At 72.8% G+C, this 57,671-nt stretch carries 46 protein-coding genes and 3 pseudogenes (2 of these 49 cut by a window edge); 28 read left to right on the top strand and 21 right to left on the bottom strand.

Features of this window, described 5'->3' with window-relative positions; all coding sequences use genetic code 11:
- The 3 genes from IE286_RS02505 to IE286_RS02495 all read left to right on the top strand — a co-directional run.
- Nucleotides 1-2,137, top strand: the 3' portion of a protein-coding gene (locus tag IE286_RS02505) for an SWIM zinc finger family protein (RefSeq protein WP_189794901.1). 203 nt of this gene lie to the left of the window's left edge; only the last 2,137 of its 2,340 coding nucleotides appear in the window; its start codon lies beyond the left edge, outside the window; the stop codon is at nt 2,135-2,137.
- Between the two features lie 168 nt (nt 2,138-2,305).
- The gene (locus IE286_RS02500; RefSeq protein WP_189794900.1) at nt 2,306-3,679 is read left to right on the top strand and encodes a JmjC domain-containing protein; all 1,374 of its coding nucleotides are present in this window, start codon (nt 2,306-2,308) and stop codon (nt 3,677-3,679) included.
- Nucleotides 3,680-3,683: 4 nt separating this feature from the next.
- Complete coding sequence (locus IE286_RS02495; RefSeq protein ID WP_189794899.1) at nt 3,684-4,244, top strand: GNAT family N-acetyltransferase; 561 nt, start codon at nt 3,684-3,686, stop codon at nt 4,242-4,244.
- Here IE286_RS02495 and IE286_RS02490 read toward each other — a convergent pair.
- The 9 genes from IE286_RS02490 to IE286_RS02450 form a co-directional block, all read right to left on the bottom strand.
- Nucleotides 4,177-5,496: an MFS transporter gene (locus tag IE286_RS02490; protein ID WP_189794898.1), complete on the bottom strand. Its 1,320-nt coding sequence runs from the start codon at nt 5,494-5,496 to the stop codon at nt 4,177-4,179. The two genes, IE286_RS02495 and IE286_RS02490, sit on opposite strands and share 68 nt — an antisense overlap.
- Nucleotides 5,497-5,551: 55 nt before the next feature.
- On the bottom strand, nt 5,552-6,334 hold the full coding sequence (locus tag IE286_RS02485) for a TfuA-like protein (RefSeq protein WP_189794897.1): 783 nt from the start codon (nt 6,332-6,334) through the stop codon (nt 5,552-5,554).
- Nucleotides 6,306-7,583 carry a YcaO-like family protein gene (locus IE286_RS02480; protein WP_189794896.1) on the bottom strand — a complete coding sequence of 426 codons (1,278 nt, stop codon included), beginning with the start codon at nt 7,581-7,583 and terminating at the stop codon, nt 6,306-6,308. Before IE286_RS02480 ends, IE286_RS02485 begins: the two co-directional genes overlap by 29 nt.
- On the bottom strand, nt 7,576-10,719 hold the full coding sequence (locus tag IE286_RS02475; RefSeq protein ID WP_189794895.1) for a carbamoyltransferase C-terminal domain-containing protein: 3,144 nt from the start codon (nt 10,717-10,719) through the stop codon (nt 7,576-7,578). Before IE286_RS02475 ends, IE286_RS02480 begins: the two co-directional genes overlap by 8 nt.
- Nucleotides 10,716-11,615 carry a multinuclear nonheme iron-dependent oxidase gene (locus IE286_RS02470; RefSeq protein ID WP_189794894.1) on the bottom strand — a complete coding sequence of 300 codons (900 nt, stop codon included), beginning with the start codon at nt 11,613-11,615 and terminating at the stop codon, nt 10,716-10,718. Before IE286_RS02470 ends, IE286_RS02475 begins: the two co-directional genes overlap by 4 nt.
- Nucleotides 11,612-12,355: a hypothetical protein gene (locus IE286_RS02465; protein ID WP_189794893.1), complete on the bottom strand. Its 744-nt coding sequence runs from the start codon at nt 12,353-12,355 to the stop codon at nt 11,612-11,614. Before IE286_RS02465 ends, IE286_RS02470 begins: the two co-directional genes overlap by 4 nt.
- Before the next feature lie 101 nt (nt 12,356-12,456).
- Nucleotides 12,457-12,642: a hypothetical protein gene (locus tag IE286_RS02460; RefSeq protein WP_125499929.1), complete on the bottom strand. Its 186-nt coding sequence runs from the start codon at nt 12,640-12,642 to the stop codon at nt 12,457-12,459.
- 489 nt (nt 12,643-13,131) lie between these two features.
- Nucleotides 13,132-13,596 carry a MarR family winged helix-turn-helix transcriptional regulator gene (locus tag IE286_RS02455; RefSeq protein ID WP_189794892.1) on the bottom strand — a complete coding sequence of 155 codons (465 nt, stop codon included), beginning with the start codon at nt 13,594-13,596 and terminating at the stop codon, nt 13,132-13,134.
- Between the two features lie 380 nt (nt 13,597-13,976).
- Nucleotides 13,977-14,396: an ArsR/SmtB family transcription factor gene (locus IE286_RS02450; RefSeq protein ID WP_189794891.1), complete on the bottom strand. Its 420-nt coding sequence runs from the start codon at nt 14,394-14,396 to the stop codon at nt 13,977-13,979.
- Between the two features lie 101 nt (nt 14,397-14,497).
- On the opposite strand from IE286_RS02450, the gene IE286_RS02445 reads away from it, so the two are divergent.
- Nucleotides 14,498-15,754, top strand: coding sequence for an MFS transporter (locus tag IE286_RS02445; protein WP_189794890.1), 1,257 nt, complete (start codon nt 14,498-14,500; stop codon nt 15,752-15,754).
- Nucleotides 15,755-15,893: 139 nt separating this feature from the next.
- Here IE286_RS02445 and IE286_RS02440 read toward each other — a convergent pair whose 3' ends face one another.
- Nucleotides 15,894-18,641 (bottom strand): helix-turn-helix transcriptional regulator, encoded by a 2,748-nt coding sequence (locus tag IE286_RS02440; protein ID WP_189794889.1) that lies wholly within the window; start codon nt 18,639-18,641, stop codon nt 15,894-15,896.
- A gap of 442 nt (nt 18,642-19,083) precedes the next feature.
- Between IE286_RS02440 and IE286_RS27555 the strand changes: the two are divergent.
- The 5 genes and pseudogenes from IE286_RS27555 to IE286_RS02420 all read left to right on the top strand — a co-directional run.
- Nucleotides 19,084-19,209: pseudogene (locus IE286_RS27555) on the top strand (SDR family oxidoreductase); the annotation flags it as partial.
- Between the two features lie 28 nt (nt 19,210-19,237).
- Nucleotides 19,238-19,861 (top strand): SDR family NAD(P)-dependent oxidoreductase, encoded by a 624-nt coding sequence (locus IE286_RS02435; RefSeq protein WP_268255381.1) that lies wholly within the window; start codon nt 19,238-19,240, stop codon nt 19,859-19,861.
- A 262-nt stretch (nt 19,862-20,123) separates the two neighbouring features.
- A pseudogene (locus tag IE286_RS02430) lies at nt 20,124-20,907 on the top strand (IS5 family transposase); the annotation flags it as partial.
- Nucleotides 20,908-21,022: 115 nt separating this feature from the next.
- Entirely contained in the window at nt 21,023-21,829 is an 807-nt protein-coding gene (locus IE286_RS02425; RefSeq protein WP_189795122.1) for an MFS transporter, read from the top strand.
- A complete protein-coding gene (locus tag IE286_RS02420; protein ID WP_189794888.1) occupies nt 21,826-22,272 on the top strand; it encodes a VOC family protein in 447 nt (148 codons plus the stop codon). Before IE286_RS02425 ends, IE286_RS02420 begins: the two co-directional genes overlap by 4 nt.
- A 370-nt stretch (nt 22,273-22,642) precedes the next feature.
- On the opposite strand, the gene IE286_RS02415 is transcribed toward IE286_RS02420, so the two are convergent.
- Together IE286_RS02415 and IE286_RS02410 are read right to left on the bottom strand one after the other, a co-directional pair.
- On the bottom strand, nt 22,643-24,202 hold the full coding sequence (locus IE286_RS02415) for an MFS transporter (RefSeq protein WP_229861921.1): 1,560 nt from the start codon (nt 24,200-24,202) through the stop codon (nt 22,643-22,645).
- 12 nt (nt 24,203-24,214) lie between these two features.
- Nucleotides 24,215-24,913: an SDR family oxidoreductase gene (locus tag IE286_RS02410; RefSeq protein ID WP_189794887.1), complete on the bottom strand. Its 699-nt coding sequence runs from the start codon at nt 24,911-24,913 to the stop codon at nt 24,215-24,217.
- 116 nt (nt 24,914-25,029) lie between these two features.
- On the opposite strand from IE286_RS02410, the gene IE286_RS02405 reads away from it, so the two are divergent.
- The 6 genes from IE286_RS02405 (at nt 25,030) to ggt (ending at nt 32,295) form a co-directional block, all read left to right on the top strand.
- Entirely contained in the window at nt 25,030-25,521 is a 492-nt protein-coding gene (locus IE286_RS02405; RefSeq protein WP_189794886.1) for a winged helix-turn-helix transcriptional regulator, read from the top strand.
- Between the two features lie 298 nt (nt 25,522-25,819).
- Nucleotides 25,820-26,074, top strand: a complete 255-nt coding sequence (locus tag IE286_RS02400) for a GNAT family N-acetyltransferase (protein WP_189794885.1) — start codon at nt 25,820-25,822, stop codon at nt 26,072-26,074.
- A 517-nt stretch (nt 26,075-26,591) separates the two neighbouring features.
- Nucleotides 26,592-27,914 carry a bifunctional 3-oxoadipate enol-lactonase/4-carboxymuconolactone decarboxylase PcaDC gene (gene pcaDC / locus IE286_RS02395; RefSeq protein ID WP_189794884.1) on the top strand — a complete coding sequence of 441 codons (1,323 nt, stop codon included), beginning with the start codon at nt 26,592-26,594 and terminating at the stop codon, nt 27,912-27,914.
- Between the two features lie 253 nt (nt 27,915-28,167).
- Nucleotides 28,168-28,803: an MBL fold metallo-hydrolase gene (locus IE286_RS02390; protein ID WP_189794883.1), complete on the top strand. Its 636-nt coding sequence runs from the start codon at nt 28,168-28,170 to the stop codon at nt 28,801-28,803.
- Nucleotides 28,804-28,881: 78 nt separating this feature from the next.
- Complete coding sequence (locus IE286_RS02385) at nt 28,882-29,661, top strand: exodeoxyribonuclease III (protein ID WP_189794882.1); 780 nt, start codon at nt 28,882-28,884, stop codon at nt 29,659-29,661.
- An 822-nt stretch (nt 29,662-30,483) separates the two neighbouring features.
- A complete protein-coding gene (gene ggt, locus IE286_RS02380; protein WP_189794881.1) occupies nt 30,484-32,295 on the top strand; it encodes a gamma-glutamyltransferase in 1,812 nt (603 codons plus the stop codon).
- Between the two features lie 70 nt (nt 32,296-32,365).
- Here ggt and IE286_RS02375 read toward each other — a convergent pair whose 3' ends face one another.
- The gene (locus IE286_RS02375; RefSeq protein ID WP_189794880.1) at nt 32,366-34,912 is read right to left on the bottom strand and encodes an ATP-dependent Clp protease ATP-binding subunit; all 2,547 of its coding nucleotides are present in this window, start codon (nt 34,910-34,912) and stop codon (nt 32,366-32,368) included.
- Between the two features lie 190 nt (nt 34,913-35,102).
- Nucleotides 35,103-35,870, bottom strand: a complete 768-nt coding sequence (gene map / locus IE286_RS02370; protein WP_189794879.1) for a type I methionyl aminopeptidase — start codon at nt 35,868-35,870, stop codon at nt 35,103-35,105.
- Between the two features lie 52 nt (nt 35,871-35,922).
- Between map and IE286_RS02365 the strand changes: the two genes are divergently transcribed.
- The 7 genes from IE286_RS02365 to IE286_RS02335 all read left to right on the top strand — a co-directional run bounded on the left by IE286_RS02365 (nt 35,923) and on the right by IE286_RS02335 (nt 44,413).
- Nucleotides 35,923-36,174 carry a helix-turn-helix domain-containing protein gene (locus IE286_RS02365; RefSeq protein WP_189794878.1) on the top strand — a complete coding sequence of 84 codons (252 nt, stop codon included), beginning with the start codon at nt 35,923-35,925 and terminating at the stop codon, nt 36,172-36,174.
- 156 nt (nt 36,175-36,330) lie between these two features.
- Nucleotides 36,331-37,614 carry an aspartate aminotransferase family protein gene (locus IE286_RS02360; RefSeq protein WP_372462504.1) on the top strand — a complete coding sequence of 428 codons (1,284 nt, stop codon included), beginning with the start codon at nt 36,331-36,333 and terminating at the stop codon, nt 37,612-37,614.
- 44 nt (nt 37,615-37,658) lie between these two features.
- Nucleotides 37,659-39,398 carry a PucR family transcriptional regulator gene (locus tag IE286_RS02355; RefSeq protein WP_189794877.1) on the top strand — a complete coding sequence of 580 codons (1,740 nt, stop codon included), beginning with the start codon at nt 37,659-37,661 and terminating at the stop codon, nt 39,396-39,398.
- A 121-nt stretch (nt 39,399-39,519) separates the two neighbouring features.
- On the top strand, nt 39,520-40,362 hold the full coding sequence (locus IE286_RS02350) for a nitrilase-related carbon-nitrogen hydrolase (RefSeq protein ID WP_189794876.1): 843 nt from the start codon (nt 39,520-39,522) through the stop codon (nt 40,360-40,362).
- Between the two features lie 49 nt (nt 40,363-40,411).
- Nucleotides 40,412-41,815 (top strand): dihydropyrimidinase, encoded by a 1,404-nt coding sequence (hydA, locus tag IE286_RS02345; RefSeq protein WP_189794875.1) that lies wholly within the window; start codon nt 40,412-40,414, stop codon nt 41,813-41,815.
- An 11-nt stretch (nt 41,816-41,826) separates the two neighbouring features.
- Entirely contained in the window at nt 41,827-42,852 is a 1,026-nt protein-coding gene (locus IE286_RS02340; RefSeq protein ID WP_189794874.1) for a TIGR03842 family LLM class F420-dependent oxidoreductase, read from the top strand.
- 25 nt (nt 42,853-42,877) lie between these two features.
- The gene (locus IE286_RS02335; RefSeq protein WP_189794873.1) at nt 42,878-44,413 is read left to right on the top strand and encodes an NCS1 family nucleobase:cation symporter-1; all 1,536 of its coding nucleotides are present in this window, start codon (nt 42,878-42,880) and stop codon (nt 44,411-44,413) included.
- Nucleotides 44,414-44,443: 30 nt separating this feature from the next.
- Here the strand turns inward: IE286_RS02335 and IE286_RS02330 are convergent, their stop codons facing one another.
- The 3 genes from IE286_RS02330 to IE286_RS02320 form a co-directional block, all read right to left on the bottom strand.
- On the bottom strand, nt 44,444-45,145 hold the full coding sequence (locus IE286_RS02330) for a hypothetical protein (protein WP_189794872.1): 702 nt from the start codon (nt 45,143-45,145) through the stop codon (nt 44,444-44,446).
- A gap of 242 nt (nt 45,146-45,387) precedes the next feature.
- A complete protein-coding gene (lplAB, locus tag IE286_RS02325) occupies nt 45,388-46,452 on the bottom strand; it encodes a lipoate-protein ligase LplAB (protein WP_189794871.1) in 1,065 nt (354 codons plus the stop codon).
- 24 nt (nt 46,453-46,476) lie between these two features.
- Nucleotides 46,477-47,487, bottom strand: a complete 1,011-nt coding sequence (locus IE286_RS02320) for an alpha/beta fold hydrolase (protein WP_189794870.1) — start codon at nt 47,485-47,487, stop codon at nt 46,477-46,479.
- A 370-nt stretch (nt 47,488-47,857) separates the two neighbouring features.
- Here IE286_RS02320 and IE286_RS02315 point away from each other — a divergent pair, with 370 nt between their 5' ends.
- The 5 genes and pseudogenes from IE286_RS02315 to IE286_RS26990 all read left to right on the top strand — a co-directional run.
- Nucleotides 47,858-49,684, top strand: a complete 1,827-nt coding sequence (locus IE286_RS02315; RefSeq protein ID WP_189794869.1) for a gamma-glutamyltransferase family protein — start codon at nt 47,858-47,860, stop codon at nt 49,682-49,684.
- Between the two features lie 177 nt (nt 49,685-49,861).
- Nucleotides 49,862-51,271, top strand: coding sequence for a phytoene desaturase family protein (locus IE286_RS02310; protein ID WP_189794868.1), 1,410 nt, complete (start codon nt 49,862-49,864; stop codon nt 51,269-51,271).
- Nucleotides 51,268-51,810 (top strand): O-acetyl-ADP-ribose deacetylase, encoded by a 543-nt coding sequence (locus IE286_RS02305; protein WP_189794867.1) that lies wholly within the window; start codon nt 51,268-51,270, stop codon nt 51,808-51,810. The genes IE286_RS02310 and IE286_RS02305 overlap by 4 nt, the downstream gene beginning before the upstream one ends.
- 165 nt (nt 51,811-51,975) lie before the next feature.
- On the top strand, nt 51,976-53,472 hold the full coding sequence (locus tag IE286_RS02300; RefSeq protein WP_308115040.1) for a DNA-3-methyladenine glycosylase 2: 1,497 nt from the start codon (nt 51,976-51,978) through the stop codon (nt 53,470-53,472).
- Nucleotides 53,473-53,497: 25 nt separating this feature from the next.
- Nucleotides 53,498-53,605, top strand: a pseudogene (locus tag IE286_RS26990) (methylated-DNA--[protein]-cysteine S-methyltransferase); the annotation flags it as partial.
- 94 nt (nt 53,606-53,699) lie between these two features.
- On the opposite strand, the gene IE286_RS02295 reads toward IE286_RS26990, so the two are convergent.
- The 3 genes from IE286_RS02295 to IE286_RS02285 form a co-directional block, all read right to left on the bottom strand.
- Nucleotides 53,700-53,924: a hypothetical protein gene (locus tag IE286_RS02295; protein ID WP_308115039.1), complete on the bottom strand. Its 225-nt coding sequence runs from the start codon at nt 53,922-53,924 to the stop codon at nt 53,700-53,702.
- Between the two features lie 124 nt (nt 53,925-54,048).
- Nucleotides 54,049-54,549: an NUDIX domain-containing protein gene (locus IE286_RS02290; RefSeq protein ID WP_189794866.1), complete on the bottom strand. Its 501-nt coding sequence runs from the start codon at nt 54,547-54,549 to the stop codon at nt 54,049-54,051.
- Nucleotides 54,546-55,649, bottom strand: a complete 1,104-nt coding sequence (locus tag IE286_RS02285) for an ADP-ribosylglycohydrolase family protein (protein ID WP_189794865.1) — start codon at nt 55,647-55,649, stop codon at nt 54,546-54,548. The genes IE286_RS02290 and IE286_RS02285 overlap by 4 nt, the downstream gene beginning before the upstream one ends.
- Nucleotides 55,650-55,901: 252 nt before the next feature.
- Between IE286_RS02285 and IE286_RS02280 the strand changes: the two genes are divergently transcribed.
- On the top strand, nt 55,902-57,065 hold the full coding sequence (locus tag IE286_RS02280; RefSeq protein WP_229861919.1) for a glycerate kinase: 1,164 nt from the start codon (nt 55,902-55,904) through the stop codon (nt 57,063-57,065).
- Nucleotides 57,066-57,260: 195 nt separating this feature from the next.
- On the opposite strand, the gene pssA is transcribed toward IE286_RS02280, so the two are convergent.
- Nucleotides 57,261-57,671, bottom strand: the 3' portion of a protein-coding gene (pssA, locus tag IE286_RS02275) for a CDP-diacylglycerol--serine O-phosphatidyltransferase (protein WP_189795101.1). Its footprint extends 408 nt past the window's final position; the window shows 411 of its 819 coding nt (coding positions 409-819); the start codon falls outside the window, past its right edge — the gene reads right to left on this strand; the stop codon is at nt 57,261-57,263.

The following is a 57,671-nucleotide window of genomic DNA, read 5'->3' as shown; positions in this document are numbered from 1 at the left end:
CCGCCCGACCGAGGAGGACACCGGCCCCGATACGCCGGCCCCGTCGACGTCCACCCGAGGCACCTCCCCGGAGGAGGCCACCTCCGAGGAACAGGAACACCCCGAGCGCTCGCACGGACCTCGGGACACCGGCGATCCCGCACACTCCGGTGACCTCACGTCCTCCCGCTCAGCCGCGCCCAGCGATGACGATGCCGTTCCGTCCCCGGACGAGCCTGCGCATCCCGCCACGCCCACCTCTTCCGGCGAGCCCACGCCATGTGGCACCGCCACCCCTTCCGACGCCCCCGCACGACCTGCCACCACCACTCCTTCCGACGAGCCGCCGACAGCCGACCCGGCCCCGCCCGCCGACGACCACGCCCTCCCGGACCGGTCCGCCCCGCCCCGTCCCGCCGACGCGGCCCGAGCCGCCCTGCGCGCCGCCCTGGCCCGCCGCGCGGCACCCGAGGACCCGCCCCGCACCCGAGCCGCCGGGCCGCACACCTCCGAGCACCTCCCCACCCCGCCGCCGGCCACCGCCTCCCGCACGGCCACCACCGCAGCCTCCGCCACCCCGGAGACAGGCGCCTCCGCAGAGCACCCCGCACTTGCCCGGCACGCCCCGGCTCGGCGCACCCCGGCCCAGCACGCCGCCTCCCGCGCCGACGAGGTGAGGCAGCTGCGCGCCGGCACCTTCGCGCCACCCGCCGACGCCGAACCCGAGCGCAGCCCCGCCGAGCACCCCTCTCCCGGCAACACGCCCTCCGCTGCCCACCCGGACCACGGCACCAGCCCGCACCAGCCACCGGACGCACCCGGCCCCCGGCCCGTGTCCGTGCCCCCGGCCGGCCCGTCCCCCGCGGCCGCCGCGCCACGGCTTCCCCGCACCATGGCCACCCCGCACCGGGACAACGAACACCGGCGCACCTTCCCGGCCCTGCCGCCCACCGGAGAAGACCGCGCCTCCTTCGCCGAGACCTGGTGGGGCCAGGCGTGGCTCACCGCGTTGGAGAAGGGCGCCCTCGACACGGCCCGTCTGGCCCGCGGGCGCGGCTACGCGGAACAGGGCCGGGTCGACGCGATCACCGTCACCCCCGGGTCGGTCCTGGCCTACGTCCAGGGCAGCCGCCCGCGCCCCTACCGGGCCGAGGTGCGCCTGCCCACTCTGGACGACGAGGACTGGGACCGCTTCCTGCGCAGCGCCGCCGAGCGCCCCGCGCACATCGCCGCGCTGCTCGACAAGGAGCTGCCGCGCTTTCTCGCCGACTGCGGCGTACCGCTGCTGCCCGGGCCCGGCGACCTGGACGCCCACTGCAGCTGCCCCGACCGCGGCCGACCGTGCAAGCATGCCGCCGCCCTGTGCTACCAGACCGCACGCGTGCTCGACACCGACCCGTTCGCCCTGCTGCTGCTCCGCGGCCGGGGCGAGCGCGAACTGCTGGACGCGCTGTCCCGGCTGAACGCCACCCGCGCGGCCCGCGCCGCCGGCGAGCGAGGGCCGGATCCGCTGCCGGGCGTGCGCGCCTCCGAGGTCCTCGCACGCCGCCGCCCGCTCCCGCCCCTGCCCGCACCCCTGCCCCCGCCCACGCACCCCGGGCCGCCCCCGGCCTACCCGGCGGCCCCGGGCGGCCCCGACCCGCTCGCCCTGGACCAGCTGGCGACCGACGCCGCCGCCCGCGCCCACGCCCTGCTCACCACCGGCCGGGACCCGGTGGGCGGACTGACGCTGTGGCAGGACGCGGTGCGCCTCGCGGCGGCCAGGCCCGGCTCCGGGCTGACCGCCGCCACCCGCTCCCTGTACGCCGCGCTCGCCTCCGCCACCGGACGCGACACCGCCGAGCTGGCCCGCGCGGTGGCCGCCTGGCGGCAGGGCGGCGCGGACGCACTCGCCGTCCTCGAGGAACCCTGGGACCCGCCGGCCGGCCGTTTCGACCGGGCCCGCCCGCTGCTGCTGGCCGCCGGCCTGCCCGCCTTCCGGCCCTGGCGCAACCGGCTCACCCACCCCCTCGGCCACCGCCAGCTCCGCCTGGGCCGCAACGGACTGTGGTACGCCTACGACTCCGAACCGGGCCGCGAGGACTGGTGGCCCCGCGGCACCCCGGACACCGATCCGGTCGGAGCGCTGACAGGTGTGCCGGCCCCCGAGCACTCCTGACAGGAGGCGGCGTTTCCTGGTGCACGGACATCCGACAGCGCAGGGCTCGCGGACAGTCGCACCGACGGAAGCGGACGTGTTACGCGCCTTTCAATCGGCGACACGACAAGGGGAAATGGGGTGTCACGGGGTCTGGTGTGCATTACCAGGCCACGGTACGGTTGCGGCATGATCACCAGTGATCGAAAGCCGCCGAGGGTCCGAATCATCAACACCGCGGCACTGCGCGGTCAGAAGGAGCCATTGGTTCCGATTCACGATGACAAGGAAGCCGATCAGGCCGCTCGAATGCTGCCGGTCGATGCGGCGGCACTTCGCCGCTGTACCGGTGACGAGAAGGAATTCACAGCCGACGTCTGGGGAAAGCGGGTGCATGTCACCAGTGGTGGTGTACCAGCCAGCGATCTCATCAATGTGCAGGACATCGACCGACTGCTCAGCGATCAGCCCCTGCTGCGTTCCGACATGATACGTCTCGTGCGGCACGGCGAGATTCTTCCGCGGCAGGCCTATCTCAGATCGATGCGGGAGATCTATCCGCGGCCCGTCGACCACGAGATGACGGAGAACGAGCTTCTTCTGGAGATGCTGACCCGGGGCGTCGCAAGTGCCGCGGAGGTCACGGCCGCCGTGCGTGGCGGAGCCACTCTGATCCTCCAGTCGGCGCACTGGTACCACCCGCCGCTGACCGAGTTCTGCCGGTCTCTCGAACTTGCCCTGGGCCGCCGCTGCCGGGCGAACATCTATCTCACACCGGTCTCGTCTCAGGGATTCGGGCTGCACACCGATCCGCACGACGTCTTCGTGCTCCAGGCGTTCGGTGAGAAGCAGTGGCACGTGGGAGCGACGCCGTGGGAGCGGCGCAACGGCCGCTCGAGCGACGACCCCGACGAGACCCGTGAACTGCTGCTGCGCCCCGGCGACGTGCTGTATCTCCCGAAGGGGACTCCGCATCGCGCGAACACCCTGAGCGCCCGGTCGGGGCATGTCACCGTCAGCATCGAGTCCAACTCCTGGCGCGAGGTGCTGCGGACGACGCTGTCCCGGCTCGTCGAGGACAGCCTTCCTGCGGAACTCCTGGACGCCGAGCTGCCCGTGGGCTGGCTGCACGACGGCAGCGTGCTGCACGAGGCGGCCGAGCGGTTCCTGACGGAAGCCCGGGCGGCGTTCGTGCGCCAGGAGCCCGAACAAGTGCGCTCCGCACATCTGCAGACCTTCCTGACGCAGCTCACGGACAGGATTCCCGGCGCTTTCGAGACGGATTCCGCGCTCGGTGTTCTCGGTGTCCTGGACACGACGCGGCTGCGGCGGCGGAAAACTGTGCCGTGCGCGCTCTTCGCACAGCCCGCGACCCGGCGCATCTACGCGGTTCTCGGCCGCCGCTCGGTGAGTATGCCCAATTCCTACGAGAAAGTGATGCGGTTCGTCGCGGGGTGCTGGGAGTTCACGCCCGAGGAGCTTTCCTTCGCGCTGGACGAACCGGAGCGGCTGGAACTGTGCCAAGCGCTTGTCGATGCGCATCTGCTGTACGCGCTAGAGTGACCGAGTGATTGTTTCTCCTGATATACTGTCCGACGGTGTCCGGTTGCGGCTCGTTACGCCCGAGGATGCAGAAGCATTGCATTCCGCATATGTGGCGAACCGGGAGCATCTGGCTCCGTGGGAACCGCGCCGCCCGGACAGTTTTTTCACCGTCGAGGGTCAGGCCGAGCGTATCGGCGAGCAATTGCGGCAGCTCTCGGAACGGCGTGCGGTGCCCTGGGTGCTCGACAGCAACGGCACCATCATCGGCACGATCACGCTCTCCGGAATGGCCTTCGGCCCCTTCTGCAGTGCCTACCTGGGTTACTGGGTGGCCGCCGATCGGCAGAACCGCGGACTGGCCAGCGCGGCTGTGGCGAGTGTGTGCCGCGTGGCCCGCGACACCATCGGTCTGCACCGCATCGAGGCCACCACGCTCCTCGACAACGCCCCGTCACAGCGCGTCTTGCGGAAGAACGGTTTCGAGCCGATCGGCATGGCTCCGCGCTATCTGCACATCAACGGGGAATGGCGGGATCATCGTCTGTTCCAGCGGGTTCTGCACGACGGTCCGCCGGCGAGCTGACCTCTGCGGTTGCGCCGACGGGCGCAGCGTGCGCGGCGGTCCGCGGCACCGCTCGACGGGCCACGGACCGCGCGCCCAGACCGGCGGCCAGGAAGAGCAGAGCCAGAGCCGCCCAGCCGACGGAACCCGCGGCCACCACTCCGCCGGCGATCAGCGACGGTCCGACCATTCCCTCCGCGGTAGGTCCCAGGCTGTAGGCGGCGGCGTAGTTGCCGCGCTCGGCATCGGGGGACAGCGCGAACTGGAGCCCCCAGCCACCGGAGGAGTGCCAGATCTCGCCCAGCGTGTGCAGGACGACGGACATCACCATCAGCGCCGCGGCCAGAGCGGACGGAGCCCAGGACGCGAGAATCAGCGTTCCGCACATCAGGGCGAAGGACAATGCCGCCCGGAGCATGTGGCGGCCGGCACCCGGAACGGTCTCGGCTCCCGCGCTGAGCGGTACCTGCAGAGAGATGGCGATCACGGTGTTGATCGCGATCAGCAGGGGGGCGACGGCCGGAGGCGCCTCGGTGGCTCGGGACACCCACAGCGGCATACCGATCACCAGCACCGACAGATTCAGCTGAAGTATGCCATTGCAGCAGGTCAGCAGAGCGAACTTGGCGTTCCTCAACGGACCGAGCGCCGAACGCCGCACGCTCCTGTCGCGGACGGCCGAGACGTTGCGTACGGTCGTCATCAGCACGGCGGCCACGAAGAACGACACCCCGTCGCCCAGCAGCAGTGCCCGGTACCCCGCGTCCGTGCCGCTTCCCACGGCGACCGCCGCCAGCAGGGCGCCCACCAGGAAACCGGCGTTCTTCAGCACCTGCACACGGGCCATGACACCGACGCGCTCGGTGTCACCGAACGCAGAACCCACGTACGCCTGAAGAGCCGGCATTCCGGCGTGCTCCGCCAGCCCCAGCAGCACCAGCACGGTCAGGAACTGCCAGAACGAGTGCACGAAGGCCAGAGCACAGCACCACACCCCGCGCCACACATGCAGCACGACGAGCGCATGCCGGGGACCGATCCGGTCGACCAGGAGGCCGTTGGGAACGGTCGCGGCGAGGGCGACGATGCCCAGCACGGACAGTCCGATGCCGATCTGCGCGTCGGACAGCCCGGCCACACGCGAGTAGAACAGTGTCGCGCCGGCCAGGAACAGGCCACCGCCCGTCGCATCGATCGCGACGGTCGTCAGCAGCCTCCGCTCGGCCGGCCCGGTGGTGCGCAGCCCGAGCCGGCGGGCCATCGACGTCAGCATTCCTGGTGGTTCCCTTCATGGCCTTCGTGCCGGACCGCCGTGCCGCGGGTGGTCCTCACAGGCAGGTCTCGTGCGCCTCGGAGACGCAGACGGAACAGAACAGCATTCCTGCCGTCAGTGGTTTCTGGCAGGCCGGACAGCGGCGTGTGTCCGTGGCCCCGTCGCCGAGCCAGTCGCCGGCCAGGACAGCGCGCAGGCAGGTCTCGGCGTCGCGCACCTTGGGGTGCAGCCGGGGTTCCCTGCCGAGCCGCAGAAGTGAGGAGAGCACCGTGGGGGCGACTCCCAGCTCGCTCCACACCGCCCGGCAGGCCGTCCAGGACCGCTGGGACCAGTGGATGCCCTCGGCGGCACGGGCGAGCCGGGCCCGCTGGGCGGGGGCGATGAGACCCGCCTCGACGGCGGCCGCGAGCACGGCCCGGACGTGCACCGTGCACACGGTCACTTCCCGATGGCCGTCGTCCGGGTCCAGGGCGACGGCGACGTCCGCGTCGGAGGTCAGCGTGCCCAGCCGGTACAGGGTGAAGATGTCACCGATGCCGATCGCGCCGAGCGGCCACAGGTCGGCGGCGCGCAGGGCGCCCATGCTGGAGCAGCCGACCACCGTCCAGCCGGCGTCGAGCAGCTGACGGCACTCCGTCGGGGTGACGGCCATCGTGCCGCCGAACAGTCCGTCGACGAGGACCACGGTGCCGGGATCGCCGTCCAGCAGCGGAAGCAGGTCCCCGCGCCGGACCGGAGGCCGCAGGTCGACCGCTGCCAGCAGCGCGGGGTCGAGGGGACGTACCGACGCCGCGCCGAAGACGATGGGCCTAAGCCTGGACGTGCTGATGGGCCACACGATGGCTCCTGAGGGGTTCCACGACGGAGTCGACCATGCCGGGCACCGCCACATGGGCGACGGGCAGACCGAGTTCCGGGACGGTCAGATCGGTGTGCACGACCCGGTCGTAGCCGCCTTCTTCCAGCAGCGCGGCCACGTGCCGCAGTGTGTCGCGTGTCGACCGCGGCGGCAGGGCGGGGAGCGTGCTCATGTCGGTGACGCCTTCCGCCTTCGCCTGCAGGGCGCGGTGCAGGAACGCAGCCCGCTGCTCGGCGGGGTCGGCGCGGTAGACCTCGGCGACGCGGTCGAGGTCCTCCCGGCTGCCCTGGATGGCGGTGGCACGGGCCTGCGAGGCCTCCGTCAGGGCGCGGCGCAGGGCGACGCCCGCGTTGGGGTGTGTACCGAAACCGGACACCGCCAGGTGGGCCTGGGCGGCACCCGGGTCGGACAGGAACACCGCGAACGTGGGCAGCACAGTGGTGTGGGTGAGGTCGATGACGACCGTGTCGATCTCGGCCCTGGCGTACTTGCGCAGCAGTTCCGTCTCGGCGGATCCGGTCACCGTGTCGAGGGCGACCAGCCGGCCCGGCCCGCCGTGCAGGTACCGCGAGGTGGCGTCGCGTTCGACGACCTCGTACAGCGCATGCAGCACCGCCTCGCTCAGCGTGGCGCCGGAGGCCAGGCCCGTGGTGCTCGGGCGTACCGGCCGCAGACAGCCGGGCGGCGCGGTGTACGGGAAGATCACCTCGGCGGCGGGCAGCAGCACGGGGCTGCCGGTCCTGCTGTCCCGGCCCTGGATCCACTCGATCGGCTGATCGGGCACAGGCTCGGCCAGGCCCAGGTCCGCCGCGGTCAGGTGGGTGCGGCCGGCGGCCCGCAGCTCGGTCGGCCGGGCCGTCAGTGTGGGGCGGGCCAGGGAACCGCAGTGCCGCTCCACCGCCTCGAACAGCGCGGAGGCGAGGGCTTCCACAGGTGTGTTGCCCTTTCCCTGGCAGAGAGTGATCTGCCCGGTGCGGGCCTGAGGCCGGGTCACGCTGAAGACGGGGATGCCCACGACGTCGAGCGGGGTGAGGTCCGTGACGCGGCTGATGCCGAGGCGGTGGCGCAGCGGCCACACCTTGGCGACGGCATCGGCCGCAGGCACCGACCGGTGCGAGGTGCCGCACGGCAGCATGGTGGCGTCGTCGGTCGTGTTCTCCAGCCACGCCAGAGCGTGCGTGCGCGGCGTGTCGTCCAGGTCGGTCATACGGTCGTCCAGGTCAGTCATGCACTGCCTCCCGGGTGACCACCAGCAGGCAGCGGGCACGGAGCGCGGTCAGGAAGGCCAGCGCCGTGTCGGTGCCGCCCTGTGCGGAGACCAGGCAGTCCGGCAGGTAGTCGCCGAGGGCACGGCCGGGCTCGGCCCGGGACAGGGCGTCGAACGCCCACCTCGGCAGCTCGAGGCCGGCCGGTTCGGCGCCGCCGGTGATCCACGAACGGCTGCCCTCGCAGTCCTGTTCCCACCGCAGCCGCACGCCGGGGGCGAGGACGAGCCGGGAGCGCAGGGTGAGCGGTGCCTCGTTCTCGGGGGCGCGACGGACCACACGGTCGCCCAGCACCATGGCGCTCAGCCGCGTGCCCAACAGCATGTCGAGTGCCTGGCCGGGCGTTTCGATCATGGGCTCGCCACGGCGGTTGAGCGAGGTGTTCACCAGGACGGGGAAACCGGTGCGTGCGCCGACGAGATGGAGCAGTTCGTGGATGCGCGGGTTCATGTCCCGCGAGACGGTCTGCACCCGGGCGGTGCCGTCGACGTGGGTGACGGCAGCGAGCTGCTCACGGTACTTCTCGCGGACCGGGACCACCCGCAGCATGTGCGGAGAGGGCTCGTCGAGGTCGAAGTACTCGGCGGCGACCTCCTCGGGCACGATGGGCGCCAGTGGGCGGAAGTCCTCCCGGAACTTGATGTGCGCGTTGATGAAGTCCCAGGTGTCGCGGCTCCTGGCGTCGGCGAGGACCGACCGGTGGCCCAGGGCGCGTGGCCCGAACTCCGATCCGCCCTGGAACCAGCCGACGACGTCGCCCGCGGCGATCCGGTCCGCCACGGCCTCCAGCTCCAGCGGCTCGGTGACCACCCGGTCGCCGACCAGCCCGATGGCCGCGTCGTGGTCGTCCTGGGTGTACGGGTGTCCCAGGTAGTCGTCGTAGGGGACCTGCCGGCGCCGGGTCGAGCCGGTGAGCCGGTAGTGCGCGGCTGCGGCGGCGCCCAGGGAGACCCCGGCGTCGCTCGCCGCCGGGAACACGAAGAAGCGGTCGGCTCCGCTCTCGCGGGCGATGCGGTCGTTGGCCACGGAGTTGAGCGCGACGCCGCCCGCGTAGGCGAGGTTGCGGCAGCCGGGCACCAGAGACATGGCGTACCGCATGCGAGCCACCAGTGCCTCTTCGAGGTCGGCCTGGATCCGGGCCGCGAGATCGGCGTGGTCCATCGGGCCGCCGGAGCCGGGGGCGCGATAGGTGTCCTTCCAGTCGCTGCGGAAGCGGGGCAGGCCGTGCGGGCCGGGCTCCAGCAGGCTGGGGCCGGCGTTGCGGGCCTTCCCCCAGGGGGCGAGGCCCATCAGCTTGCCGCTGCCCTCCTGCCAGTCGCCGAAGACGTACTGGCTCACGGCCGCATAGGTCTCGCCGATCGAGGAGGAGCCGACGCGGACGTTGAAGGAGTCGGCGCACTCGCGGAACAGCAGCCGGTAGCCGTCCCGGTCGAAGTGGTAGACGGAGAAGACGTGGATGCGCGGCAGCCGGTCCTCGGGCCCCCGCGCGAGGTACTCCCGCAGTCCGGGACCGTCCACCAGGAGGTCGTCCGTGCCGAGCACCGAGCCTCCGGAGCCGTCGCAGACGACGACCACGGCCTCCTCGAAGGGCGAGCCCCAGAACGCGGAGAAGGCGTGGGCGAGGTGGTGCGAGACGTAGACGGTGCGCGCGTCGAAGGGGTCGAACAGGTCGAACGACTGCGCCGCGGACGGCACCGACAGCCCCACGTAACCAGGCAGCAGCGGTTGTGCGTTGAAGGCGAAGACGTCCACGTCGTCGGCGGTCAGGCCGGCCGAGGTGAGACAGTAGTCGGCGGCCGCACGGGAGGAGAGGTGGCCGACTCCGTCGTGTTTCCGGCGGGTGACCCGCTCCTGCTGCACGGCGACCTGCGGGCTGCCGTCGCGCAGCAGGCAGGCGGAGGCGTCATGGCTGGCCGACAGGCCGAGGACGACGGGACGGCCGGTGCCGGCCCGCCACGCCGGAGCGGTCACGCCGGGCTCGTCGGTCTTCTCGAGGCGAGGGTCGATCCGCTCCACGGCCTCGGCGCCGCCGACGGCGACATAGGCGGTGACCGGTTCCGGGCACTCCAGGGTGATCACCGTGTCACGCCCGGCGCCGGATGCGACATCGAGCACCAGCCACCCGGCGCCGGTGGTCCGCCGGGTCGTGCCGTCCGCCGCCCATGTCACGGAGAGTTCGGCGGCGCGCGGCAGCCACAACGGGGCGGTGTCCCCGCTGACGACCTCGTCCGCGCCCGCGGCGACGGCTGCGATCCGAACGGTGTCCGCGCCGGTTCTCAGGCGCAGCCGCAGCCGGGCGGCTGCGGCGGGCAGCTCGAAGCAGAACGGTTCTGCGGCACCGGTCCCCGGCTGCCGCAGCAGCGGCGTGCCCACCAGCGTTCCGTCCGGCCCGGCGGAGGCCAGCAGCGCGGCACGCAGCAGCGGCGAGGGCACCCGGCGTCCGTCGCTCCCCAGCCGCTGTGCGAGTACGGCGGCGAGTCCGGCGACGATGCCGACGGCGGCGGAGGTGCCGCGCATGGGAGCGGGGCCGGCCGCGCAGCGGGTGGCGTAGCGGGCGTCCGGGACCAGCAGCTGAGGCTTGCGGCCCAGGCCGTCCGTGCCGCAGTAGGCCGTCGGTCCGCCGTGGTCGGAGCCGACCCCGACGGCGAGCACGGAGGGGCAGGAGGCGGGGAACCTGAGCCGTCCCGGTCCGTCGTGTCCGGCAGCGGCGACGAACAGCGGCATGTCCGGGTCCCGGGCCACCTCCTCGAAGGCCCGCCGCACCTTGAGCCGTTCCGCGTCACGCTCGGGCGACGACCACGGCATGGCCACGATGTCCCAGCCGCCGTCCGCCGTGACCATCGCACGCAGGTCGGCGGCGAGGCTGCGGGCCCTCAGCCGTGCGGCCGAGGCGTAACCGATCTCCGCCCGGCCGGCCAGCTGCCGGCACAGTCCGGCGACCCGCTCCGTGTGCGCGTCGGGCATCCCGTCGCCGTCGGGCGCGGGAGTGCCGTCCGAGACGACCAGGACACGTACGCCTTCCCCGAGCCCGGCGCCGCGGTCGGGTTCCGGGCTCAGTACGGACCACGGCGGCGAGGCGGGCTGCTGTGCGTGTGTCATGCGGTACCTGCCGTGGCCAGGCCGGACGGACGGGAGATGGACGGGGTCCACCCGACCTCCGCCAGCAGGTTCTCGATGCGCTCGAAGTCGCTGTCCAGCTCGTCGGCCCCGAGACCCACCCCGATCTCGTAGGTGACGGCGCGCAGCCGCGGCGCGTGGGCGACCGCCTCCTGGAGCAGGTCGATGACGGCCGGGGTCACGGCGTGGCTGTGGGTGTCCAGGTACCGGTTGTCGAAGGTCGGGTCGATGTAACCGCCCGCCACATGGATCTCCACCACCCGGTCCAGCGGAAGCGAGCGGAGCACGTCCTCGTAGGGCTGCCGCACGGCGACGGCGTACGAGAAGACATGCGCGACGTCCAGCAGCAGGTCGCAGTCGGCGCCGTCGGTGACGCGATGGAAGAACTCGCCGAGGCTCATACGGCCCACGGCGAGGGTGCAGGACGGGATCTCCGGCACGAAGGGGTAACGGCTGACCTCCTGCATGCGGCGTATGCCGTCGACGACATGGTCGGCGATCTCGCGCTCGAAGAGCGGAGGGGTGAAGTACGGCAGCGGGTACGGGCCGATCGACCACAGGCCGATGTCCTCACAGGTCCACACGGCACCCAGCACGTCGCTGACCGCCTCGAGGCGGGTGAACAGCTCCATGTTGGGGCCGCCGGGCGCTGCGGGTGCCACGCCCGGCAGGTGGTGCACCACAGGCAGGTCGCCGGCGCACTCGTCCACGAAGGTCTGCGCGTCGGCGGCGCTGGGCAGGGAGACACAGGACAGATGGCTGAGCCGGCCGGCGTACCGGGCGCACAGGTCCGGCATCTTCTGCGGGTAGCTGTCGCGGTACTGCCAGTCGAGTCCGAAGCCGAGCAGGCCGACGGGGTCCTTCTTCTCTTTCGTCATGCGCACCTGCCTGAGAGCGGAAGGGCCGCGGCGGACACCTTGCGGCCGGGGAAGGCGGCGACAACGATCTGGTAGTCACCGGGGTCACCGAGGGCGTCGGGGTCGAGGGAGCGCGGCAGCCGCCCGCGCTCGTCCACGAGGCGCCAGGCAGAGCGGAACGACTCGGTCTGGAGGGCGTCCGGAACGTGCGGGGGGATCAGTCCGCCGTCGTCCCAGGGGGAGAAGGCGGCCTTCGCCAGATCCATGCCCTCTCCCGGAATACCGGTCGTGCAGGCACACACGTCCTCGGGAGGCGCGATCAACTCGGGAGCGGAGAAGCGGCTCACGAGGCCGAACAGCTGAAAGACGTCCGCGAGCAGCTGGGACTGCCCGGCGACGGTCCTGTGGGCGAACAGACAGAAATTCTCGAACAGGGTGCGACCGGCGCTCTGCCAGAAAGCATCGGAGTCCGCGTAGGCCTCGACGAGCGGAGTGATCGTTTCCGCTTCGACGCAATCCCACAGAGGCGGGCACGTGCGTTGCAGATGACGGTTCAGATTGCGCAGACGGGCGCTTCGCTCGACCTCCAGGGCGTGGAAATCGATGGTGGAAAGAACGGACGCCGTTGCTTCGCACATCCTGCCGGAGGGGTCTTTCAGCGCATCGGCGACCACGTCCGCGGAGCTCTTGGAGTACAGCAGGCGGAGCAGCAACTCCGTACGGGCCTCTCTGTCGTCGCGCAACAGGAGTGCCTGCGTCACGCCGGAAGAAAGGGTGCGCAAGGACCTACCGCCGTTCGATCGAGGGATGTCCTGTCGGAAGAGCCGGCCGGATCCCTGACGAGACCCGGCCGGACCAGGTATTACTCCTGCCACTCCTTGTTGGAGTTGACCGACGCCAGGGCGATGTCGTCGTTGCCGCGGAACTCGGCGCGCAGCGGACCGACGAACTCGTGGGCGTGGGTCGTGGCGAGGTGCCGGATGACCGCCGAACGCAGCGCCTTGTCGCTGTCGATGGCGGACAGTACCGCAGCGGTGTTGTCGGACATGAACCTCTCCCTTTCGCAGAAATGACCGACGGTATTTCCGTCGGTCGACCAGCTCCGGGATGCCGAGCGCGAGTGTCCGTTCTACGGCACTCGAGTCGGCGCGGATCAGGTGATCACACATCCAGCAATCTGCACAGGAGAGCTGCATGTGACGTATGCCACCTGCTGCTGAGGTTTGGGAATTTCATTTTCCGTTGCTGCCCCTGTTTGCCGCCTTGTATGCCGAATGACGCGCATCTCTGGGTGTGGCTGTTTCAAACCAACTGTTTCAAGCCATCCGTGTTCCGGGCGTGCGCACGCCGCCACCCTGGGGCGAGGGGGCGATTCGCCCTGCCTTCGAGTGTCAGGGGCAGTAGGTCGTGAGCAGGGAAGCGGGGCAGCCCCGGCCCTCCGACGTGCTTCCCGGGCAAGGCGGAACCGCCGCAGGTGGCAGACGATGCGCCGGTCGCACCGCCGGCGTGGACGAAAGCCGGGGAGCGCTCGGGGGAGTCAGGCCGCAGCGGATTTCGGGGCGCCACCGAGCCGGAAGCTCGCCACCAGCGAAGCCCAGCGGTCGTCGAACGAGGCGACCTGCAGGAGTTTCGACAGCTCGGCCCGGCAGCGGGCCTCGGCCTGCTCGCCGCGTGCGGCGCCCTCGGGTGTGAGCATGCAGTAGACACCGCGGCGGTCGTGCTCGCAGGTGGCCCGGGCCGCGAGGCCCTTGTGTTCCAGCCGGGTGACGAGCCGGCTCATCGACGACTGGTCCAGTCCGACGCGGGCGGCCAACTCCTGCAGCCGTGCCGCGTGTTCAGGGATGTGCCGCAGCTCGGTCAGCACCAGCGTCTCGGGCAGGGAGACCCGGTACTCGCGCGTGAGCATCTTCTCCAGCGTCTGGTTGAGCTGCCCGACCATCAGCGTGAGCCGACGCCACTGGTCGAACTCGTCGAAGTCTCCGGCGTGGTCGTCGGTCGGCATGTCGGTCTCCCCCTCGGTGCGCTGCTCACCTGCAACCGCGTGCATGCGCAAGAAATGCCCGTTCCTGATACGTGTGCGGATGTTCGTGACCGGATGAGGCGGGGAGGTCGCGTGGGCCGGCATGATACGGCTCCTTCCCCGCCGCTGCCGGGGTACGCGCACCGCCGCACCGCACGGGCCGCTTCGGGCCGTGCGCCCGCGTCGCGGTCGCGAAGGTGTGTGCCGCCGTGGGCGCGACCGGGCCCGTGTGCCTCGTCCGGCGGCTCGCCGGGCACCGGACCTCCTTCCCGCCGACCCGGTCACCCGCCGACCCGGTCTCCCGCCGCCCCCGGTCTCCCCTCGGCTCCCTCTCCCGTCGTCACCCGATCCGCGCGACGGGTTCAGGAGGCGCGGGTGCCGCCCTTGCGGATCCTGGGTGGGAAGTCCGCGTCGACGGGGGTCCAGGCGGCCACGAGGTCCAGCAGCCCGGGGAAGCGGGCGTCGAGGTCGTCGGTGCGCACGTGGCTGCGCCGTTCCAGGCCGTACTGGCGCTGCCGGATGACACCGGCCTCGCGCAGGGCCTTGAAGTGGTGGGTGAGGGACGACTTGGGGCGGTCGATGCCGAACCAGCCGCACGGATGGTCGAACGCCTCACGCTCCAGCAGGAGTTTGCGGACGATGAACAGCCGCAGCGGGTCGCTCAGCGCGCCGAGCACGGTCTCCAGGCGCAGGTCCTCCCGTGCCGGTTCGGGCAGCGGTTCGGGCAGGCCGGCGGGTTCCGGCGGCTGCGGGCGCGTCGAGGTGCGCGCGGTCGGGGTCATGGGTCCTACTCCGTCGTCCGGATCCTGTACGAGTTCTATCGTACCGTGCGCTAAGTTCGAGTAAAGTCGTACTGGTCGCCGGACGAACCGGAGGAACAGCCATGCCCGAAAGCGGAACCACCCCCACGACGGCACCCCCGCAGCCCGATCAGCAGGCCCGGAGCACGGCCCCGGCGGCACCCGCCTGGTGGGTGTGGCCGGCCGCCTGGCCGGTGACCGCGGTGTTCGTGCTGTCCAACGCGGCGACCCCGCTGTATGTGCTGTGGCAGCGCGACATCGGCTTCTCCAAGGGCACGCTGACCGTGATCTTCGCCGCCTACATCGCCGGGCTGCTCGGCTCCCTGCTCGTCTCGGGTGTCGTCTCCGACCGGAGGGGACGCAAACCCGTCCTGCTGCCCGCCCTCGCCCTCGCCCTGGCCGCCTGCGCCATCTTCGCCACCGCCACCAGCGTCGCCGCGCTGATCGTGGCCCGCCTGTTCACCGGCATCGCCGTGGGTGCCGTCGTCTCCGCCGGCATGGCCGCCGTCACCGACGTCGCCGGCCCCGACCGCAAACGCCTCGCCGCGCTGCTCGCCTCCTGCGCCATGGTGTTCGGCGCGGGCCTCGGCCCGCTGCTGGCCGGCATCCTCTCCGAGACCCTGCCCGGCCCCACCGTCACCGTCTTCGTCGTCGAGGCCGCCCTGCTGCTCACCGCCGTGCTCGCCGTGGTGCGCATGCCCCTGCGCCGCCCGCAGACCCCCGCCCGGTCCGGTGCCTGGATCCGGGTGCCGCGCGTCCCCCGCGGCAACGGCCTGCACCTCGCCCTCGGCATCGCCGTCTTCGCGCCCGGCATCACCGCCACCTCGTTCGTGCTGTCGCTCGGCCCCTCGCTGCTGTCCGGCCTGCTCGACACCACCAGCCGTATCGTCTCCGGCGCCATGGCGTTCGTGATGTTCCTGGCCGCCACCGGCGTGCAGTTCGCGGTGCAGAAGCTGCGGCGCCGCACCATCCTGCTCGCCGGTGCGGCCGCGACCACCCTGGCCATGGCCGCGCTGATCACCGCCGTGCACACCTCGTCCGTGCCCGTCCTGGTCGCCGCCGCCCTGCTGGCCGGCGCCGGTCAGGGCATGGGGCAGCTCGGCGGCCTGTCCCTGCTGAACTCCACCGTGCCGCCCCAGCGTCTCGCCGAGGCCAACGCGGCCCTGAACGTGGGGGGTTACGTCCCCGCCGGGCTGCTGCCCGTCTGCGCCGGCTACCTCAGCGACGCCATCGGCCTGACCTCCGGAGCCACCGTCTTCGGCGCCACCCTGCTCACCCTCGCCGTGCTCGGCGGCATCGTCGTCCTCGCCACGCGCCGCCGGGTGCCCGAACCCGCCTGACCCACCCGGTCCGTCTCACATGACGTCGGCCGGGCACCCGCACGTCCGCTCCACCGCCCCGGGGCACGCACCGCCGCGAACCCTCCGGGCGGACCCCCGGCCGCACGACAGCACCGCCCCCGGGGCGGCCCTACGGGGGTCACGGCCCCAGCAGACGTGGATAACGCACGAGCTGGGTGCGGGAGGACAGTCCCAGCTTCCGGAAGACCTTGTGCAGGTGGTAGTCGATCGTGCGCGGGCTGAGGAAGAGCTGGGCCGCGATCTGCGGGTTGGTCAGGCCCTGCGCCACCAGCATGGCGATCTGCAACTCCTGCGGGGTGAGCCGTTCGGACGCCGGGCCGGCCGGTTCCGGACCGGTGCCGGCGTCCCCGGCCGCACGCAGTTCGCTCGCGGCCCGCTCGGCGAGCGTGACGGCTCCGACGGCCGAGAACAGCTCGTGCGCGGTGCGCAGATGGGCGCGGGCCCGGTGCGGGCGGCGGCGCCGGCGGAGCCACTCGCCGTGCGAGAGCTCGCAGCGGCCCCGGTGCAGCGGGGACAGCGCGGCGGCGAGCCGGAGCACGCGGGCACGCCGGTCGTCGTCCGTGTGCACCACGGTCTCGCAGTACGCGAGCAGGGCGTCCCTCGTCTCGTGGGGGTTCGCGGCCACCCAGGCGGCATACGTGTCCAGCAGCTGCCCGGCTCGCGTCCGGTCGCCGGCCCGCGCACACGCCTCGACGGCGTCCGGCATCGCGGCGAAGCCCACCACGGGATCGAAATGCGTGTGGTCCGGCGAGGCCACGGTCACCAGCTGCTGCGCCGCCCGGCCGGGATCCCCCGCGTACAGGTCGGCGCAGCCCATCGCCCACCGGGCCAGTCCCAGGTGATAGGTCGACCCGGTGTGCCGCGCACGGGCCAGGGCGTCCTTCGCGGTGCGCACCGCCTCGTCCCGCCGGCCCCTGACGGCCGCGATCATCGCCAGGTGGTTCAGGTGGGCGGCGCGGCTCTGCCCCAGTTCCGAGGCGAGCCGGTCGCCCTCCTCGGCGGCGGCGCAGGCCAGGTCGTAGGCGCCCACACCGATCAGGTCGGCCGACTGCTGCGACAGGGCCAGCGGCAGCAGGCCGATCAGGCCGTCGGCCCGGGCGGCCCGCACGGCCCGGTCGGCCTGCGGCAGCCCGGAGCCCATGCCGAACGTGACGGACTGCGCGCGTGCCGCCCACATCAAGGCCCGGGGGTCGTCGACCTCGCCGGCCGCCGCGACCGCCACGGTGAGCGACTCCCTTGCCTCCCGGTGCTCCTGCGCGGCCAGGGCGGCATGGCCCCGCACCAGGGCGACGATCAGACGGTCGCGTGCCGTGCGCGGTGCGACGTCCCGGGTCGCCGCGGCGAGCGTGCCCAACCGGCCCGCGTCACCGGCGGAGAAGGCGGCACCGGCCGCGTTGATGAGGATCTCCAGTTTCCGTGAGGGATCCGTCTCGGCACGGGCCGCCTGAAGCAGCTGGTCGCAGGCGTCGGTGAGCCGCCCGGTGCGGTACTCGATGACGCCCGTCAGCGACAGCATCCGGGCCGACAGGTCGCGGTCGGCGCCGGCCAGGGCGCGGCGGGCCGCCGCTCGCGCCCGGTCGGTCTGGCCCGCAGCCCAGGCCGCCTCCGCGGCGGCAGCGGTGCGGCGCAGACGGTCGGCGTCCCGGGGGCTGAGGTCCGCGGCCTGCAGCAGGGCGGTCGCGGCGGATGCGTGGGCGGCCCGCCGGGCCGCCCACCGGGCCACGGTCTCCAGCTCCGCGGCCGTGTCCTCGTCCACGTCCACGGCGGCCAGCGCCCGGTGCCAGATCCGCCGTTCGTCGTGGTCCCGGGCGACGAGGGCACCGGCGAGTGCCATGTGGGCGCGCCGGCGCTGACCCGACGTGGAACCGTCGTGGACGGTGGCGCGCACCAGCGGATGACGGAAGACGATCCGGCCGCCGGTGAGGTCGATCAAGGGCGCCGACTCCGCGGCGTCCAGCGCGTCCGGCGGCAGACCCAGCAGCGAGGCCGCCCGCAGCACGACGCCGAGGTCGCCGGTGTCGTCCACGGCGGCCAGCACGAGGGCCGCCCGGCAGTCCTCGTCCAGGCGCTGGATGCGGTCCTGGAACATCCGCCGGATGCGCGGGGTCAGCGGCACCGGTTCCGGCAGCGGGTCGCGGCCGCTGAGCTGGGCCTGCGACAGAGCGGCCGGGAACTCCAGCAGCGCCAGCGGATTGCCCGCCGCTTCCCGCAGCAACCTGCCGCGCACCTGCGGCGACAGCCCGGCACCGCTGCGCGACAGCAGCTCGGCGGCATCCGCCTCCGGCAGCGCGCCCACCGTCATCTCCTCGGCACCGGGGATCTGCAGATCGTCGGCGCCCTCGTCCCGGACGGCGATCAGGACGGCCACACGGTCGTCGGCCAGCCGACGGGCGGCGAACAGCAGCGCGTCCAGCGACGGACGGTCCAGCCACTGGGCGTCGTCCACCAGCACGACCACCCACGACTGTCCGGCGGCCCGGCTGATCAGGCCGAGCAGCTGGGCCGCGACCCGGAAACGGTCGGTGGGCCGCTCCTCGTCGGCCCGGCCGAGCCCGACGGCCGCGGCCAGCGCACCGCACTCGGACGCCGGCAGGGAACGCAACAGGGCGTCCAGCGGCCGCAGCAACCAGTGCAGTCCGGCGAACCCGAGGTCGCTCTCCTGCTCCAGCCCCGTCACCCGCAGCACGGTCGCACCGGCGGCCCGTTCGGCGGCGTGATCGAGCAACGCGGTCTTGCCGATCCCCGGTGCGCCCCGCACGACGAGAACCCTGCCGCGGCCGCGTGCGCTCTCCGCGAGCAGGCGGTCGACGACCGCGCACTCGCGTTCGCGGCCGACCAGGGCGGTCGTCTGTCTCTGTCTCGTCATGGGGATTCTCAGCTTACGCAGCCGGACGATGCGGGACGATCCGCATGCCTGGGCGGCGCGCACGCCCGGTCCCGCCCGCCGACGGGCCGGCACGGCCGGGCAGGACACCGGCTCACCAGCGGCGATGCCGCATCGCACCCGGTCCCGCACCGACCCCCGCGCCGCGCCGACGAGGCACCGGAACACCTGCGGGCCGCCCGCACACCGGTCCGTCACCGGTGAGCCCACGGGTGACGGACCGGTGGACCGACCGGTGACCTCACGGATGCCTCCCGGTGACCGGTCGGCGCAGGGTGGACGACCGGGGCGGCCAGTGCGGAACCCGGCACGACCGATCCCCGCCCGGCGGTGACATCCCCGCCCCTCCGTTTCCTCTGCAGCAAGGAGCAGATCTGTGAAGACCTGGCTGATCACCGGTGTGAGCAGCGGCTTCGGCCGCCTCATGACCGAGCGGCTGCTGGTCGAAGGCAGCCGCGTCGCCGGCACGGTGCGCAACCCGGAGACCGTGGCCGACCTCAAGGCCACCTACGGCGACCAGCTGTGGACGGCCCGCCTGGACGTCACCGACGGCGCCGCCGTCCGGCAGGTCGTGGACCGTGCCTTCGCCGAGCTGGGCCGGATCGACGTGGGTGGTCAACAACGCCGGCTACGGCCTGTTCGGCGCGGCGGAGGAACTGACCGACGAGCAGGTCCGCCACCATATCGACACCAACCTGGTCGGATCGATCCAGGTGGCCCGGGCCGCGCTGCCGCACCTGCGCGCACAGGGCGGCGGCCGCATCGTCCAGATCTCCACCTACGGCGGCCAGGCCACCCACCCGGGCGCCACCCTCTATCACGCCTCGAAGTGGGGCATCGAGGGCTTCATGGAGTCTCTGGCCCAGGAGGTCGCCCCCTTCGGCATCGGCGTGACGATCGTCGAACCGGGCGGTGCGCGCACCGGCTTCCGCTCCACCGGCGCCCGGCTGGCCGCGCCGCTGGCGGCGTACGACGGCACCCCGGCCGCGATGGTCCGCGGCATCAAGAACGCCCCGCTCTCGCCCGGCGACCCGGCGAAGATGGCCGAGGAGATCATCGCGGCGGCGCAGCGGCCCGGTCCGCTGCGGCTGGTGCTGGGCAGCGACGCGTACACGTTCGTCCGCGATGCGCTGGCCGCACGGCTCGCCGAGATCGAGACGCAGAAGGAGTCCGCCGCGGCCACCGACGTCCCGGCCGCCTGAGACACGGTGGCTCGCACGGCCGCACGACGACGAGGCCCGGGCCGCCCGGTGGCCGGACCGGCCCGGCCGTGACACAGGTGACACCGGTGCCGGGACACCTTCCGGCGGCCGGGTGTGCCCTGCGCGAATCGTCACATGCGACGGACACCTCGGACGGGGCGGGCGGCGCCGGGCGCCGGCGGCATGTGTGCCACGGTGCGCACGAGGGGCATGTGTGCCGGGGTGCGCCAGGCAGTTTCGTCCGGGTCAGTCGGTCGTTGGTCTGGGTGTGCCGTTGACTGATGCGCAGTGGGCGCGGATCGAGCCGTTGCTCCCGGACCGGACGCCGAAGCGGGGTGGCCGCTGGCGGGACCATCGTGAGGTGATCGACGCGATCGCCTACAAGTTCCAGACCGGCACCCAGTGGGTGCACCTGCCGGAGAAGTACGGCAACTGGCGGGGCGTGTACAACCGGCTGCGGATGTGGGCCGTCGATGGCACGTGGGAGCGGGTGTTCACCGCCCTGGTGGCCCAGGCCGACGCCGACGAGGACGTCAGGTGGGCCGTATCGGTGGACTCCACGATCGTGCGGGCCCACCAGCACGCGGCCGGGGCCCGTGAAAAGGGGGCCCCGGCCGACGAGCCGCGTGACCACGCCATCGGCCGCTCCCGCGGCGGACTGACCACGAAGATCCACCTTGTCGCCGACGGCCGGTGCCGGCCTCTGGCCTTCCAACTCACCGCCGGTCAGGCCGGTGACGCACCTGCCTTCACCGAGGTGATGACCCGCCTGCGCGTTCCCCGCCGGCGCGGTCGTCCGCGCACCAGACCGGACGTGGTCCTGGCCGACAGGGCCACTCCTCCCGCGAGATCCGTGTCATCTGCGCAGACGCGGCATCCGGGCGGTGATCCCGGAACGGGCCGACCAGCAGGCCAACCGGAAGCGGCACGGACAGGCCGGTGGCAGGCCACCGGCCTTCGACCAGGAGGTGTACAAGCAGTGCAACACCGTCGAGCGGTGCATCAACCGCCTGAAGCAGTGGCGCGGTATCGCCACCCGCTACGACAATACTGAGCTGTCCCGAGTTTCAAACCCGGATCAGCTCAGCACTGATCACGGGCCGGGACCAGGCCGCCGCGGTTGGGCCGCCGGCCAGGTTGCGCGCCCTGCGAAACGCCGGCATGGCTGTAGGAGCCTTGCCGACCGGCGCGGCCGTCGCCATTGGCGATCAGTGGGCATTCCGGTCGGTCATGGCTGCTGCGACCGTGATCTTCCTGTCCTGCGCAGCCGTCGCCTTGAGTCTGCCCAAGGATGCAGAAGTCGTAGTCCGACGAGCCAGCCGACCGCGGCTCGTCGACAACGCCGCATTCCTGAGAGTCACCGTGATCTACGGCGCGTTGACCTTCTCGGCTGTCCTTCTCGGCGTGGGCATGGCCTTGTGGATCACCCAGCAGACCGACCTACCACCGTGGCTCGTCAGTGCGAACTACCTGATCAACACCGTTCTGGTGGTCGCTCTCCAGACCAGACCGGCCCGCGGTTCGGAATCGCCGCTTCGTGCCCGACGCATGATGATCAGCGGCGGCATCCTGGCGGCAACAGGTGCCGCAGTGGCTCCCCTCTCCGTCTGGGGTAGTGGGTGGGCTCCCATCGCCGTCGCGGTTCTCGTGGTGGTGCTGATGACCGGGGCAGAGATCTACGTCGTGGCGGGCGGAACCAGTTTGGCGCTCGTGCACACTCCGCAGGACCACCGGTCCACGTATCTGGCCACGTCCAATCTGGCGTTCGGTGTGGCGACCGTGATCGGCCCTACCTTGATCAGCGTCAGTCTGGACCTAGGCTCTGCTGGGTGGCTGGGCTGGGCGGTGATCTTCGCCATCGCGTCGGTTGCCGCGCGTACAGTGCCACTGGCCCCAAGCCGAACCGAACCGTCGGCCACGGCGGGAGCCGAAACCGTACGACGCGAACCCGAAGGAGAAAACGCGTGATCGGCGCAAGCCACACCATCCGTATCGCACGCCCCTCCACCGACCTTGCCGCAGCTGAGCGCTTCTACTGCGAGGGCCTGGGCTTGGACGTTCTTTTCAGGGGCGTCGGGGACCCTGAAGCCGGAACGCATGATCTCCTCATGGTGGGTCCTCGTGATGCACGATGGCACCTTGAGCTGACGGTCGGCACGCGGGAAACCGTGCTGCCGTCCCCCACCCCCGAAGACCTCCTGGTCATCTACCTGGACGCGCCAGTGAGCAGGGCGATGGTGGATCGGGCCGTCGCCCACGGCGGAACAGTGGTCGCTGCACACAACCCCTACTGGGATCATGGCGGAGTGACCATTGCCGATCCCGATGGCTACCGCGTCGTACTCACCGAGCGGTGCTGGGGTCTGAACAAGCCCCTGTCCGATCGAACAAGGAGCGGCGATGACACCTGACATGCACGATGTCGTCACGCGGAAGAGGCCGCGGGTCATTCTCAGCGTCGCAGTTCCGCTCGATGGGTACATCGACCATGCCACACCGGAACGTCTGCTCCTCTCCAGCCGTGGCGGACTCCGAGCGTGTCGACTCCCTGCGCGCGCAGTGCGACGCCTTCCCGATCGGCGCAAACACCGTGCGCAGAGACAACCCCCGGTTCGTCGCTTCCGAGGAACGCCGTACGCGTCGCGTCACGCGGGGACTGCCAGCCCGTCCTTCGAAGGTCGCGCTCAGCGCTAAGGTGTGCGCCGACCGCACACCCCCGGTGCGGGCGGCTGCGCGCACCGCACAGCACAGCACCGCACCGGAGGTGTGGCGTCCGCGTCGTCAGGCGGCGGCCAAATGGGGCCGGTTGCGCACCAGCAGCGCGGAGGCCAGCGCCGCGCACAGGAACACGACCGCGATGACGGCCATGCCCGTGTGCACTCCGGAGGTGAAGGCGTCGCCGACCGCCGCCGTCACGTTCGGCGGGGCCGTGCCGTCGCTCCTGCCGGAGGAGACGGCGTGCTCGACCGCGGGCCAGGCCGCCCTGGGCACGCCGTGGGCCTCGAGCCGGTCCGGCAGCTGGGACCGGAGCCGGCCGGCGAGGAGGGCGCCGAGCAGGGACGAGCCGGTGACGGAACCGACCTGACGGAAGGCGTTGACCGCTCCCGAGGCCATGCCGGCGCGTTCGTGGGAGACGCTGACCAGGGCCGCCGCGGTGCTCGGCGCGGCCACCATCCCGCTCGCGGCGCCGAAGAGGGCGTACAGCCACCACACGCGGGAGTACGGCGTGCCCGGCCCCACGGTGGCGAGTCCGGCGGCGGCGGCAGCCCCGAGGACGAAGCCCAGCGTCAGCGGGAGTTTGAAGCCGGTGCGGCGGATCAGACGTCCGGCCGCGTAGGCGACGACCACGTACATGCCGAACAGGGCCAGCAGGCGCCATCCCACGTCCAGGGCGGACAGGCGCTGGACCCGCTCGTAGAAGAGCACCGACAGGATGGAGACGCCGGTGAAGCCGAACAGGGAGACGGCCGCGACGAACATCACGGCGCTGAAGGACGCCGACCGGAACAGGGCCACGTCCAGCATGGGCGTGCGGGCGGCGCGTTCGACGAGGACGAAGCCGGTCAGTGCGACCACCGCGACGCACCAGGCGAGAAGGATCCGCGGAGCGGCGTAGCCGTCGTGTCCGCCTTCGATGAGAGCGTAGACGAGGGCGGCGATGCCGAGCACGGCCAGGATCTGCCCGGGGAGGTCCAGTCTGCCGCCCGGGCTGCGCGACTCGGCGACGAAGACGGCCACCGCCATGGTGACCACGGCGAGCACCGCGGTCGACAGGAACACGGTGTGCCAATGGAAGCGGTCCAGCAGGGCGCCCGCGATGAGGGGGCCGACGGCGAGTCCGATGCCGGAGGAGGCCGCCCAGACGGTGACGACCTCGGTGCGCCGGTGCGGGTCGGGGAAGGCGGCCCCCAGGATGGCCAGGCTGTTGGGCAGCACGAGCGCGCCGCCGATGCCGGAGACGAGCTGACCGGCGACGACGCCCGCCATACCGGTCGCGGCGTGGACGGTGAGCGATCCGAGGATCAGGAACGCGGCGCCGGTGAGGAAGGCACGCTTGCGGCCGTACAGATTGCCGATCGTGCCCGCGGACATCACCAGGCAGGCCACCAGCAGTGTGTACGCGGAGGGGATCCACACCAGGCCGGTCGGGGAGACGTGCAGGTCGTCCTGGATCGCCGACAGCGCCGACACGGACGCGGTGATCAGCAGAAAGGTCGTCATGGCACCCAGGCACATGGCGACGAGCGTGACGGCGGCGGTGAACCGGGACGGCCGGTGCCCGCCGGCGCGGGCCGGCCCTGGTGCGTGCCGGGCGGTGACGGGGGTGGGGCTGGAGGTCACGACGTCCTCGTCTCAGCCGAGCTGCGGGTACAGGGCGGCGACGCCGCCGGACAGCTTCGCCTGGATCTGCCGGCTGGTGTCGTCGACGACGATCTCGGGTGCGCCGGCCGCGACACCGTCCACGGCCGCACGGGCGACGACCGCCGGGTCCGTCTTGGGCCCGGTGACATGGCGGGCCATGTCGGTGTTCATGTAGCCGACGTGCAGCGCGGACACGGTGATGCCACGGGGCGCCAGCTGCTGGCGCACGGTGTTGGTCATGCTCCAGGCCGCGGACTTCGCGGCCGCGTACGCGCCGACGGACGGGAAGCTGAACCACGACAGCACCGAAAGGATGTTCAACACCGCCCCGCCGCCGTTGGCCTCGACGACCGGGGCGAAGGCGCGGATCGTGCGCAGGGATCCCAGGTAGTGGGTGTCCAGCTCCAGCCGGAGGGCGTCCCAGTCGCCGGTCAGCGGATCGGCCCCGGTGGAGCTGCCCGCGTTGTTGATCAGCAGGGTGACGTCGCGGGCCTTCTCGGCGGCCGCGGCGATGGACGCGGGATCGGTGACGTCCAGCCGGATCGGGGTCACCCCGGGCAGATCGACCTGCTCCGGGCGGCGGACCGCCGCCCAGACGGTGGCGCCCCGCGCGGCCAGTTCCCGGGCGAGCGCCCTGCCCAGTCCGCGGTTGGCGCCGGTGACCAGGGCGGTTGCCGTGCTGATGTCCATGACGTGCTCCTCAGACATGACTCGCAACGAGCTGACTTACGCATCCATAAGTCAGCTCGACCGTATAAGCTGGCATCGGTCGAGGCAAGTCAGGTGGGAGCGGGAGGACGGCAGGGATGAGCGATCTGCTGGCGGAGCGGGACGCCTGGTCCATGGCCAACTGCTCCATCGCCCGGACCCTGGAGATCGTCGGCACCAGAACGGCGATGCTGATCCTGCGCGAGGCCTTCCTGGGCACCCGCCGCTTCGACGACTTCGCCCGGCGCATCGGCATCGGCGAACCCGCCACCGCCGCCCGGCTGAAGGAACTCACCGCCGCCGGACTGCTGGAGCGCGTCCCCTACCGCGAGCCCGGCCAGCGGACCCGGTACGCCTACCAGCTGACCGAGAAGGGGCGGGACTTCCTGCCCGTGCTCACGGCACTGCGGCAGTGGGGCGACACCTGGGTCGCCGGCGAGCAGGGGCGGCCGGTCGTCGCCCGGCACAAGCAGTGCGGTGGCGAGGTGCGCGCCGTGCTCCGGTGCGAGGAGGGGCACGACGTGCCGTTCGGGGAGTCGTACATCGACGCCGGTCCCGGGCTGCTGCGTCTCGAAGCGGACGGCGCCTGATCCAGGAGGCGGCCGGTATCGCGGGGCCGGACCGCCCTGCGGCGACCGGGGACCGGCTTGCGGCGACCGGGGGCGGGCCGGTCAGGCCTGGGCGTGCGCTGGTCGGGACTGAGGGCGCGCCGGTCGGGTCCAGGGCGGGCCGAGGGGCCCGGACTCGTACGGGCCTGCTGCGGGGGCAGCGGTCCGTGGTCCTCCGCGCACACGATCACCGCGCGCAGCGTCTCGCCGTAGTCCGCATGCCGGACCTCCAGCGGCGGGCCCTCGGGGGCCGTGGTGCAGCGGTCACCCCACTGCTTCAGTGGCCGCCGACCGCCGGAACCGGGGGCTGGTCGACGCGGCCGTGGCGAGCGTCTGCCGTACTATCCGCGACATCATCGGCCTGCACCGCATCGAGGCCACCACGCTCCTGGACCATGCCCCGTCGCAGCGCGTGCTGGAGATGAACGGATTCGAGCCCATCGGCATGGCTCCGCGCTATCTGCACATCGACGGGCAATGGCGGGATCACCGCATGTTCCAGCGGATCCTGCACGACGGTCCGCCGGCGAGCTGACGGCCGCTCGCCGCACCGGCCGCCGCGGAGCAGTCAGCACGGGGCTGCGTCGGTGACGTGGAGCTCGAAGCGCGCGACGAGCGGAGCATGGGCGGGGACGACACCGCCCGCCCGCAGACCACGGCCGTCCACAACGGACCACCCCCGCCTGCGCGGGGCTCGTCCGCGCGGGCTGGTCCTCAAGGAGGGCACCGAGATGTGGCCCCCGCCTGCGCGGCGGGGGCCGATGCGCCTTATGCGGCGGTGCGCGGGCGGGGGTGAGGTGGCCCAAGCCTGCACGGGGAGGGTCCCTGCCGACACAGCGCAGGCTTGCGTCGGCTGTATGGTCCCCGCATGCGCTGGGCAGTACAGCTGGACATCTCACCCCGCAATGGGTGGGGCGTTCGTGCGGCTCACCGAAGAACTCGTACGACCATGAGGGGGCTCGGCAGTGCCGGGCGGGACGCGCTACGAAGGGCAAGATCCGCCGGGTTCCCCAGCTGTGTGAGTCTTCGTGAGACGTGAGAAGGTCTGGGGCGTGAGTGAGACACCCCCGAACACCCTGCAATACCGCTTCGACGGGCCGGAAGACGCTCCGGTACTGATCCTGGGTCCCTCACTGGGCACCACCTGGCACATGTGGGACCGTCAGGTCCCCGAACTCGCCCAGCAGTGGCGGGTCTTGCGGTTCGACCTGCCGGGTCACGGCGGTGCCCCCGCCTACCCGGCCTCCTCGGTCGCCGAGCTGAGCGCCCGGCTGCTCGCCACGCTCGATGCCCTGGGCGTGCAGCGCTTCGCCTACGCCGGGTGCGCGCTCGGCGGCGCGGTCGGCATCGAGCTGGCCCTGCGTCACCCCGAGCGCCTGGCCTCCCTGGCGCTGATCGCTGCCTCGCCCCGGTTCGGCACGGCGGACGAGTGGCGCCAGCGGGGGGTGGTCGTCCGCACGAACGGCCTCGACCCCATCGCCCGCACCTCCCCGGACCGCTGGTTCACCCCCGCCTTCGCCGCCGCCCAGCCCGCGATCACCGACTGGGCCGTGCAGATGGTGCGCACCACGGACCCCGGCTGCTACATCGCCGCCTGCGAGGCGCTGGCCGCCTTCGACGTGCGGGCCGAGCTGGGACGCGTCGGCGTGCCCACGCTCGTCCTGGTGGGCTCCGACGACCAGGTCACCGGCCCCGCCGAGGCCCGTACCCTGGTCGCCGGCATCCCCGACGCCCGCCTCGCGGTCGTGCCCACCGCGTCCCATCTGGTCCCGGTGGAGCAGCCCGCCGCCGTCACCGATCTGCTGGTGCGGCACTTCTCCACCGCCTGGCAGCCCGTCTTCGACCCCGGCACCGGCCAGGTGGCGGTGGTCGCCGCCGCGCCGGCCAAACCCGCCCCGGTGGGGCCCGCCCCGGCCGTCACCGCGGCGGCCGTGCCCGCCGCACCGGTCGCCGAGATAGCGCCCGCCCAGGCACAGCCCTACGCCGTCGAGCAGCCGGACGTCTACGACACCGGCCTCAAGATCCGCCGCGAGGTGCTGGGCGACGCGCACGTCGACCGGGAGCTGGAGCAGGCCGACGCCTTCTCGCAGGACTTCCAGCACCTGCTCACCCGCACCACCTGGGGCGAGATCTGGCAGCGGCCCGCCCTGGACCGGCGCACCCGCAGCTGCGTGGCCCTGACCGCGCTGGCCGCGGGCGGCCACCTGGAGGAGCTGGCCGCCCACACCCGGGCCGCCCTGCGGATCGGGCTGACCCCGGACGAGATCAAGGAAGTGCTGCTGCAGACGGCTGTCTACTGCGGCATGCCGGTCGCGGGCCGCGCCTTCCGGGTGGCCCAGAAGGTCATCGAGGAGGAGACGACTCCGGCGGAGTGAGTCCGCGCCGGTCCACCCCGGCGGGGCGGGAGGCCCCCGGTCCCGCCGGCCGCGGTCCGTTCCCCGGGCCACTCCCCGGACCGAGCCCCGGGCCCCGTCGCCTGCGCGGCCGCGTCCGGCCGTACGGGGGCGCGCCCTTCTGCCGCCGTTCCCGGCCCCGCACGAGGCGCGACGCCCTGCGGGCACACGCACCCCTGCGCCCGCGCCCGCCGGGAAAGATCACCCCGACCGCCCCGCAGGGCAAGATGGGCCCATGAAGCTCACGAAGATGTCCCACGCCTGCGTCCGCCTGGAGAAGGAGGGCCGCACCCTCGTCATCGACCCGGGCGGCCTCAGCGAGGAGGACGCGGCCGTCGGCGCGGACGCCATCCTGATCACGCACGAGCACTTCGACCACTTCCACGAGGGCCGGCTGCGGGCCGCCCTGGAGGCCGAGCCGGCCGCCGAGATCTGGACGCTGAGGTCGGTGGCGGAGCAGATCTCGGCCGCGTTCCCGGGGCGGGTGCACACCGTCGGCCACGGGGACACCTTCACCGCCGCCGGGTTCGACGTGCAGGTGCACGGCGAGCTGCACGCGGTGATCCACCCGGACATCCCGCGCATCACCAACGTCGGCTACCTCGTCGACGGCGGCAGGCTCTTCCACCCCGGCGACGCGTTCACCGTCCCGGACCAGCCGGTCGAGACGCTGATGCTGCCCGTCATGGCCCCCTGGAGCAAGGTCGCCGAGGTGATCGACTACGTCCGCGAGGTCAGGCCGCAGCGGGCCTACGACGTGCACGACGCGCTGCTCACCGATCTGGCCCGCCCGATCTACGACACCCACATCGGCAACCTGGGCGGCGCCGAGCACCTGCGGCTCGCGCCGGGCGCCTCGGCCGAGGTCTGACGGCTCACAGCCGGCCACGGGCGGGCGCCGCGGGCCGCGCGGGCGGCGTTGTCGGCCCCGCCCGGTAGGTTGTGGACCATGCGCATCGCGACCTGGAACGTGAACTCGATCACCGCCCGCCTGCCGAGGCTGCTGGCCTGGCTGGAGAGCAGCGGGCCCGACGTGCTGTGCCTGCAGGAGGCCAAGGTCGCCGAGGAGCAGTTCCCGTTCGACCAGCTGTGCGAGGCCGGCTACGAGGCGGCGGTGCACGCCACCGGCCGGTGGAACGGCGTGGCCGTGCTCTCCCGCGTGGGCCTGCAGGACGTGGTCAAGGGCCTGCCCGGCGACCCCGGCTACGAGGGCGTGACCGAACCGCGGGCCATCTCCGCCACCTGCGGTCCGGTGCGCGTCTGGTCGGTGTACGTGCCCAACGGGCGTGAGGTGGAGCACCCGCACTACGCCTACAAGCTGCAGTGGTTCGAGGCGCTGAAGGCCGCCGTGGCGGGCGATGCCGCAGGCAGCCGCCCGTTCGCCGTCCTGGGCGACTACAACGTCGCGCCCACCGACGACGACGTCTACGACCCGGCGGCCTTCGAGGGGGCCACCCATGTCACGCCCGCCGAGCGGGCCGCGCTGGCCTCCCTGCGCGAGACCGGCCTGACCGACGTCGTGCCGCGGCCCCTGAAGTACGACAAGCCGTTCACGTACTGGGACTACCGCCAGCTGTGCTTCCCCAAGAACCGCGGCATGCGCATCGACCTGGTGTACGGCAACGAGCCCTTCGCCAAGGCGGTCACCGACGCCTACGTCGACCGTGAGGAGCGCAAGGGCAAGGGCGCCTCGGACCACGCGCCCGTGGTGGTCGACCTGGACGTCTGAGCCTCTCGCGCCGGGCCCGTGGGCTTCCCCCCGCGTGGGCAGGCGCCGCACGAGGCCGGGGACCGCCGGCACCTCCCCGTCGGGATGCCCGAACTGTCCCAGCCGTACGCCGAGATCGTGCATATCCGAGCGGTCCGCGCCCAACGGCCGCCCGGTGCACGGGGTTCGGGCCCGGGGCGCGGCCCGGCGGTCTCCCCCCTCCATGCCCTCGACTACGATGGGCAGTTCGCGACCGCGGCAGGGGCAGCGGTCCACAGAGCCATACCCGGCCGGCGGCAGCCGAAGATCACTGCTCGCGCGGCGGAAGCGGCCCGGGACACCGGGGACTTCCGTGGCCGAGGAGAAGGTCAGCTGCGCGCCGGGCGGGATGTGCTCGCTTCCGTGCACGTCCACGGCGGTCCGCGTCCGGTGGGTGTTCCTCGCGGGGCCCGTCCGCGACGAGTGCGGCCGCATCCGCCCCGGTTGCGGTCCCGTCCGACCCGGTGTCCGGCGCGTTCACCCCGCGCGGCAGTGCGCGCGAGCCGCCGGTGCCGTGGCAGGCCCGGCCGGCCGGGGTGACGGTCCGGCACCGGCGGTGTTCCGGCCGGTGAGCGTCCGCCGGACGCGGACCGGAAGCCCCCTGTGCCGCGGGCGGCCGCGGTGGTGCGGCCGTTCCCTCCGCGCGCATCCCGGTCGTTCGTCATCACCCGAGTGGCGCAAAGGAGTTGGGCGCACACCCTCACCCGAACAGCCGCGTTCGCCGTGCCCATGACGGGGCCATGGCGATGAATTAAGCTGCGCGGACGGTCAGCCGACCGAGCAGACTCGACCGTGGAGGTGCGGATGCGTCCCCCTGTCGCGCGGAAACTGGCGTTCCTGGCGGTCACGGCCGCCGTGGTGTCGGTGGGGGCGGCCGCGCCGCCGACCGCGCACGCCCGCGGCGGAGGGGGAACGGCCCCGAAGACGCCCGTGGCCGTCGGCTACGGCGGCGCCGTGGCCAGCGTCGACGCCGACGCCTCGGCAGCCGGCATAGAAGTGCTGAAGCAGGGCGGCAACGCCGTGGACGCGGCCGTCGCCACCGCCGCCGCGCTCGGCGTCACCGAGCCGTACTCGGCCGGCATCGGCGGAGGCGGCTACTTCGTCTACTACGACGCCCGCACCCGCACCGTCCACACCATCGACGGCCGCGAGACGGCGCCCCTGACCGCCGACAAGAACCTGTTCACCGAGAACGGCAAGCCGCTCTCCTTCGACGAGGCGGTCAGCAGCGGCCTGAGCGTCGGCACCCCCGGCACCCCGGCCACCTGGCAGAATGCCCTGGACGAATGGGGGACCAAGCGCCTGGCCACCGTCCTGAAGCCCGCCGAGAAGCTGGCCCGCGACGGTTTCACCGTCGACGAGACCTTCCGGCAGCAGACCGCCGACAACGAGACCCGCTTCCGGTACTTCCCGGACACCGCCAAGCTGTTCCTGCCGAACGGCGAGCTTCCCGTCGTCGGCTCCACCTTCACGAACCCGGATCTGGCCCGCACCTACCAGGAGCTGGCCCGCAAGGGCGTCGACGCCGTCTACCACGGCGAACTCGGCCGGGAGATCGTCAAGACAGTGAACCACCCGCCCGTCGACCCGGCCTCCGGCTGGAAGGCCCGCTCCGGCGGCCTGACCGAGAAGGACCTCGCGGCCTACCGCGCCAAGCTCCAGGCGCCCACCCGGATTACCTACCGCGGCCTGAACGTCTACTCCATAGCACCGTCCTCCTCCGGCGGCACCACGCTCGGCGAGGCCCTCAACATCCTGGAGAAGACCGACCTGTCCAAGGCGAGCGAGACGCAGTACCTGCACCGCTTCATCGAGGCGAGCCGCATCGCCTTCGCCGACCGCGGCCGCTGGGTGGGCGACCCCGCCTTCGAGGACGTGCCCACGAAGGAACTGCTGTCGCAGAAGTTCGCCGACTCCCGCGCCTGCCTGATCAAGGACGACGCGGTGCTCACCAGCCCGCTCCCACCCGGCGACCCGCGCCACCCGGCCGCGTGCGGACAGGGCGGCACGGCGGCACCCACCACCTACGAGGGCCAGAACACCACCCATTTGACGGTCGCCGACCGCTGGGGCAACGTCGTCGCCTACACCCTGACCATCGAGCAGACCGGCGGCAGCGGCATCACCGTCCCCGGCCGCGGCTTCCTGCTCAACAACGAGCTGACCGACTTCTCCTTCGCCCCGGCCGACCCGGCCGTGCACGACCCCAACCTGCCCGGCCCCGGCAAGCGGCCCCGCTCGTCGATCGCCCCGACGATCGTGCTCGACCGGCACCAGCGCCCGGTGGTCGCCCTGGGCTCGCCCGGCGGCGCCACCATCATCACCACGGTGCTGCAGACCCTCACCGAGTTCCTCGACCGGCACCTGCCGCTGGTCGACGCGATCGCCGCACCCCGCGCCAGCCAGCGCAACGCGGCCCAGACCGAACTCGAACCCGCCCTGTACAACAGCCCGTTGAGGAAGCAGCTGGAGGCCATCGGCCACTCCTTCAAGCTCAACCCGGAGATCGGCGCCGCGACCGGCGTCCAACGCCTGCCCGACGGCCGCTGGCTGGCGGCCGCCGAGAAGGTACGCCGCGGCGGAGGCTCGGCCATGGTGGTCCGCCCGTCCCGGTGAGCGGCAGCACGCCCACGACGGGGCCCGCCCTCCCCGAGGCAAAGGGAAGGCGGGCCCCGTCGCCGTGACGTCACTCCACAGGCGCCGCCGTAGGCTCCCGGTCGTCGGTGCCGAACACCAGCCGGTCGTCGGCCACATCGACCGTGACCCGGCTGCCCGCGCCGATCCGGCCGTCCAGCAGCAGCCGCGACAGCTGGTTGTCGACCTCTCGCTGAATGGTGCGGCGCAGCGGCCGGGCCCCGTACTCGGGCTCGTAACCGCGCCGCGCCAGCCAGTCCACGGCGGCGTCGGTGAACTCCACCGCCACGTCCTGCGCGTGCAGCAGCCGCCGGGTCCCATCCAGCAGCAGGTCGGTGATGCGCCGGAGCTCCTCGGAGGTGAGCTGCCGGAAGACGACGATCTCGTCGATGCGGTTGAGGAACTCGGGCCGGAAGTGCTCCCGCAGCGGGCGCAGGATCCGCACGCGCCGCGCCTGGTCGTCCGCCTCCGCGCCACCCGGACCGAACCCGATGCCCGCCCCGCGCCGGGTGACGGCCTCCGAACCGAGGTTGCTGGTCATCACGATGACGGTGTTGGTGAAGTCCACGGTGCGGCCCTGGGAGTCGGTCAGCCGCCCGTCGTCGAGCACCTGCAGCAGCACGTTGAAGACGTCCGGATGCGCCTTCTCCACCTCGTCGAGCAGCAGCAGCGAGTACGGGTGCCGGCGCACGACCTCGGTGAGCTGACCGGCCTCCTCGTGGCCGACGTAGCCGGGCGGGGCTCCCACCAGCCGGCTGACGGTGTGCCGTTCCTGGTACTCGCTCATGTCCAGGCGGACCATGCGGTCGTCGCTGCCGAACAACGCCTCGGCCAGCGCCCGCGCCAGCTCCGTCTTGCCCACGCCGGTCGGCCCGAGGAACAGGAAACTGCCGATCGGCCGGTCCGGGCTGGCCAGTCCCGCCCGGGAGCGCAGCACCGCGTCGGAGACCACGGCGATGGCCTCCTCCTGGCCCACCACCCGCTGGTGCAGATGCTCCTCCAGCCTCAGCAGGCGCTCCTTCTCCTCCTGGGTGAGGCTGCTGACGGGGATGCCGGTCCGGCGGGACACCACCTCGGCGACGTCCTCCGCGGTGACCTCCAGGTGCCGGCCCTCGTCCGCCTCGCTGTCCCGGTCGGCCTCGGCGATGCGCTGCTTCAGCTCGGTGATGCGGTCCCGCAGCTGGGTCGCCTGCTCGTACTGTTCGTCCGCGACGGCCTGGTCCTTGTCCAGGGTGAGCTGTTCGACCTCGCGCTCCATGGCCCGCACGTCGGTGCCCTTGGTGCGCGCCCGCAGCTTGACCCGGGCGCCCGCCTGGTCGATCAGGTCGATCGCCTTGTCGGGCAGGCGCCGGTCGGTCAGATACCGGTCGGACAGCTCGACTGCGGCCACCAGCGCCTCGTCGCTGTAGCGGACCTGGTGGTGCGCCTCGTAGCGGTCCCGCAGTCCGCGCAGGATCTCCAGGGCGTCCGGCACGGACGGCTCGGGCACCAGGATGGGCTGGAACCGCCGGGCCAGCGCCGCGTCCTTCTCGATCCGGCGGAACTCCTCCAGCGTGGTGGCGCCCACGATGTGCAGCTCGCCGCGGGTCAGGGCGGGTTTGAGGATGTTGGCGGCGTCCATCGCCCCGCCCTCGCCGCCCCCGCCGGCACCGACCACGGTGTGCAGCTCGTCGATGAAGACGATCAGCCGGTCGGAGTGGGTGCGGACCTCGGTGACGATGGTGTTGAGCCGTTCCTCGAAGTCGCCCCGGTAGCGGGTGCCTGCGACCACCCCGGTGAGGTCCAGGGCGACGACCCGGCGGCCGTGCAGCACGTCGGGCACGTCGCCGTCCGCGATGCGCTGGGCGAGGCCCTCGACGATGGCGGTCTTGCCCACCCCCGCGTCGCCGATGAGCACCGGGTTGTTCTTGCCGCGCCGGGACAGCACCTCGATGGTCTGCTCGATCTCCTCGTCGCGCCCGATCACCGGGTCGATGCGCCCCTGCCGGGCCAGGTCGGTCAGATCGCGCCCGTACTTGTCGAGGGTGGGTGTGCCGGTGGGCCGCTGCCGTTCGGGCCGGGCCTGTGCGGTGCTCTCCGCGGGTTCCGGCGGCAGGCTGGAGGCGGCGAAGCGGGCCGCGTGCAGGATGTGCCCGGCGGCCGAGTCGGGGTTGGCGGCCAGCGCGCTGAGCACGTGCTCCGGGCCGATGTAGCCGGCCCCGCTGGCCCGTGCCATGTCGTGTGCGTCGAGCAGCGCGCGTTTGACCGCCGGGGTCAGCGACAGCGAGGTCGGCGGCGGGCCCTGGCCGGGCTGGTGCTGGGCGGGGCCGGAGCGTTCGTCGATCTGCGCGGCGAGGGAGTCGGGGTCCGCGCCCGCACGGCTGAGCAGGCTGCGGGTCGGCTCGGCGGCGAGCGCGGCCCGCAGCAGGTGCTCGGTGTCCAGGTCCCGGCTGCCGTGGTCGGCGGCGTACTGCGCCGCGCCCCGGACCAGTTCCCGGGCGGGCTGGCTGAGCAGCCTGCCGATGTCGACGTGCCGGGGACCGGGGCGAGATCCGCCGAAGAAGCGGGCGAAGAAGTCGCCGAAGGGGTCACCCTCCGGTCCGATGAAGCCGCTGGTCATCGCTGTCCGTTCCTTCGCTGACGACTGGCTTTCGACGGGTAACCGGTCGAGCTGCGCTCATGCCACGATGACACGTGCGGCGGCGCGGGGCACCCGGGGCGCGTGCGGCCAGGGAAGCCGGTCGTGCGGGGGAAGCGGGGCGTGCGGCGGAGGCGGGGATGTGCGCGGCGGCCGGCGCGCTGGCGGATGCCTACCGCTGCGTGAGGATGCGCGGCCCCGCCTCCGTGATCGCCACCGTGTGCTCCACGTGGGCCGCGCGGGAGCCGTCGTTCGTGCGCAGGGTCCAGCCGTCCCCGGCGGCGTGGTAGCCGTCGGTGCCGCCGGCGATCACCATGGGTTCGATCGCCAGGACCATGCCGGCGCGCAGCCGCATCCCGCGGCCCGGACGGCCCTCGTTCGGCACGGACGGGTCCTCGTGCATGCGGCGGCCCACGCCGTGCCCGCCGAAGCCGTCCGGGATGCCGTAGCCCGCCTCCCGGCACACGGTGCCGACCGCGTGGGCGATGTCGCCGATGCGGTTGCCGACGACGGCCGCCTCGATGCCGGCGGCCAGCGCCCGCTCGGCGGTCTCGATCAGCCGCACGTCCGCCGGGCGCGGCCGGCCGACGATCATGCTGAGCGCCGAGTCCCCGACCCAGCCGTTCAGCTCGGCACCGAAGTCCAGGGAGAGCAGATCGCCGTCGCGCAGCCGGTACCGGGTGGGGATGCCGTGGACGATCACGTCGTTGACCGAGGTGATCAGCACGGCGGGGAAGGGGGTCGGGGCGAAGGACGGACGGTAGCCGAGGAAGGGCGAGGCCGCGCCCTCCTCGCGGAGCATGTCGCGGGCGAGTGCGTCCAGCTCCAGCAGACAGACGCCCACGTCGGCGGCTTTGCTCAGCGCGGTCAGCACCCGCGCCACGACCTGGCCGGCCTTGTGCATGGCGTCGATCGAGGTATCGGTCTTCAGTTCCACCATGCCAATTACTATACCGGTATGAGAATAACGGTCAGTGGCTAGACTGGCAGGCGTGGTACGCAATCCCCTCACCCCGGAAGAGCGCGAACGCGGCGAGCGGCTCGGGCGGCTGCTGCGCGAGGCGCGCGGCGAGCGCAGCATGGCCCGGATCGCCGCGGAGGCCGGCATCTCGGTGGAGACCCTGCGGAAGATCGAGACCGGGCGAGCCCCGACCCCGGCCTTCTTCACCATCGCCGCCCTGGCCCACGTCCTCGAACTGTCCCTCGACGAACTGGCGGGACTCTGCGAACCCGTTCAGGTCTGAACACCACCGGCCGGCGCTCGCCCGTCGGAGTGCGAAACATGATCGACCCAGCGGCTTTACGACAATGGTCTTGGCAAGCCTGTCCTGCGGGCTTACGTTCGTTGCCTCCGGGCCCTGAAGGAGACAGCTGTCTGAGGCACGTCGAAGGAGCAGCTGGTGAACGATCTGTACGACCGGCACCGTGCCGTCCTGCCCGATTGGCTGGCGCTCTACTACGAGGACCCGCTGGAGATCACCCACGGCGAGGGCCGCTACGTCTGGGACGCCGACGGCCGGCGCTACCTGGACTTCTTCGGCGGCATCCTGACCACCATGACCGCGCACGCGCTGCCCGAGGTCACCAAGGCGGTCAGCGAGCAGGCCGGCCGGATCATCCACTCCTCCACCCTCTACCTCAACCGGCCGATGGTGGAACTGGCCGAGCGGATCGCCCGTCTGAGCGGCATCCCCGACGCCCGGGTGTTCTTCACCACCTCCGGGACCGAGGCCAACGACGCCGCGCTGCTGCTGGCCACCACCTACCGGCGCAGCAACACCGTCCTGGCCATGCGCAACAGCTACCACGGCCGGTCCTTCAGCGCGGTCGGCATCACCGGCAACCGCGGCTGGTCCCCGACCTCCCTGTCCCCGCTGCAGACGCTGTACGTGCACGGCGGCGTGCGCACCCGAGGGCCGTTCGCCCACCTCGACGACGACGGCTTCATCGAGGCCTGCGTCGCCGACCTGAAGGACCTGCTCGGCCACACCCGCCCGCCCGCCGCGCTGATCGCCGAACCCGTCCAGGGCGTCGGCGGCTTCACCTCTCCGCCCGACGGCCTGTACGCCGCCTTCCGTGAGGTGCTTGCCGAGCACGGCATCCTGTGGATCAGCGACGAGGTGCAGACCGGCTGGGGACGCACCGGCGACCACTTCTGGGGCTGGCAGGCCCACGGACGCAGCGGGCCGCCGGACATCCTCACCTTCGCCAAGGGCCTCGGCAACGGCATGTCCATCGGCGGTGTCGTCGCCCGCGCGGAGATCATGAACTGCCTGGACGCCAACAGCATCTCCACCTTCGGCGGCACCCAGGTCACCATGGCCGCCGGCCTGGCGAACCTCACCTACCTGCTCGAACACGACCTGCAGGGCAACGCCCGGCGGGTGGGCGGGCTGCTCATCGAACGGCTGCGGGCCGTCACCGCGAAGCTGCCCGGCGTGCGGGAGGTCCGCGGACGCGGTCTGATGATCGGTGTGGAACTGGTCAAGCCGGGCACCGACGAGGCCGACCCGCAGGCCGCGAACGCGGTGCTGGAGGCGGCCCGGGAAGGCGGCCTGCTCATCGGCAAGGGCGGCGGCCACGACACCAGCGCCCTGCGCATCGCCCCTCCGCTGTCGCTGACCGTGGCGGAGGCCGAGGAGGGCGCCGCGATCCTCGAACGCGCGCTGCGCGCCGTCTGCTGAGGAGCGCGCCAAGCACCATCAGCCCGATCAAGGGGGCGTCGCACATGACCACCGCCTCGGACCGACAGCTCACCCACCGCGATCCCCTCCGGCCCCCGACCGGTCCGAAGCCCCCGCGGGCAGCCGCCCGGTCCGCGCCGGGCTCCCTTCCGCGGCCGCCGTGGCAGCCGTCCGCGGTGCCCCGCCTGGACCCGGCCGACTGGCCCTCGCCCGAGCAGCCGCTGTCCGTCCGGCAGGTGCTCGCCCTGGAACGCGTGCTCGCCGGGGAACCGGAGGTGGTGGCCGGCGCCGGCCAGCTGGACCGGCCGGTGCGCTGGGTGCACGTCGCCGAGGCGGCGGACGTCGGCGTGATGCTCAGCGGCGGCGAGATGGTCCTCACCACCGGGGTGCTGCTCGCCGGGGACGAGGAGAAACAGGCCGAGTACATCCGCTCTCTGCACCGCGCCGAGGCCGCGGCCGTCGTCCTCGGCCTGGGGCGGGCCTTTCCCCGGCCGCCGGAGGCGATGCGCCGGGCCGCCGAACGCTGCGGGCTGCCGCTGGTCGTGCTGCACCGGCCGTTCCCGTTCGCCGAGCTGACCGAGGAGGTCCAGGCCCGGCTGGTGCGGCGCAAGTACGCCTCCGTCAGCCTCTCCGAGTCCGTGCGCACCACACTGACCGCGCTGATCACCGCCGGGGCGCCGCTGCAGGCACTGCTGGACGAGATCGCCCAGCACGCCGGATGTCCCGTCGTGCTCACCAACCTCGCCCACCGGGTGCTGGCCACGGCGGGGGAGCGGTCCGCGGTGGACGACGTGTTGCGCGACTGGGAACGCATCGCCCGGCAGGCATGGGGCCGTCACCCGGGCCCGTCCGGCGCGGGGGCAGGCGGCGAAGGGGACGGCTGGATCCGTGCCGAGCTGGGCGTACGCGGGCAGCGGTGGGGCCGGCTGGTGCTGTGCGGGTACCGCGGGGACGCCGCCACCGGACGGCTGCTGGCCGACCGGGGCGCCGAGGCCCTGGTCCTGCACCGCCTGCTCAACGGTGCCGCCGGCTCCTGGGAGGAACAGTCCGCGCAGAGCCTGCTCGCCGACCTCGTCGGCGGTCTCGTACCCGCCCGGCAGCTGCTGCCCCGGGCGCGGGCGGCCGGGCTGCCGGTGGGCCGCCGCACCTATGTGCCCCTGGCCGTCCGCGGCGGCGACGCCTCCCGGCTGGACCGGCTGCTCAGGCTGCTGGGCCTGCCCGGACTGGTCGCCGACCTCGGCGACGGACACGCCGCGGTGCTGCTCAGCCTGGCCCCCGACCAGGACGCCGACACCCTCACCTGCCACCTCGCGACCCGGCTGCGCGCCGAGCCCGGGCAGCAGGACGCCTTCGTGGCCGCCTCCGGACCGCTCACCTGCTGGGACGAGGTGCCCGAGGGGCTGCGCGAGGCCCGGCACGTCGCCGACGCCGTGGACGGCTCCGCCCGCGCCCTCGACCTCCCGGCCGTGGTCCGGCTGAAGGACGTCCATCTGCGCGGCCTGGTCCGGCTGCTGCGCGACGACCCGCATGTGCAGGCCTTCGCCGAGCGGGAGCTCGACGGGCTGCTGTGCGGCACCGACACCGAGCTGCTGGACGTGCTGCGCACCTACCTGGCCACCGGCCGCAACAAGTCCCGCACCGCCCAGCTCCACCACGTCTCCCGCCCGGCGCTCTACCGCCGACTGGAGGCCATACAGACCCGCCTCGGGGTCGACCTGGACGACTTCGAGCAGGCCGCCTCCGTCCACATCGCCCTGCTCGCGCACGACGCACAGCAGCAATGACACCGTGACACGTCGCACCCCGCGAATGTGACACGGTGCATCTCAAACCCGCTCGCCCGCCTTCCTAGGCTCACCGACACACCCAAGCACCGCCCCGCACACTCGACGAGCGGAGGTCCCCATGAGCCGAGTGATCCGCGCCGCGCTCTTCCAGACGGCCTGGACCGGCGACAAGGAATCCATGATCCAGGTCCACGAGCAGGCAGTACGGGACGCGGCCGCCCAGGGCGCCCAGGTCCTGTGCTTCCAGGAGCTGTTCTACGGACCGTACTTCTGCCAGGTGCAGGACCCCGCGTTCTACGAGTACGCCGAGCAGATCCCCGAAGGCCCCATCGTCCGACGCTTCCAGGACCTTGCCCGGGAACTGGGCATCGTCCTGGTGCTGCCGATGTACGAGGAGGAACAGCCCGGCGTCCTGTACAACACCGCGGCCGTCGTCGACGCCGACGGCACCTACCTCGGCAAGTACCGCAAGACCCACATCCCGCAGGTGAAGGGATTCTGGGAGAAGTTCTACTTCCGCCCCGGCAACAGCGGCTGGCCCGTCTTCGACACGGCCGTCGGCAGGATCGGCGTCTACATCTGCTACGACCGCCACTTCCCCGAGGGCTGGCGCGCCCTGGGCCTGGCCGGCGCCGAGCTGGTGTTCAACCCCTCGGCCACCTCCCGCGGCCTGTCGGGTTACCTGTGGCAGCTGGAGCAGCCCGCCGCGGCCGTCGCCAACGAGTACTTCGTCGGCGCCATCAACCGGGTCGGCGTCGAGGAATACGGCGACAACGAGTTCTACGGCACCTCCTACTTCGTCGACCCCGAGGCGCAGTTCGTCGGCGAGCCGGCCAGCGACAAGGAGACCGAACTCGTCGTCCGCGACCTGGACATGTCCAAGCTGCGCACGGTCCGCGACCGCTGGCAGTTCTACCGTGACCGCGCCCCCGGTGCCTACACGCCGCTGACCGCGCCGTGACCGGATCCGCGACCACCATGACCGGATCCGTGACCAGGCAGGAGGGACCATGAGCAGTCGCACCGTCATCCGCGGCGGTCTCGTCATCACCGCCGCGGAGGAGATGTACGCCGACGTCCTCGTCGAGGACGGCCGGATCGCCGCACTCGCCGCCTCCCACACCCCGGCCGCCGAGGCGTTCACGGCCGAGCGGACCATCGACGCCACCGGCAAATATGTCATCCCGGGCGGCGTCGACGGACACACCCACATGGAGATGCCCTTCGGCGGCACCTACGCCTCCGACACCTTCGAGACCGGCACCCGGGCCGCCGCATGGGGCGGCACCACCACGATCGTGGACTTCGCCATCCAGAGCGCCGGCCAGAGCCTGCGCGAGGGCCTGGACGCCTGGCACGCGAAGGCCGAGGGCAACTGCGCCGTCGACTACGCCTTCCACATGATCGTCTCGGATGTGAACGACGAGACGCTGAAGGAGATGGACCTGCTGGTGGAGGAGGGGGTGACCTCCTTCAAACAGTTCATGGCCTACCCGGGGGTGTTCTACAGCGACGACGGCCAGATCCTGCGCGCCATGCAGCGCGCCGCCGGCAACGGCGGGCTGATCATGATGCACGCCGAGAACGGCATCGCGATCGACGTCCTGGTCGAGCAGGCCCTCGCCCGCGGCGAGACCGACCCCCGCTACCACGGCGAGGTGCGCAAGGCGCTGCTGGAGGCGGAGGCCACCCACCGCGCCATCCGGCTCGCGCAGGTCGCCGGCGCACCCCTGTACATCGTGCACGTCTCGGCGCGCGAGGCGGTCGCCGAGCTGATCCGGGCCCGCGACGAGGGGGTGAACGTCTTCGGCGAGACCTGCCCGCAGTACCTGTTCCTGTCCACCGACAATCTCGCCGAGCCGGACTTCGAGGGCGCGAAATACGTGTGCAGCACACCCCTGCGCCCCCGGGACCACCAGGCGGCCCTGTGGCGGGGCCTGCGCTCCGACGACCTGCAGGTGGTCTCCACCGACCACTGCCCCTTCTGCTTCGCCGGGCAGAAGGAGCTGGGCCGCGGCGACTTCTCCAAGATCCCCAACGGCATGCCGGGCGTGGAGAACCGCATGGACCTGCTCCACCAGGCCGTCGTCGACGGGCACATCTCACGCCGCCGCTGGATCGAGATCGCCTGCGCCGCCCCGGCACGGATGTTCGGCCTGTACCCGAAGAAGGGCACCATCGCGCCGGGCGCCGATGCCGACGTGGTGATCTACGACCCGCACGCCGAGCAGGTCATGTCCGCGGCCACCCACCACATGAACGTCGACTACTCGGCCTACGAGGGCCGGCGTGTCACCGGCCGTGTCGAGACCGTGCTTTCGCGCGGCGAGTTCGTCATCACCGAGCGGGAGTACACCGGACGCGCCGGTCACGGTGTCTACACCCCGCGCTCGACCTGTCAGTACCTCTCCTAGGAGCGGCGCCCATGGACTTCGGACTCGTCCTGCAGACCGACCCTCCGGCCTCGCGCGTCGTCGAGCTGATGCGGCGCGCCGAACGCAACGGCTTCCGCTACGGCTGGACCTTCGACTCCGCCGTGCTGTGGCAGGAACCGTTCGTCATCTACAGCCAGATCCTCGCGCAGACCGAACACCTCACCGTCGGCCCGATGGTGACCAACCCCAGCACCCGCACCTGGGAGGTGACCGCCTCCACCTTCGCCACCCTCAACGACATGTTCGGCAACCGGACCGTGTGCGGCATCGGCCGCGGCGACTCCGCGGTGCGCGTGGCCGGACGCAAACCGAACACCCTCGCCCGGATCAGCGAGGCCATGAAGGTCATCCGGGCGCTCGCCTCGGGACAGGAGGCCGACCTCGGCGGCGGCACCGTGGTGAAGTTCCCCTGGGTCGAACCCGGCGCACACCTGCCGGTGTGGATGGCCGCCTACGGGCCCAAGGCACTGAAGATGGCCGGGGAGGAGGCCGACGGCTTCATCCTCCAGCTCGCCGACCTGTACCTGACCGAGTACATGGTCAAGGCCGTCCGGGACGCGGCGGCCGCCGCCGGACGCGACCCGGCCGAGGTGACCGTGTGCGTCGCCGCCCCCGCCTATGTCACCGCCGACGACTCGCCCGAGGCCCTCGCCCACGCCCGCGAGCAGTGCCGCTGGTTCGGCGGCATGGTCGGCAACCACGTCGCCGACCTGGTCGCCCGCTACGGCGAGCAGTCCGACGCGGTCCCCACCGCCCTCACCGACTACATCAAGGCCCGCCAGGGCTACGACTACGCCCACCACGGACGCGCCGGCAACCCGGACACGGCGTTCGTGCCCGACGAGATCGTCGACCGGTTCTGCCTGATCGGGCCGGTCGAGAAGCACATCGAGAAGCTGACCGCGCTGCGCGAGCTGGGCGTGGACCAGTTCGCCGTGTACGACATGCACGACGCGCAGGAAGCCGTGATCGACGCGTACGGCCGCGAGGTCATTCCCGTCGTCAACTTCAGATGACCGGCGCCATCCGATTGGGCTGCCCATGACCGACACCGCTCCCTGGGGCATATCACTCCCCGCCCAGGTGACCCTCCCCGACGGGCGCGTGGAGATCGCCCCCGGCTCTCCACCGCCCAGCGGCCCCTACGCCAACGAGGACCTGCTGCCGGTCCCCGCGAAGCGGCGTACCTGGACCACCTACAACTTCTGCGCACTGTGGGTCGGCATGGCCCACAACACGGCCTCCTGGACCCTCGCCTCCGGCCTGATCGCCGTCGGCATGGACTGGAAACAGGCGGTGTTCACCATCGCCCTGGCCAATGTGATCGTGCTGGTGCCGATGCTGCTCACCGGGCACGCGGGCCCCAAGTACGGCATCCCCTTCCCGGTGTTCGCCCGCGCCTCCTTCGGGGTGCGCGGCGCCAACCTGCCCGCCGTGGTGCGGGCACTGGTGGCCTGCGGCTGGTTCGGCATCCAGACCTGGATCGGCGGCGAGGCCATCTACTTCCTCGCCGGAAAACTGATCGGCGAGGGCTGGTCCGACGCCACGAAGATCGGCGGCTACGCGTGGACCATGTGGCTGTCGTTCGCCATCTTCTGGCTGCTCCAGGTCGCGATCATCTTCCGCGGCATGGAGACCATCCGCCGGTTCGAGAACTGGGCGGCCCCGTTCGTGCTGGTCGGCGCGTTCGTGATGCTGTGGTGGATGAGCAGCAAGGCGGGCGGCCTCGGCCCGCTGTTCGACCAGCCGTCCAAACTGGGCTGGGGAGGCCACTTCTGGACGCTGTTCGCCCCGTCGCTGATGGGGATGATCGGCTTCTGGTCCACGCTGTCGCTGAACATCCCCGACTTCACCCGCTACGGACACAGCCAGCGCGCCCAGCGGCGGGGTCAGGCCCTCGGCCTGCCCACCACCATGACCCTGTTCGCCTTCCTGTCCGTGCTGGTCACCTCCGGCTCCCAGGCCGTGTACGGCACCCCCGTGTGGGACCCGGTGCAACTCGCCGCCCGCACCGACAACGTCGTCGGTCTGCTGTACGCGCTGGTGACCGTTCTGGTGGCCACCCTGTCGGTGAACATCGCCGCCAACCTGGTCTCCCCGGCGTTCGACTTCTCCAACGTCGCACCGCGCAAGGTCGGCTTCCGCACCGGCGCACTGATCACGGCCGTGCTCGCGGTGGTGATCTGCCCGTGGAAGCTGTACGCCGACCCGCAGGGCTACATCTTCACCTGGCTCGGCCTGGTCGGCGGGCTGCTCGGCACGGTGGCCGGCATCCTCATCGCCGACTACTGGATCCTGCGCCGCACCCGGCTGGTCCTCGGCGACCTCTACCGCCGGGGCGGACACTACTGGTACACGGGCGGCTGGAACGCGCGCGCGGTGACGGCCTTCGTGGTGGGGGGCGTGCTCGCCGTCGGCGGCGCGGACTTCCATCCGCTGATCGACGGCCGGCCCATCCCGGCGCTCGAACCGCTCGCCGACTACGGCTGGGCGGTCGGCCTGGCCACCTCGCTGGTGGTGTACCTGCTGCTGACGGCGGCACTGCCGCGCAAGCGGGAGCAGGCCGCCGCGACCTGACATGCCGACGGCCCGCCCGGGGGCAGCCGGTCAGCTCGGCCGGCTGCCCTCCAGCGTGCTCACCGCGGCCCGCGCGGCCTGGATGGCACCCTTGTTGATCTCGTCGGTTGCGGGGGCCTTGCCCGAATCGAAGTCGCTGCCGCTGTAGTTGACGACCACCAGCGCGTTGGCGACCCGCACCAGGACCATGCCCTCCCGGGACTGCTGCTTGTCCTCGGTGCTCAGCCCGACATGGGAGTACGCGGCGTCACCGAGCCCGGGCACCGCGCCTCCGCCGTCCTTCTCCTCGGTGCGCTGCTGGTACGAGGTTCGCGCCGCCTCCTCGGACCGCATGATCTCGAACGACACGTCGAGCCAGCGGTAGTCGTAGCCGTCGAGCGCGTTCCAGGAACAGGTGCGGCGCAGCTCGCTGTCGGTCGACGGGATCTCCTTGCCCGCCGTCTTCGCCTTCGGCACCAGCGAGGTGATCGTCTTCTCCGGGATCGCCGTGCACGGTGCCGGGGCGGAGGTGTACGTCGTCGGCTGGGCGGTCGCCGACGGGGCGGACGACGGGGACGGCGCGGCCCCGGAGGACGATCCGGTGTCCGTGTGCCCGGCCCGCTGCCCGGCGGCATGGTGCTCCGCGGAGGGCGCGGCGAACGGTCCGGACGTGAGCGCCCAGCCCGCACAGGCGATGACGAGGACCGGGCTGAGCCGCGCGGTCAGCGCGAGCGGCAAGGGAAGATCACGCACGGCGTACTTCTCGTGTGGGGGACGGACAAGGTCCTAGGCCGTGTCCGGACACGGCCTGGCGTCCGCGCGCTGCGGACGGGACGACAGTGTCACACGAGTATCTGTGCGGCGAAAGAGCCCACCCCCCGTCCACCGGCGCGGTGTCGCGGCGAACCGTACCCGGCTGCCCCGTCCGTCCGCTTGTGTCGCCTCCGCGCCTGTCCCGGCCGACCGTCCCGGATGTCCGTGCGCCGCACCGCCGGTCACGGCACGCGCGCCGTCCACTCCTCGCTGCTGTACTTGGTGGCCGCCAGCTCCTCGGCCCGGGCCAGCTCCTGCGGCGTGATCCCGCCGGCGGTCAGGCCGTACCGGGCACGGAACGACTCGATCATGTTCTCGATCACGCGCTCGCGCGGCAGGCCGGTCTGGCGCCGCAGCGGGTCCACGCGCTTCCGGGCGGACCGCGTGCCCTTGTCGGACATCTTCTCCCGCCCGATGCGCAGCACGTCGAGCATCTTGTCGGCGTCGATGTCGTAGGACATCGTCACATGGTGCAGGACCGCACCCGGACCGCCGTCCGTGCCGACCATGCGCTTCTGCGCCGCACCGGCGATCTTGCCGGCTTCGGTGGCGATGTCGTTCAGCGGCTGGTACCAGGCTGTGATGCCCATGTCGCCCAGCGCGGACAGCACCCAGTCGTCCAGGTAGCGGTAGGAGTCGGCGAACGACAGACCGGTCACCAGCGGCGCGGGCACGGACAGCGAGTAGGTGATGGTGTTCCCGGCCTCGACGAACATGGCGCCGCCGCCGGAGATGCGTCGGACCACGGTGATGCCGTGCCGGGCGGCGGCCCGCAGGTCCACCTCGTTGCGCAGCGACTGGAAACTGCCGATGACCACGGCGGGCGCGGCCCACTCCCACACCCGCAGCGTCGGCGGCCGCCGGCCGGCCGCCACCTCCGCGGTCAGCACCTCGTCCAGCGCCATGTGCAGCGCGGGCGGCTGCGGAGCCTCGTGGATCAGCTGCCAGTCGTAGTCCGTCCAGTCGGTGGCCTGAGCCAGCGCACGCCGCACCGCCGTGGCCACACCCTGCGAGGTCAGCCCGTACATCACCGCGCCCGGCGGGAGCGCGGCGTCGATCCGCGCGGCCAGCCCCGCGGCGTCGGTGTCCGCCGGGGCGCCCTCCAGCGCGCCGTTCAGCGCGTCCAGCGCCTCGTCCGGCTCCAGGAAGAAGTCCCCGGCCACCCGGACGTGCCGCAGCACGCCGTCCTCCACCTCCGCGTCCACGACGACCAGCTTGCCGCCGGGCACCTTGTACTCACCGTGCACTGTTGTGGGCCTTTCGTTGCTCCGCTATGGACCAACACTGCCCCGATCCGTGCTGTTTCCGGTCCGGCTGTGACCCCGTGCACGCGGCGCGCGGGGACCGGGGGCTCGCCCGCCGGCGAGAGCGTGCCCGTGGCGTTCCAGCAGCGCGGTGAGGACGGCCCGGGCGTGCGTCCACAGCAGTGCCCCGCCCGCGTCGGACACCACATGCCGGCGGGCCGTGCCGATCCGCCGGGCCAGCGACGCGCCGAGATCGGGGGAGTGCACGGGACTGGTGTCCCGCGCGCCGTACCACAGATCCACCGGCACCGTGATCTGCGCAGGATCGAACGGCCAGCGGCTCATCGTCAGCACGACCTCGTGCGCGTAGCCGCCCGGCCCCTGGGCGAACCCCTCCCGCACCGCCCGGCGGAACGGCCGCGCGAACCCCGGCGCGGTGTAGAACCGGCGGTCCGTCTCCCCGCTCAGCCGCACCACCAGATCGCACAGCACGTCCGGACCGGCCCTGTCCGCGACGTCCGCCTCGGCGCCGCGCGGGTCGGCCGCCACCGCCTCGACCATGGCCCGCACGTCAGGAGCGAGCTTTCCCGCGAGGCCCGGGTGGGCCAGCTCGTCGCTGCCGGACACCACGGCGGCCGCCCGCACCACCCCCGCCCACGCACAGGCCAGCGCGAACGGCGCACCCTGCGAGAACCCGATCACCGCCGGATCGTGCAGCCCGCGCTCGGCCACCAGATGCCGCACGTCCTCCGCGAAGCCGCTCAGCGTCCCCTCGGGCGCGGGATCGGACACCCCCAGCCCCGGGCGGTCCAGGCAGATCAGCCGGACGCCGAGCCCGGCGACCGGATCGTCCGCCCGCCCGCCGGCCCGGCCGGGCGTCCGCACACCCAGCCCGAGCCGCCGGCTCGTCGCCGCGCCCGGGCACAGCAGCACCGGCACCCCGTCCTCGGGACCCCACTCCGCCCACCCCAGCGCCCGCCCGCCGGGCAGCACCGTCCGGCCGAGACGCTCCGGCTCTTGGATCCGATGGCCGTTCATGTCCGCATGCTAGGCCGGTCCTTCGGACCCCGCCGGGGTTCCGGCGCACCTGACCCGGCCGGCATCGAAACCCGGTCGAGGCCGATCCGTACGAAACACACCCAAGCCCCCACGGCTGCGGTCCGGCGGCCCCGCCGAGCGCGCTTCGCGCTCTTCGGACCGTCCCCGCGGGCCGGTAGCCTGCTCGCCGGAAGGGGCACCGGACCCGCAGCCGGTCAGCGAGCGGGAGACCACAGGAAGGGGGCGGGAAGCACGCACCGCTCCGACTGCCCGCGGACGACGGGCAGTCAGCCACACGGCGCGGCCGCGCCTGCCCGCCACCCGGCCGATGCGCGCCCCCGGCGTGCACGAACAGCGAGGTGAAAGCGGTATGTTCACCACCCGTCCGACCCTGCAGGGCACCTTCGGCATGGTCTCCTCCACCCACTGGCTGGCCTCGCAGGCGGCGATGGCCGTGCTCGAGGACGGCGGCAACGCCTACGACGCGGCCGTGGCCGGCGCCTTCGTGCTGCACGTCGTCGAACCCCATCTGAACGGCCCCGCCGGCGAGGTGCCCATCCTGCTCGCCCCGGCCGGCGGCGAGGTGCGGGTGCTGTGCGGGCAGGGTGTGGCCCCCGCCGGCGCGAGCGTCGCGCACTACCGGGGGCTCGGACTGGACCTGGTCCCGGGCACCGGGCCGCTCGCCGCCGCCGTCCCCGGCGCCTTCGACGCCTGGATGCTCCTGCTGCGCGACCACGGCACCAAGGACCTCGCCGACGTGCTGAAGTACGCCATCGGCTACGCCGAGCACGGGCACGCGCCCGTGGAGCGGGTCGGAATGACCGTCGAGACGGTCAGGGAGCTGTTCGCGACCGAATGGACCTCCTCCGCCGAGATCTACCTGCCCGGCGGCCGGCCGCCGCGCCCCGGCGAGCTGTTCCGCAACCCGCAGCTGGCCGCCACCTGGAAGCGGCTGCTCGCCGAGACCGCGGGCGCCGGTGACCGCCAGGCACGTATCGAGGCGGCCCGCGAGGTGTGGCGCCGCGGCTTCATCGCCGAGGCCCTCGTCCGGCAGGCGCAGCGGCCCACCCTGGACACCAGCGGCGAGCACCACACCGGCACGCTCACCGCCGACGACCTCGCCGGCTGGTCTGCCACCTACGAGACACCGGTGACCTACGACTGGAACGGCTGGACCGTGTGCAAGGCCGGCCCCTGGAGCCAGGGCCCGGTGTTCCTGCAGCAGCTCGCCCTGCTGCCGCCCGAGCTGCCGCCGTACGGCTCCGCCGACTACGTCCACCTGCTCGTCGAGGGCTGCAAACTCGCCATGGCCGACCGTGAGGCCTGGTACGGAGACGCCGCCGAGGTGCCGCTGGCCGAGCTGCTGTCCCAGCAGTACAACGCCGAGCGGCGCACCCTCATCGGGGACAAGGCCTCCTACGATCTGCGGCCCGGCAGTCCCGGCGGACGCAGCCCGCGGCTGAGCGCTCATGCCTACCGCACCGCCGCCGACCCGGGCGCCTACGACGCCCTGGGCGTCGGCGAGCCCACCGTCGCCAAGTCCCCGGCCTCCCCGGTGCCGGGCGAGCCCGAGGTCGGCGCGGACGGCGCCACCCGCGGCGACACCTGCCACATCGACGTCGTCGACCGCTGGGGCAACATGATCGCCGCCACGCCCAGCGGCGGCTGGCTGCAGTCCAACCCGGTCGTGCCCGAACTGGGGTTCCCGCTGGGCACCCGGCTGCAGATGACCTGGCTGGAGGAGGGCCTGCCCAACGCGCTCACCCCCGGCCGCCGCCCGCGCACCACCCTCACCCCGTCGATCGCCCTGCGCGACGGCGTGCCCGTGATGGCCTTCGGCACCCCCGGCGGCGACCAGCAGGACCAGTGGCAGGTGCACTTCTTCCTCGCCGTCGCCCTGCGCGAGACCGTCCGCGGCGGCCTCGACCTGCAAGGCGCCATCGACGCCCCCAACTGGCACAACGACGCCTTCCCCGGGTCGTTCTACCCGCGCGGCATGCGTCCGGGCAGCATCACCGTCGAGTCCCGCTTCGCCCCGGCCGTCGTCGCCGAGCTGCGCCGTCGCGGCCACGACGTCACCGTCGGCGAACCGTGGTCGGAGGGCCGGCTGTGCGCGGTCGCCCGGGACCCGCGCACCGGCGTGCTGTCGGCCGCCGCCAACCCGCGCGGCATGCAGGGCTACGCCGTCGGACGGTGAGCGCTCGCTCGGCCGGACGGTGAGCTTTCGTCGGGCCGGACGGTGAGTGCTCGTCCGGTCGGACGGTGAGCGCTCGTCCGGTTGGACAGTGAGCGCTCGCCCGCCGGGCGGCGGCCGCCGCGGCATATCCTGACCCCGAGTGACCATCGGCTGAGAAGGGGGCCGCAGGTGCCGTCGATGCTCGATGCGGTCGTGGTGGGGGCGGGGCCGAACGGGCTGACCGCCGCCGTGGAACTGGCCCGCCGCGGCTTCACCGTGGCCCTGTTCGAGGCACGCGGCACGGTCGGCGGCGGGGCCCGCACCGAGGAGCTGACCCTGCCCGGCTTCCGCCACGACCCGTGCTCGGCGGCCCACCCGCTCGCGGTCAGCTCGCCCGCGTTCCGTGCCCTGCCCCTGGACCGCTACGGGCTTCAGTGGCTGCACCCCGAGCTGCCCATGGCGCACCCCTTCCCGGACGGCACCGCGGCCGTGCTGGCCCGGTCCGTGGCCGAGACCGCCGCGTCCTTCGGGCCGCGCGACGCCGGCGCCTACCGCAGGCTGGTCGAGCCGTTCCTGCCCCGCTGGGACACGCTGGTGCGGGACTTCATGTCGCTGCCGCTGACCGCGCTGCCCCGCGACCCGGTCACCCTCGCCCGGTTCGGCCTGACGGGCCTGCCCCCGTCCACCTGGCTGATGCGCCGCTTCACCGGGGAACGGGCCCGGACCCTCTTCGCCGGCCTCGTCGCCCATGTGATGGCGCCGCTGGGCGGCTTCGCCACCGGCGCCGTCGGCCTGGTCTTCGCGCTGGCCGCACACGCCCGCGGCTGGCCCCTGGCCCGCGGCGGCTCCCAGGCCCTGTCCGACGCGCTCGCCGCCCACCTGAAGGACCTCGGCGGCGCCGTGCACACCGACTTCGAGGTCAAACGCCTCGACGACCTGCCGCCCGCCCGGGCGTACGTCTTCGACACCTCGCCCACCGCGCTCGCCCGCATCGCCGGCCTCGGCCGCCACTACGACGGCTACCGGTACGGCCCCGGCGTCTTCAAGATCGACTACGCGCTGGACGGACCGGTCCCCTGGACAGCCGAGGAACCGCGCCGCGCCGGCACCGTGCAGATCGGCGCCGACAGCCACGAGATCGGCGCCGCCCTGCGGGCCGCCTCCCGCGAGGGCCGCGCCCCGGACCGGCCCTTCCTCATCACCGTCCAGCCCAGCGTCGTCGACCCCACCCGCGCCCCTGCGGGCAAGCACGTCTTCTGGGTCTACGGCCACGTCCCCCACGGCTGGGACGGCGACCTCACCGAGGCCATCGAACGCCAACTGGAGCGCTACGCCCCCGGTTTCCGCGACCGGGTCCTGGCCCGCGCCACCGCAGGCCCGGCCCAGCTCGCCGCCCGCAACGCCAACTACGTCGGCGGCGACATCGCCACCGGCGCGGTCAGCGGCCTCCAGGCCCTGCTGCGGCCCCGGCTGTCGCTGTTCCCGTACCGCACCCCGCACCCCGCCGTCTTCCTCTGCTCGTCCGCCACCCCACCCGGACCCGGCGTGCACGGCATGTCCGGGCACAACGCCGCGAAGGCCGTCTGGAGGAGGCTCCGCCGGACATGACCGCGATCATCCGACTCGTCCAGGGCGACATCACCCGGCAGCGCGCCGACGCGATCGTCAACGCCGCAAACTCCTCGCTGCTCGGCGGCGGGGGAGTGGACGGCGCCATCCACCGCCGCGGCGGACCCGCGATCCTGGAGGAGTGCCGCGCCCTGCGCGCCTCCCGGTACGGCAAGGGACTGCCCACCGGGCAGGCCGTCGCCACCACGGCGGGCGACCTGGACGCCCGCTGGGTGATCCACACCGTGGGACCCGTGTGGTCCGCCACCGAGGACCGCTCACACCTGCTCGCCTCCTGCTACCGCGCATCCCTCCGCGTCGCCGACGAGCTGGGCGCCCGCACCGTCGCCTTCCCGGCGATCTCCACCGGCGTCTACCGCTGGCCGCTGCCGGACGCCGCCCGGATCGCGGTATCGACGGTGCGGGCCACCGACACCCGGGTCGAGGAGATCCGCTTCGTGCTCTTCGACGCCCCCGCCTACGCCGCGTTCGCCGCCCACGCCACCGAGACCGGTGACGGCCCCGCCGACACCCGCTGACCGCACAGCCTCACCCCGGGGCTCAAGGCGATCCACCCTGGGACTCGAGGCAATCTCCCCCTGGGGCGCACAGCAACCCGCACGATACGCGACCTCCCGGCATCCGCCACGTCCGTGTCGGATTCCCGCCGGACGCGCAGCCCCGCGGCGGACGATGCTGGACGCATGCACCACGGGATGCACACCGACCGGGAGCGCTGCCTGCGCGTCGTCCGGTCCAAGGACGCCCGCTTCGACGGCTGGTTCTTCACCGCCGTCCTCACCACAGGCACCTACTGCCGGCCCAGCTGCCCCATGGTCCTTCCCCAGCCGCAGCACATGGTCTTCCACCCCAGCGCCGCCGCCTGCCAACAGGCCGGCTTCCGGGCGTGCACGCGCTGCCGCCCCGACACCACCCCCGGCTCACCGGAGTGGAACCACCGCGCCGACCTCGTCGCCCGCGCCATGCGACTGATCGCCGACGGCGTCGTCGACCGTGAGGGCGTGCCGGGCCTGGCCGCCCGTCTCGGCTGCGGCACCCGCCAGATCGAACGGCAACTGCTGGCCGAACTCGGCGCCGGTCCGCTCGCCCTCGCCCGCGCCCAGCGCGCCCAGACCGCCCGGCTGCTGATCGAGACCACCACCCTGCCGATGGCCGACATCGCCTTCGCCGCCGGCTTCACCTCCGTCCGCGCTCTCACCGACACCGTCCGCGACGTCTACGCCCTCCCCCCGACCGCCCTGCGCACCCATCACACCCCGGCCCCACGGCACCCCGCCGCCTCACCCACGGCACCCCAGACCCTCACTCTCCGCCTCCCCTTCCGCACCCCGCTCACCCCCGACAACCTCTTCGGCCACCTCGCCGCGACGGCCGTGCCCGGCGTCGAGGAGTGGCGGGACGGCGCCTACCGCCGTACCCTGCGCCTGCCCCACGGCCACGGCATCGTCGCGCTCACCCCGCGCCCCGGCCACATCGCCTGCCGCGTCACCCTCGGCGACCTGCGCGACCTGCCTGTCGCTCTCGCCCGCTGCCGCCGCCTGCTCGACCTGGACGCCGATCCTGTGGCCGTCGACGACCGGCTGCGCACCGACCCCGTCCTCGCGCCCCTGGTGGACAAGGCACCCGGCCGGCGCGTGCCCCGCACGGTCGACGAGGCCGAGTTCGCGCTGCGCGCGGTACTGGGCCAGCAGGTGTCCACGGCCGCCGCCCGCACCCACACCGCCCGCCTGGTCACCGCCCACGGCGACCGGATCGACGACCCCGAGGGCGGCCTCACCCACCTGTTCCCCACCGTGGAGGCCCTGGCCGCCCTCGACCCCGCCTCCCTGGCCATGCCCCGCACCCGTCGCACCACCTTCACCACTCTGGTCCGTCACCTCGCCGACGGCACCCTCCGCCTCGGCGTCGACAGCGACTGGCAGGACACCCGCGCCCGCCTCCTGAAGCTGCCCGGCTTCGGTCCCTGGACCGCCGACGTCATCGCCCTGCGCGCCCTCGGCGACCCCGACGCCTTCCCCGCCACCGACCTCGGCGTCCGCCGCGCCGCCCTCACCCTCGGCCTCCCCGCCACCCCGGCCGCACTCACCGCCCGCGCCGAGGCTTGGCGCCCGTGGCGGGCGTACGCGGTTCAGTACCTGTGGGCCACGAGCAGCCACCCCATCAACTACCTGCCTGACTAAGGACTCTGCGCAGGGACGGCCTCTTGTGAGACAGCAGACCGTCGTCGACAGCCCCTTCGGCCCGCTCACCCTCCTCGCCGAGGACGGTTTCCTGTGCGGCCGGTACATGCCCGACCAACGCCACCGCCTTGCCGGTCTGTTCAGCCCCCCGTCTTCCAGCGCACCGCCGCGACCCCCGCGAGCAACAGCGCCGGTGCCACCCACCACCAGCGCATGACCCGGCGCACCTACGGCAGCACCCACAGCGCCGTCGCCGCGCCGGCTGCCCCGATGGTGAGCAGACACGACAGATCGATGCCCGCGTACGCGTCGTCGTCCCACGGCCCGCCAGGCCGGATGGTCAGTGCGGTCCAGCAGAAGTACGCGGCTGTGAGGGTGAGCAGGACGAGCGGTGCGGCCAGCACCAGGCGGAGGCAGCCGCGGTCGTCGTCCACGTGTGGAGGGCTGGTCATCGACGTGGTGCCTTCCTTGCGGTGCCTTCCTTGGGGCGCCGTCCATGTCGTTCACGAAGCCACGCCCGGAGGCCGGGCGCCCTTTCGCCGGGCGAACACCGTCCCACTCGCCCGCCCCCCCGCGTCACCCCACCCGGCGCCCGTCCTCCAGTTCCGCCGTGCCCGTGCCGGCGTCCAGCATCTCCAGAGCGGCCAGGACGCGGTGGCCCACGGGGTCCGGCAGGTGGGCGAGGAGGTCCTCGCGGGGGACCAGGCGCCAGGACAGGAGCTCCTCTTCCTGCAGGCGGATCGCCTTCAGGTCGTCCTCGGTGAGCACGCCGCCGTCGTAGAGGTAGGCCACCAGCGGCGGGCGGTCGGGGCCGTGGACCCAGTCGACCGCCAGCAGCCGGCCCGGTTCGCGGTCCAGGCCGATCTCCTCCAGGGTCTCGCGGCGGGCGCCCTGGCGCGGGGTCTCGCCGTCGTCCGACTCGACGGTGCCGCCGGGCAGTGTCCAGCCGTCCCGGTAGTTGGGGTCGACGAGCAGCACCCGTCCCCGGGCGTCCCGGAAGAGCATGGCGGCGCCGGCGAGGACGCGGGGCAGGCCGGCGATGTAGGTGGCGTAGTCCTGGGCGTCTGCAGTGGTCATCCTGGAAGGGTAGCCAGTTCCAGGGTGCGCTCGGCGAGCTCGCTGATGCGGGCGCCGTCGAAGCCGAAGACCGCGCTGCGCACCGTGTCCTGCAGGGGCTCGGTCCACTGGGCCGGGATGGCCCCGGCGCCGGTGAGCACCCCGGCCACCGAGCCGGCGGTGGCTCCGTTGGAGTCGGTGTCCAGGCCGCCGCGCACGGTCAGGGTGATCGTCCGGGTGAAGTCGCCGTCGCCGTACAGCAGGCCGGCGGTGAGGACGGCGGCGTTGGGGACGGTGTGCAGCCAGCCGAGGCCGGCGGTCTCCTGGGCGAGTGTGGTGAGGGTGTCCTCCCAGGCCACGCCCGCCTCGTGCAGGGTGACCACCCGGCGCACGGTGCGGGCCAGGCGGCTGCTCGCCGGAACGACGGTGAGCGCCGTCTTGATCGCGGTGCGCACGTCGGGTGCGGTGAACGCGGCGGCGATCAGGGCCGCCGCCCACATCGCCCCGTACACGCCGTTGCCGGTGTGGGACAGCACGGCGTCGCGGCGGGCCAGGCCTGCGGCGCGGCGCGGGTCGCCGGGGCTGGTCCAGCCGTGGATGTCGGCGCGGATCAGGGCGCCGATCCACTCCTGGTACGGGTTGTCGTAGGTGGCCGTCAGCGGCGGTTTGAGGCCGTTGGCCAGGTTGCGGTAGGCGGCGCGTTCGGCGGTGAACGTCTGCAGGTAGGGCAGGTGCAGCAGCCACAGGGTGCCGACCTGCTCGGTGGTGAACGCGAAGCCGTGCGTCCGCAGCAGGTGCAGGCCGAGGATCGTGTAGTCGATGTCGTCGTCGCGGCAGCTGCCGTGGATCCGGCCGCGTACGCACCAGGGCCACTCGGGGCGCAGGTCCGGCAGACCGGGGCCGGTGCCGGACGCGTCCGGCGCGGGCAGGTAGTCGGTGAGCGGCAGGGCGCCGGATCGCTGCAGATAGCGGTCGATGCGCTCGCGGGTCCACTGATCGCCTTGCTCGACCGGCTTGCCGAGCATGTTGCCCGCGATCCGGCCCAGCCAGCCGCCGAGCACCCGGTCGGCGAGGTCCGTCCGGCTGATCACGGGCTGGGGCCGTGTCCCGACAGCGTCCATAGCAGCGGTGTACCCGGTTTTCCTGCGCTGTCCCGTGCGTGCGGCGCCCGGACCTCGTGGTGCCCTCGCGGCGGGGCGGCCTCGTGTCCGGGGTGGGCGGGGCGCGGCGGTGGGAGCGGTCGAGGCACGGCGGTCGGGCGCTGCGGCAGGGCTGGTGAGGGCATGGCGGTGGGGGCGGCCGCGGGCTAGGGTCGCCAGCGGCGCGATGGCTGCCCCTGACATGCGGGGCCCGGAGAGCAAGGGGATGGCGAGGTGGCGGACGCTGCGGTGCATGCTGGGCACGGGGTGCTGGTTGCCGCGGACAAGTTCAAGGGGTCGTTGACGGCGGTCGAGGTCGCCGAGCACGTCACGGCGGGCCTGCGCCGCGTCGTCCCCGGGGTGCGCGTCGAGGCGCTGCCTGTGGCCGACGGCGGCGACGGGACGGTGGACGCGGCGGTCGCGGCCGGGTTCGAGCGGCGCGAGGTACGGGTCGCAGGTCCGCTCGGCGAGCAGGTGACGGCCGCGTTCGCGCTGCGCGGCAGCACGGCGGTCGTGGAGATGGCGCAGGCCAGCGGGCTGCAGCGGCTTCCCGAGGGTGTCCTCGCGCCGTTGACGGCGTCCACGTACGGCTCCGGTGAGCTGCTGCGGGCCGCGCTGGACGCGGGCGCGACGACGATCGTCTTCGGGGTCGGCGGCAGCGCGACCACCGACGGCGGGGCGGGCATGCTCGCGGCGCTGGGCGCGCGGTTCCTCACCGCGGACGGTACGCCGGTGCCGCCCGGCGGCGGAGGACTGGCCGGTCTCGCGCGCGCCGACCTGTCCGGGCTGGACCCGCGGCTGGACTCGGTGGAGCTGATCCTCGCCGGTGACGTCGACAACCCGCTGACCGGGCCGAAGGGCGCCCCGGCGGTGTACGGACCGCAGAAGGGTGCCTCGCCGGACGACGTGGAGCGGCTGGACGCGGCGCTCACGCACTACGTGAAGGTGCTGGAGGAGGCGGTGGGGCCCCGGGCCGCGCGGTACGCGCTCTCGCCGGGTGCCGGGGCGGCCGGGGGGATCGGGTACGGGGCGCTGCTGCTCGGGGCCCGGTTCCGGGCAGGGATCGAGATCATGCTGGAGGTGCTGGGCTTCGCGCCGGCGCTTCAGCGGTGCTCGCTGGTGATCACCGGTGAGGGGTCGCTGGACGAGCAGACGCTGCACGGCAAGGCGCCGGCCGGGGTCGCCGCGGCGGCACGGGCCGCGGGGCGGGAGGTCGTCGCGGTGTGCGGGCGGCTGGCGCTGACACCGCAGGCGCTGCGGGGGGCCGGGATCCGGCGGGCGTACGCGCTGACGGAGGAGGAGCCGGACGTGGCGCGGTGCGTCGCCGAGGCCGGGCCGATCCTTGAGCGGGTGGCCGAGCGGATCGCGCGCGACTTCCTGAGGCAGGCGGCGTCCTGAGGCAGGCGGTGTCCTGAGGCAGGCGGTGTCCTGAGGCAGGCGGCGTCCTGAGGCAGGCGGTGCGGATCGCTGTGGGCAGCGGCCGGTGCGTACGGCAGGCGCAGGTCCGCGCGGACGCGGAAGGGGCCCGGAACCGTCGTGGTTCCGGGCCCCTGTCGTCGAAGGCCCGCGGACGCCGTCGGGCGTGCGCGCGGGTTACGGCAGCTGGGCCGCGCGCGCCTCGCGCCGGTTGTCGCGGAAGTTGTTCACCCGGCGGGCCGTGGCGAACAACGGGATCACCGCGCCCATGACCAGCTGCAGCGCGCAGCCGGTCTGCAGCAGCAGCTGGCCGCTCGGCGCGTCGAAGGCCCAGGCGGCGAGCAGGCCCATGGACAGCACGATCCAGGACAGCATCGCCCCGGCGAGCCGGCCGCGCGGCTTGGGGTACTCGACCCGGCTGACCATCAGCCAGGCCGTGCCCAGGATCGCCAGCAGCGTGGCCACGAAGGGCAGTTCGAGCAGCACGATCGACACGACCGTCAGGGCACCGAACGGAGAGGGCATGCCCTGGAACATGCCGTCCTTCATCGTCACGCAGGAGAACCTGGCCAGCCGGAGCACCACCGC

It is taken from the genome of Streptomyces thermodiastaticus, from assembly GCF_014656135.1.
Taxonomy (GTDB): domain Bacteria; phylum Actinomycetota; class Actinomycetes; order Streptomycetales; family Streptomycetaceae; genus Streptomyces; species Streptomyces thermodiastaticus.
Note: the sequence above shows the minus strand (reverse complement) of the source record. Positions and strands in the feature narration are given on the sequence as shown.

Bases quoted from the DNA above. Each gene is read 5' to 3' on its own strand.
- IE286_RS02500 (WP_189794900.1), top strand. From the start codon at position 2,306: ATGATCACCAGTGATCGAAAGCCGCCGAGGGTCCGAATCATCAACACC.
- IE286_RS02490 (WP_189794898.1), bottom strand. From the start codon at position 5,496: ATGCTGACGTCGATGGCCCGCCGGCTCGGGCTGCGCACCACCGGGCCG.
- IE286_RS02480 (WP_189794896.1), bottom strand. From the start codon at position 7,583: ATGACTGACCTGGACGACCGTATGACCGACCTGGACGACACGCCGCGC.
- IE286_RS02475 (WP_189794895.1), bottom strand. From the start codon at position 10,719: ATGACACACGCACAGCAGCCCGCCTCGCCGCCGTGGTCCGTACTGAGC.
- IE286_RS02470 (WP_189794894.1), bottom strand. From the start codon at position 11,615: ATGACGAAAGAGAAGAAGGACCCCGTCGGCCTGCTCGGCTTCGGACTC.
- IE286_RS02460 (WP_125499929.1), bottom strand. From the start codon at position 12,642: ATGTCCGACAACACCGCTGCGGTACTGTCCGCCATCGACAGCGACAAG.
- IE286_RS02455 (WP_189794892.1), bottom strand. From the start codon at position 13,596: ATGCCGACCGACGACCACGCCGGAGACTTCGACGAGTTCGACCAGTGG.
- IE286_RS02450 (WP_189794891.1), bottom strand. From the start codon at position 14,396: ATGACCCCGACCGCGCGCACCTCGACGCGCCCGCAGCCGCCGGAACCC.
- IE286_RS02445 (WP_189794890.1), top strand. From the start codon at position 14,498: ATGCCCGAAAGCGGAACCACCCCCACGACGGCACCCCCGCAGCCCGAT.
- IE286_RS02440 (WP_189794889.1), bottom strand. From the start codon at position 18,641: ATGACGAGACAGAGACAGACGACCGCCCTGGTCGGCCGCGAACGCGAG.
- IE286_RS02425 (WP_189795122.1), top strand. From the start codon at position 21,023: ATGGCTGTAGGAGCCTTGCCGACCGGCGCGGCCGTCGCCATTGGCGAT.
- IE286_RS02410 (WP_189794887.1), bottom strand. From the start codon at position 24,913: ATGGACATCAGCACGGCAACCGCCCTGGTCACCGGCGCCAACCGCGGA.
- IE286_RS02405 (WP_189794886.1), top strand. From the start codon at position 25,030: ATGAGCGATCTGCTGGCGGAGCGGGACGCCTGGTCCATGGCCAACTGC.
- IE286_RS02390 (WP_189794883.1), top strand. From the start codon at position 28,168: ATGAAGCTCACGAAGATGTCCCACGCCTGCGTCCGCCTGGAGAAGGAG.
- IE286_RS02385 (WP_189794882.1), top strand. From the start codon at position 28,882: ATGCGCATCGCGACCTGGAACGTGAACTCGATCACCGCCCGCCTGCCG.
- ggt (WP_189794881.1), top strand. From the start codon at position 30,484: ATGCGTCCCCCTGTCGCGCGGAAACTGGCGTTCCTGGCGGTCACGGCC.
- IE286_RS02375 (WP_189794880.1), bottom strand. From the start codon at position 34,912: ATGACCAGCGGCTTCATCGGACCGGAGGGTGACCCCTTCGGCGACTTC.
- map (WP_189794879.1), bottom strand. From the start codon at position 35,870: ATGGTGGAACTGAAGACCGATACCTCGATCGACGCCATGCACAAGGCC.
- IE286_RS02355 (WP_189794877.1), top strand. From the start codon at position 37,659: ATGACCACCGCCTCGGACCGACAGCTCACCCACCGCGATCCCCTCCGG.
- IE286_RS02350 (WP_189794876.1), top strand. From the start codon at position 39,520: ATGAGCCGAGTGATCCGCGCCGCGCTCTTCCAGACGGCCTGGACCGGC.
- hydA (WP_189794875.1), top strand. From the start codon at position 40,412: ATGAGCAGTCGCACCGTCATCCGCGGCGGTCTCGTCATCACCGCCGCG.
- IE286_RS02340 (WP_189794874.1), top strand. From the start codon at position 41,827: ATGGACTTCGGACTCGTCCTGCAGACCGACCCTCCGGCCTCGCGCGTC.
- IE286_RS02335 (WP_189794873.1), top strand. From the start codon at position 42,878: ATGACCGACACCGCTCCCTGGGGCATATCACTCCCCGCCCAGGTGACC.
- IE286_RS02320 (WP_189794870.1), bottom strand. From the start codon at position 47,487: ATGAACGGCCATCGGATCCAAGAGCCGGAGCGTCTCGGCCGGACGGTG.
- IE286_RS02315 (WP_189794869.1), top strand. From the start codon at position 47,858: ATGTTCACCACCCGTCCGACCCTGCAGGGCACCTTCGGCATGGTCTCC.
- IE286_RS02310 (WP_189794868.1), top strand. From the start codon at position 49,862: ATGCTCGATGCGGTCGTGGTGGGGGCGGGGCCGAACGGGCTGACCGCC.
- IE286_RS02305 (WP_189794867.1), top strand. From the start codon at position 51,268: ATGACCGCGATCATCCGACTCGTCCAGGGCGACATCACCCGGCAGCGC.
- IE286_RS02300 (WP_308115040.1), top strand. From the start codon at position 51,976: ATGCACCACGGGATGCACACCGACCGGGAGCGCTGCCTGCGCGTCGTC.
- IE286_RS02295 (WP_308115039.1), bottom strand. From the start codon at position 53,924: ATGACCAGCCCTCCACACGTGGACGACGACCGCGGCTGCCTCCGCCTG.
- IE286_RS02290 (WP_189794866.1), bottom strand. From the start codon at position 54,549: ATGACCACTGCAGACGCCCAGGACTACGCCACCTACATCGCCGGCCTG.
- IE286_RS02285 (WP_189794865.1), bottom strand. From the start codon at position 55,649: ATGGACGCTGTCGGGACACGGCCCCAGCCCGTGATCAGCCGGACGGAC.